The organism is Actinomadura gamaensis (assembly GCF_042652125.1).
In the GTDB taxonomy this organism is placed as follows: Bacteria; Actinomycetota; Actinomycetes; order Streptosporangiales; family Streptosporangiaceae; genus Spirillospora; species Spirillospora gamaensis.
Map to the genome: position 1 here is coordinate 54,722 of NZ_JBHSIT010000001.1, position 53,942 is coordinate 108,663.

General features: G+C 72.6%; 58 protein-coding genes (2 of these 58 running past the window's edge). 27 read left to right on the forward strand and 31 right to left on the reverse strand.

The genetic code is table 11. The features are described from left to right. The 8 genes from ACFPCY_RS00275 to ACFPCY_RS00310 form a co-directional block, all read right to left on the reverse strand. Window positions 1-368, reverse strand: the 5' end (the start) of a protein-coding gene (locus tag ACFPCY_RS00275) for a hypothetical protein (RefSeq protein WP_378251483.1). It extends 991 nt beyond the left edge of the window; the window shows 368 of its 1,359 coding nt (coding positions 1-368); it begins with the start codon at window positions 366-368; the stop codon falls past the left edge of the window. Window positions 369-373: 5 nt separating this feature from the next. Beyond that, window positions 374-1,639 (reverse strand): ATP-grasp domain-containing protein, encoded by a 1,266-nt coding sequence (locus ACFPCY_RS00280; protein WP_378251484.1) that lies wholly within the window; start codon window positions 1,637-1,639, stop codon window positions 374-376. Further along, entirely contained in the window at window positions 1,636-2,850 is a 1,215-nt protein-coding gene (locus ACFPCY_RS00285) for an MFS transporter (RefSeq protein ID WP_378251485.1), read from the reverse strand. Before ACFPCY_RS00285 ends, ACFPCY_RS00280 begins: the two co-directional genes overlap by 4 nt. Window positions 2,851-2,963: 113 nt before the next feature. Beyond that, window positions 2,964-4,196, reverse strand: coding sequence for an ATP-grasp domain-containing protein (locus ACFPCY_RS00290; protein ID WP_378251486.1), 1,233 nt, complete (start codon window positions 4,194-4,196; stop codon window positions 2,964-2,966). 35 nt (window positions 4,197-4,231) lie between these two features. Beyond that, window positions 4,232-5,656, reverse strand: a complete 1,425-nt coding sequence (locus ACFPCY_RS00295; RefSeq protein ID WP_378251487.1) for an iron-containing redox enzyme family protein — start codon at window positions 5,654-5,656, stop codon at window positions 4,232-4,234. Beyond that, entirely contained in the window at window positions 5,653-6,741 is a 1,089-nt protein-coding gene (locus tag ACFPCY_RS00300; RefSeq protein ID WP_378251488.1) for a 50S ribosomal protein L11 methyltransferase, read from the reverse strand. Before ACFPCY_RS00300 ends, ACFPCY_RS00295 begins: the two co-directional genes overlap by 4 nt. Then, window positions 6,738-7,154 (reverse strand): Rieske 2Fe-2S domain-containing protein, encoded by a 417-nt coding sequence (locus tag ACFPCY_RS00305; RefSeq protein WP_378251489.1) that lies wholly within the window; start codon window positions 7,152-7,154, stop codon window positions 6,738-6,740. Before ACFPCY_RS00305 ends, ACFPCY_RS00300 begins: the two co-directional genes overlap by 4 nt. Further along, entirely contained in the window at window positions 7,151-8,542 is a 1,392-nt protein-coding gene (locus ACFPCY_RS00310) for an iron-containing redox enzyme family protein (RefSeq protein WP_378251490.1), read from the reverse strand. Before ACFPCY_RS00310 ends, ACFPCY_RS00305 begins: the two co-directional genes overlap by 4 nt. A 741-nt stretch (window positions 8,543-9,283) precedes the next feature. Here ACFPCY_RS00310 and ACFPCY_RS00315 point away from each other — a divergent pair. Together ACFPCY_RS00315 and ACFPCY_RS00320 are read left to right on the forward strand one after the other, a co-directional pair. Then, entirely contained in the window at window positions 9,284-9,865 is a 582-nt protein-coding gene (locus ACFPCY_RS00315; protein WP_378251491.1) for a hypothetical protein, read from the forward strand. 43 nt (window positions 9,866-9,908) lie between these two features. Beyond that, a complete protein-coding gene (locus tag ACFPCY_RS00320) occupies window positions 9,909-10,505 on the forward strand; it encodes a DNA-3-methyladenine glycosylase I (protein WP_378251492.1) in 597 nt (198 codons plus the stop codon). Here ACFPCY_RS00320 and ACFPCY_RS00325 read toward each other — a convergent pair. Next, window positions 10,475-11,848 (reverse strand): cryptochrome/photolyase family protein, encoded by a 1,374-nt coding sequence (locus tag ACFPCY_RS00325; protein WP_378251493.1) that lies wholly within the window; start codon window positions 11,846-11,848, stop codon window positions 10,475-10,477. The genes ACFPCY_RS00320 and ACFPCY_RS00325 overlap by 31 nt on opposite strands. Before the next feature lie 91 nt (window positions 11,849-11,939). On the opposite strand from ACFPCY_RS00325, the gene ACFPCY_RS00330 reads away from it, so the two are divergent. The 3 genes from ACFPCY_RS00330 (at window position 11,940) to ACFPCY_RS00340 (ending at window position 14,852) form a co-directional block, all read left to right on the forward strand. Then, on the forward strand, window positions 11,940-12,944 hold the full coding sequence (locus tag ACFPCY_RS00330) for a MerR family transcriptional regulator (RefSeq protein ID WP_378251494.1): 1,005 nt from the start codon (window positions 11,940-11,942) through the stop codon (window positions 12,942-12,944). 87 nt (window positions 12,945-13,031) lie between these two features. Then, window positions 13,032-13,622, forward strand: coding sequence for an RNA polymerase sigma factor (locus ACFPCY_RS00335; protein WP_378251495.1), 591 nt, complete (start codon window positions 13,032-13,034; stop codon window positions 13,620-13,622). Window positions 13,623-13,739: 117 nt separating this feature from the next. Continuing rightward, a complete protein-coding gene (locus ACFPCY_RS00340) occupies window positions 13,740-14,852 on the forward strand; it encodes a YbgA family protein (RefSeq protein ID WP_378251496.1) in 1,113 nt (370 codons plus the stop codon). Window positions 14,853-14,911: 59 nt separating this feature from the next. Here the strand turns inward: ACFPCY_RS00340 and ACFPCY_RS00345 are convergent, their stop codons facing one another. Beyond that, window positions 14,912-15,709, reverse strand: a complete 798-nt coding sequence (locus ACFPCY_RS00345; protein ID WP_378251497.1) for an enoyl-CoA hydratase/isomerase family protein — start codon at window positions 15,707-15,709, stop codon at window positions 14,912-14,914. 436 nt (window positions 15,710-16,145) lie between these two features. On the opposite strand from ACFPCY_RS00345, the gene ACFPCY_RS00350 reads away from it, so the two are divergent. Together ACFPCY_RS00350 and ACFPCY_RS00355 are read left to right on the forward strand one after the other, a co-directional pair. Continuing rightward, the gene (locus ACFPCY_RS00350; protein WP_083952185.1) at window positions 16,146-16,313 is read left to right on the forward strand and encodes a DUF3117 domain-containing protein; all 168 of its coding nucleotides are present in this window, start codon (window positions 16,146-16,148) and stop codon (window positions 16,311-16,313) included. Between the two features lie 266 nt (window positions 16,314-16,579). Then, a complete protein-coding gene (locus ACFPCY_RS00355) occupies window positions 16,580-18,040 on the forward strand; it encodes a leucyl aminopeptidase (protein WP_378251498.1) in 1,461 nt (486 codons plus the stop codon). A gap of 288 nt (window positions 18,041-18,328) precedes the next feature. Here ACFPCY_RS00355 and ACFPCY_RS00360 read toward each other — a convergent pair whose 3' ends face one another. Further along, a complete protein-coding gene (locus ACFPCY_RS00360) occupies window positions 18,329-19,372 on the reverse strand; it encodes a hypothetical protein (protein ID WP_378251499.1) in 1,044 nt (347 codons plus the stop codon). Window positions 19,373-19,377: 5 nt separating this feature from the next. Continuing rightward, window positions 19,378-19,983, reverse strand: coding sequence for an O-methyltransferase (locus tag ACFPCY_RS00365; protein ID WP_378251500.1), 606 nt, complete (start codon window positions 19,981-19,983; stop codon window positions 19,378-19,380). A 233-nt stretch (window positions 19,984-20,216) separates the two neighbouring features. On the opposite strand from ACFPCY_RS00365, the gene sigE reads away from it, so the two are divergent. The 4 genes from sigE (at window position 20,217) to ACFPCY_RS00385 (ending at window position 25,900) form a co-directional block, all read left to right on the forward strand. Continuing rightward, complete coding sequence (gene sigE / locus ACFPCY_RS00370; protein ID WP_378251501.1) at window positions 20,217-20,885, forward strand: RNA polymerase sigma factor SigE; 669 nt, start codon at window positions 20,217-20,219, stop codon at window positions 20,883-20,885. Between the two features lie 55 nt (window positions 20,886-20,940). Beyond that, entirely contained in the window at window positions 20,941-22,293 is a 1,353-nt protein-coding gene (locus tag ACFPCY_RS00375; protein WP_378251502.1) for a zf-HC2 domain-containing protein, read from the forward strand. A gap of 107 nt (window positions 22,294-22,400) precedes the next feature. After that, window positions 22,401-23,393, forward strand: coding sequence for a MucB/RseB C-terminal domain-containing protein (locus ACFPCY_RS00380; RefSeq protein WP_378251503.1), 993 nt, complete (start codon window positions 22,401-22,403; stop codon window positions 23,391-23,393). 203 nt (window positions 23,394-23,596) lie between these two features. After that, on the forward strand, window positions 23,597-25,900 hold the full coding sequence (locus tag ACFPCY_RS00385; protein WP_378251504.1) for a S1C family serine protease: 2,304 nt from the start codon (window positions 23,597-23,599) through the stop codon (window positions 25,898-25,900). A 64-nt stretch (window positions 25,901-25,964) separates the two neighbouring features. Here the strand turns inward: ACFPCY_RS00385 and ACFPCY_RS00390 are convergent, their stop codons facing one another. Further along, the gene (locus ACFPCY_RS00390) at window positions 25,965-26,363 is read right to left on the reverse strand and encodes a hypothetical protein (protein ID WP_378251505.1); all 399 of its coding nucleotides are present in this window, start codon (window positions 26,361-26,363) and stop codon (window positions 25,965-25,967) included. Window positions 26,364-26,471: 108 nt separating this feature from the next. After that, window positions 26,472-26,825 (reverse strand): hypothetical protein, encoded by a 354-nt coding sequence (locus tag ACFPCY_RS00395; RefSeq protein ID WP_378251506.1) that lies wholly within the window; start codon window positions 26,823-26,825, stop codon window positions 26,472-26,474. Between the two features lie 279 nt (window positions 26,826-27,104). Between ACFPCY_RS00395 and ACFPCY_RS00400 the strand changes: the two genes are divergently transcribed. Further along, window positions 27,105-27,458 carry a sec-independent translocase gene (locus ACFPCY_RS00400; protein WP_378251507.1) on the forward strand — a complete coding sequence of 118 codons (354 nt, stop codon included), beginning with the start codon at window positions 27,105-27,107 and terminating at the stop codon, window positions 27,456-27,458. A gap of 201 nt (window positions 27,459-27,659) precedes the next feature. Here the strand turns inward: ACFPCY_RS00400 and ACFPCY_RS00405 are convergent, their stop codons facing one another. After that, window positions 27,660-28,799 carry an Mrp/NBP35 family ATP-binding protein gene (locus ACFPCY_RS00405; RefSeq protein WP_378251508.1) on the reverse strand — a complete coding sequence of 380 codons (1,140 nt, stop codon included), beginning with the start codon at window positions 28,797-28,799 and terminating at the stop codon, window positions 27,660-27,662. 123 nt (window positions 28,800-28,922) lie between these two features. Here ACFPCY_RS00405 and ACFPCY_RS00410 point away from each other — a divergent pair, with 123 nt between their 5' ends. Further along, the gene (locus ACFPCY_RS00410; protein ID WP_378251509.1) at window positions 28,923-29,426 is read left to right on the forward strand and encodes a MarR family winged helix-turn-helix transcriptional regulator; all 504 of its coding nucleotides are present in this window, start codon (window positions 28,923-28,925) and stop codon (window positions 29,424-29,426) included. Window positions 29,427-29,513: 87 nt separating this feature from the next. Here the strand turns inward: ACFPCY_RS00410 and ACFPCY_RS00415 are convergent, their stop codons facing one another. Beyond that, window positions 29,514-30,437 carry an aldo/keto reductase gene (locus ACFPCY_RS00415; protein WP_378251510.1) on the reverse strand — a complete coding sequence of 308 codons (924 nt, stop codon included), beginning with the start codon at window positions 30,435-30,437 and terminating at the stop codon, window positions 29,514-29,516. A gap of 101 nt (window positions 30,438-30,538) precedes the next feature. On the opposite strand from ACFPCY_RS00415, the gene ACFPCY_RS00420 reads away from it, so the two are divergent. Both ACFPCY_RS00420 and ACFPCY_RS00425 read left to right on the forward strand, forming a co-directional pair. Beyond that, complete coding sequence (locus ACFPCY_RS00420; protein ID WP_378251511.1) at window positions 30,539-31,396, forward strand: AraC family transcriptional regulator; 858 nt, start codon at window positions 30,539-30,541, stop codon at window positions 31,394-31,396. Window positions 31,397-31,527: 131 nt separating this feature from the next. Beyond that, a complete protein-coding gene (locus ACFPCY_RS00425; RefSeq protein ID WP_378251512.1) occupies window positions 31,528-32,958 on the forward strand; it encodes a purine-cytosine permease family protein in 1,431 nt (476 codons plus the stop codon). A 71-nt stretch (window positions 32,959-33,029) separates the two neighbouring features. Here the strand turns inward: ACFPCY_RS00425 and ACFPCY_RS00430 are convergent, their stop codons facing one another. Next, window positions 33,030-34,532 carry an MFS transporter gene (locus ACFPCY_RS00430; protein WP_378251513.1) on the reverse strand — a complete coding sequence of 501 codons (1,503 nt, stop codon included), beginning with the start codon at window positions 34,530-34,532 and terminating at the stop codon, window positions 33,030-33,032. Between the two features lie 244 nt (window positions 34,533-34,776). Here ACFPCY_RS00430 and ACFPCY_RS00435 point away from each other — a divergent pair, with 244 nt between their 5' ends. After that, window positions 34,777-35,682 (forward strand): LysR family transcriptional regulator, encoded by a 906-nt coding sequence (locus tag ACFPCY_RS00435; RefSeq protein ID WP_378251514.1) that lies wholly within the window; start codon window positions 34,777-34,779, stop codon window positions 35,680-35,682. A 15-nt stretch (window positions 35,683-35,697) separates the two neighbouring features. Here the strand turns inward: ACFPCY_RS00435 and ACFPCY_RS00440 are convergent, their stop codons facing one another. The 9 genes from ACFPCY_RS00440 to ACFPCY_RS00480 form a co-directional block, all read right to left on the reverse strand. Continuing rightward, window positions 35,698-35,937: an SLOG cluster 4 domain-containing protein gene (locus tag ACFPCY_RS00440; protein WP_378251515.1), complete on the reverse strand. Its 240-nt coding sequence runs from the start codon at window positions 35,935-35,937 to the stop codon at window positions 35,698-35,700. A 41-nt stretch (window positions 35,938-35,978) separates the two neighbouring features. After that, on the reverse strand, window positions 35,979-36,335 hold the full coding sequence (locus tag ACFPCY_RS00445) for a hypothetical protein (RefSeq protein WP_378251516.1): 357 nt from the start codon (window positions 36,333-36,335) through the stop codon (window positions 35,979-35,981). A 236-nt stretch (window positions 36,336-36,571) separates the two neighbouring features. Beyond that, window positions 36,572-37,348: a phosphotransferase family protein gene (locus ACFPCY_RS00450; RefSeq protein WP_378251517.1), complete on the reverse strand. Its 777-nt coding sequence runs from the start codon at window positions 37,346-37,348 to the stop codon at window positions 36,572-36,574. Window positions 37,349-37,446: 98 nt separating this feature from the next. After that, window positions 37,447-37,923 carry a glycine-rich domain-containing protein gene (locus ACFPCY_RS00455; protein ID WP_378251518.1) on the reverse strand — a complete coding sequence of 159 codons (477 nt, stop codon included), beginning with the start codon at window positions 37,921-37,923 and terminating at the stop codon, window positions 37,447-37,449. A gap of 78 nt (window positions 37,924-38,001) precedes the next feature. After that, window positions 38,002-38,850: a helix-turn-helix domain-containing protein gene (locus tag ACFPCY_RS00460; protein WP_378251519.1), complete on the reverse strand. Its 849-nt coding sequence runs from the start codon at window positions 38,848-38,850 to the stop codon at window positions 38,002-38,004. Between the two features lie 9 nt (window positions 38,851-38,859). Then, window positions 38,860-39,378 carry a DUF6879 family protein gene (locus tag ACFPCY_RS00465; RefSeq protein ID WP_378251520.1) on the reverse strand — a complete coding sequence of 173 codons (519 nt, stop codon included), beginning with the start codon at window positions 39,376-39,378 and terminating at the stop codon, window positions 38,860-38,862. Continuing rightward, complete coding sequence (locus tag ACFPCY_RS00470; RefSeq protein WP_378251521.1) at window positions 39,347-39,604, reverse strand: hypothetical protein; 258 nt, start codon at window positions 39,602-39,604, stop codon at window positions 39,347-39,349. Before ACFPCY_RS00470 ends, ACFPCY_RS00465 begins: the two co-directional genes overlap by 32 nt. A gap of 199 nt (window positions 39,605-39,803) precedes the next feature. Beyond that, window positions 39,804-40,235: a hypothetical protein gene (locus ACFPCY_RS00475; protein ID WP_378251522.1), complete on the reverse strand. Its 432-nt coding sequence runs from the start codon at window positions 40,233-40,235 to the stop codon at window positions 39,804-39,806. Continuing rightward, complete coding sequence (locus tag ACFPCY_RS00480) at window positions 40,232-40,579, reverse strand: hypothetical protein (protein ID WP_378251523.1); 348 nt, start codon at window positions 40,577-40,579, stop codon at window positions 40,232-40,234. Before ACFPCY_RS00480 ends, ACFPCY_RS00475 begins: the two co-directional genes overlap by 4 nt. Before the next feature lie 96 nt (window positions 40,580-40,675). Here ACFPCY_RS00480 and ACFPCY_RS00485 point away from each other — a divergent pair, with 96 nt between their 5' ends. The 3 genes from ACFPCY_RS00485 to ACFPCY_RS00495 are packed head-to-tail and all read left to right on the forward strand — an operon-like array spanning window position 40,676 to window position 41,836. Next, window positions 40,676-41,494: a helix-turn-helix domain-containing protein gene (locus ACFPCY_RS00485; RefSeq protein WP_378251524.1), complete on the forward strand. Its 819-nt coding sequence runs from the start codon at window positions 40,676-40,678 to the stop codon at window positions 41,492-41,494. Further along, window positions 41,491-41,700 carry a DUF397 domain-containing protein gene (locus ACFPCY_RS00490; protein ID WP_378251525.1) on the forward strand — a complete coding sequence of 70 codons (210 nt, stop codon included), beginning with the start codon at window positions 41,491-41,493 and terminating at the stop codon, window positions 41,698-41,700. The genes ACFPCY_RS00485 and ACFPCY_RS00490 overlap by 4 nt, the downstream gene beginning before the upstream one ends. Continuing rightward, the gene (locus ACFPCY_RS00495) at window positions 41,684-41,836 is read left to right on the forward strand and encodes a DUF397 domain-containing protein (protein ID WP_378251526.1); all 153 of its coding nucleotides are present in this window, start codon (window positions 41,684-41,686) and stop codon (window positions 41,834-41,836) included. Before ACFPCY_RS00490 ends, ACFPCY_RS00495 begins: the two co-directional genes overlap by 17 nt. 154 nt (window positions 41,837-41,990) lie before the next feature. Here ACFPCY_RS00495 and ACFPCY_RS00500 read toward each other — a convergent pair whose 3' ends face one another. The 3 genes from ACFPCY_RS00500 to ACFPCY_RS00510 all read right to left on the reverse strand — a co-directional run bounded on the left by ACFPCY_RS00500 (window position 41,991) and on the right by ACFPCY_RS00510 (window position 45,355). Further along, entirely contained in the window at window positions 41,991-43,091 is a 1,101-nt protein-coding gene (locus ACFPCY_RS00500; protein ID WP_378251527.1) for a methyltransferase domain-containing protein, read from the reverse strand. Window positions 43,092-43,568: 477 nt separating this feature from the next. Next, window positions 43,569-44,051, reverse strand: a complete 483-nt coding sequence (locus tag ACFPCY_RS00505) for a DUF1003 domain-containing protein (protein ID WP_378251528.1) — start codon at window positions 44,049-44,051, stop codon at window positions 43,569-43,571. Beyond that, on the reverse strand, window positions 44,048-45,355 hold the full coding sequence (locus tag ACFPCY_RS00510; RefSeq protein ID WP_378251529.1) for a magnesium transporter MgtE N-terminal domain-containing protein: 1,308 nt from the start codon (window positions 45,353-45,355) through the stop codon (window positions 44,048-44,050). Before ACFPCY_RS00510 ends, ACFPCY_RS00505 begins: the two co-directional genes overlap by 4 nt. Before the next feature lie 151 nt (window positions 45,356-45,506). On the opposite strand from ACFPCY_RS00510, the gene ACFPCY_RS00515 reads away from it, so the two are divergent. Together ACFPCY_RS00515 and sigJ are read left to right on the forward strand one after the other, a co-directional pair. After that, complete coding sequence (locus ACFPCY_RS00515; RefSeq protein ID WP_378251530.1) at window positions 45,507-46,064, forward strand: carboxymuconolactone decarboxylase family protein; 558 nt, start codon at window positions 45,507-45,509, stop codon at window positions 46,062-46,064. Continuing rightward, window positions 46,042-47,079: an RNA polymerase sigma factor SigJ gene (sigJ, locus tag ACFPCY_RS00520; RefSeq protein WP_378251531.1), complete on the forward strand. Its 1,038-nt coding sequence runs from the start codon at window positions 46,042-46,044 to the stop codon at window positions 47,077-47,079. The genes ACFPCY_RS00515 and sigJ overlap by 23 nt, the downstream gene beginning before the upstream one ends. Window positions 47,080-47,121: 42 nt before the next feature. Here sigJ and ACFPCY_RS00525 read toward each other — a convergent pair whose 3' ends face one another. Then, window positions 47,122-47,637 (reverse strand): hypothetical protein, encoded by a 516-nt coding sequence (locus ACFPCY_RS00525; protein ID WP_378251532.1) that lies wholly within the window; start codon window positions 47,635-47,637, stop codon window positions 47,122-47,124. 43 nt (window positions 47,638-47,680) lie between these two features. On the opposite strand from ACFPCY_RS00525, the gene ACFPCY_RS00530 reads away from it, so the two are divergent. Together ACFPCY_RS00530 and ACFPCY_RS00535 are read left to right on the forward strand one after the other, a co-directional pair. Further along, window positions 47,681-48,622 (forward strand): HpcH/HpaI aldolase/citrate lyase family protein, encoded by a 942-nt coding sequence (locus ACFPCY_RS00530; protein WP_378251533.1) that lies wholly within the window; start codon window positions 47,681-47,683, stop codon window positions 48,620-48,622. Window positions 48,623-49,232: 610 nt separating this feature from the next. Then, a complete protein-coding gene (locus ACFPCY_RS00535; RefSeq protein WP_378251534.1) occupies window positions 49,233-50,246 on the forward strand; it encodes a CPBP family intramembrane glutamic endopeptidase in 1,014 nt (337 codons plus the stop codon). Here the strand turns inward: ACFPCY_RS00535 and ACFPCY_RS00540 are convergent. Then, window positions 50,167-50,589 carry an NUDIX hydrolase gene (locus tag ACFPCY_RS00540; protein WP_378251535.1) on the reverse strand — a complete coding sequence of 141 codons (423 nt, stop codon included), beginning with the start codon at window positions 50,587-50,589 and terminating at the stop codon, window positions 50,167-50,169. The genes ACFPCY_RS00535 and ACFPCY_RS00540 overlap by 80 nt on opposite strands. Before the next feature lie 62 nt (window positions 50,590-50,651). Between ACFPCY_RS00540 and ACFPCY_RS00545 the strand changes: the two genes are divergently transcribed. The 4 genes from ACFPCY_RS00545 to ACFPCY_RS00560 form a co-directional block, all read left to right on the forward strand. Further along, the gene (locus ACFPCY_RS00545) at window positions 50,652-51,296 is read left to right on the forward strand and encodes a DUF6758 family protein (RefSeq protein WP_378251536.1); all 645 of its coding nucleotides are present in this window, start codon (window positions 50,652-50,654) and stop codon (window positions 51,294-51,296) included. A 116-nt stretch (window positions 51,297-51,412) separates the two neighbouring features. Further along, entirely contained in the window at window positions 51,413-52,243 is an 831-nt protein-coding gene (locus ACFPCY_RS00550) for a PHP domain-containing protein (RefSeq protein ID WP_378251537.1), read from the forward strand. A gap of 129 nt (window positions 52,244-52,372) precedes the next feature. After that, window positions 52,373-53,083 carry an MBL fold metallo-hydrolase gene (locus tag ACFPCY_RS00555; protein WP_378251538.1) on the forward strand — a complete coding sequence of 237 codons (711 nt, stop codon included), beginning with the start codon at window positions 52,373-52,375 and terminating at the stop codon, window positions 53,081-53,083. Window positions 53,084-53,122: 39 nt separating this feature from the next. Beyond that, window positions 53,123-53,942, forward strand: the 5' portion of a protein-coding gene (locus ACFPCY_RS00560) for a RecB family exonuclease (protein WP_378252539.1). It continues 56 nt past the right edge of the window; the window shows 820 of its 876 coding nt (coding positions 1-820); it begins with the start codon at window positions 53,123-53,125; the stop codon falls past the right edge of the window.

A 53,942-nucleotide genomic window follows, 5' to 3' on the forward strand; every position in this document is an offset into this window, starting at 1 on the left:
ACTTCGAGGACCCGGAGGCCGGTCGCGTCGGCGTACATGTCGAGCCGTCCGACGCGGGTGGGCGCCGGGCCCCGGCTGCGCAGGACGGCCGACACCTGCACCTCGGACATGCCGACGGCCCGCGCGAACGCCGCGAGGTCGCCGCCGTACAGCCGGTCCGGCAGGCTGAGCAGGGCGGAGCGGAAGTTCTCCAGGTCCGCCGCGAGCAGCTGCTGCTCGTCGCGGTCGAGGAACGTCGGACGCGACAGGTACCGCGCCTGGTAGAGCGCGTTGAGGAACTCCGAGGACGGCAGGCTGCCGAGCAGTTCGCCGAGCGGCTTGCCCGCGCTCTCCCGGAGGTACTCTTCGGTCAGGGACTGACGGGACACGCGGGTCACCCTTCGGGGTCGATGATGAGCTGCTGCTCCAGCTTGCGGATGACGTCCCGGTCCTCGTAGAGCTGCTCGGACCGTTCGTGGGCGAGCGTGATGTAGCCCATCGTCATGCTGGTGTGGATGTCGGTGCTGGCCTCCACCCGGTCGCCGGTGGACACCAGGCGGAACGTGGAGTGGAAGCTCGGCAGCGAGCGCACCTCGTCGAGGATCTCGGCGTTGCGCACCACGCCCGACGTGTACGCCTTGACGAAGACGGCCAGCACGTTCCGCCGCAGCGTGAACCCGTCGGGCAGCTCGCCGCCGCGGCCCGCGCAGACGTCCACCGTCCGGGTGAGCTGGCTCTCGCCGGTGGCGATCTCGGTGAGGGTCGGATGGCCGATCCCGGCGAAGCGCGCGTTGACCTCCAGCAGGCGGGGGCCGTCCTCGGTCATCATGATCTCGGTGTGCGCGCCCCACTGCCGCAGGCCGACCGCGTCGAGCGCGGCCAGCGCGTACTCCATCAGCGGCCCGAGGACGGGGTCGTCCGGCGCGTACGGCATCCACTCCACGGCGTTGTAGACGGCGATGCCGTCCCCGTACTGCGCGCGGTCGTACCGGATGATGTCGGTGACCGAGTGGCGGCCGTGGTGGCTGACGGTGTCGACCGCGTACTCGGTGCCGGTCAGGTGCTCCATGACCAGCACGTCCTCGGCGAGGACGCCGTTCTTGTCGCGGTGGCCGAGGATGGCGTCGAAGTGCTCCCGCCAGCCCTGCCCGCCCGGCGCCCGGCCCACGCTGACGATGCCCGCGCTGGACGACGGCTTGATCACCAGGTCGCGCCCGGCGAGGCCCTCCCGCTCGATCCAGGCCTCGACCTCGGCCGGGTCGGTCGCGCAGATCTGCCGGGCGACCGGCAGCCCGGCCGCGGCGAGCGCCTGGTGCATCCGGTACTTGTGCCGGCGCGCGTCGACCAGCTCCGAGACGTTGGCCTCCCCCGGGGTGAGCGCGTCGGCCAGGCGCTGGGTCAGGTGCAGGGCCATGTCCACCGACGTCATGACGGCGGTGGGCGACAGCGCCCCGAGCGTGCGGATCGTCTCCTCGGCGTCGCCGTGATGGTTGATGATCACGTCGTAGTTCTCCGGGACGTGCGCGGCCCGCAGCGGCTCCAGGGCCGGCCCGACGCAGTCCATGACCGCGACCGGGCTCATCCCGGCCTCGCGCAGCAGCGGCGCGAGCAGCGCGCCCGAGCTGTACGGCTGGACGATCGCGACGACTGGCTTGCTCATGCTGGCTCACTTTCTCGTTCTGTGGAGACGTGCAACTCGCGCGGCCGGGGCCGGGCGCGGACGCCCGCGCCCACCGCCACGCAGACCGCCGCGGCGCCCGCGCAGGCGCCGGTGAGGACCCACAGCCTCGTCCCCCACCAGTGCCAGGCGGTCACGCCGACCACCGGGCCGACGCTGTAGGCGATCTGGGTGGCGAGCGTGGCGAGGCCGATGTAGCGCCCGCGCAGCGCGGCGGGCGCCACCAGGCCCGGGTAGGCCAGCATCGACGGGGCGGCGATCACCTCGCCGAACGTCCACACGACCGTCCCGGCGAGCAGGATCCAGGTCTGGGACGGGCCGAGGTAGGTCAGGTAGCCGAGGCCGAGCAGCCCCATGCCCGCCGCCATCGGCAGCCCGATCGGTGCCTTCTGGGTCCACTTGGACAGCCAGAGTTCGAGCGCGATCACCATGAAGCCGTTGATCGCGAGCATCACCGCGTAGATCCGGCTGTCGAAGCCCGATTCGGTGACGAACAGCGGCAGCGACGAGTTCATCTGGATGTAGGCGACCGACGTCAGGAACAGGCCGAGCACCACCAGGACGAACCGGCCGTCCGATACGACCTTCCGGTATCCGGGCGCGGGCTGCTTCCCGGCCTTCTCCTCCTTGTGCTTCCCGCCGCGCGCCGAGTCGGCGGGCAGCACCAGCAGGGCGACCAGGCCGTAGCAGAGCGAGGTCGCCGCGTCGGCGAGGAACAGCGGGACGTAGGAGTCGAACCAGGTCAGCAGCAGCGCCGCCGTGAGCGGACCCAGGGTCGACCCGATGTTGAAGGTCGCCCGCCAGATCGAGAACGTCATGACCTGGCGCTCGTCCGGCGTGAGCTCGACGACCCGCGCCATCGCGGCGGGCCGGAACGCGGTGGCCGTCAGCCCCGCCCCGCCCGCCACCAGGACGCCGACCCACACGTTCGGCACGTAGACGATCGCCGCGGTCAGCACCGCCGTGGCGGCCGTCGAGCCGATGATCGTCCAGCGGTAGCCGAACCGGTCGGCCGCCGTCCCGCCGACGGCGCTGCCGAGGATGCGGCCGACCATCAGCGCGGTCAGCACGACCCCGCTCTCCCATGCCGAGAAGCCCTCGTGCAGCAGGTAGAGCACCAGGAACGCGTTCAGGAACGCCGCCAGGTTGCTGACCAGGTTGCCGACCATCAGCACCCGGACGGTGCTCGGCATCTCCCGGAGCGTCCGGAGGACCGTCACCTCCGCCGTCCCGCCCGGCTGTGTCTTCCCGCCCGGTTCCGTGCTCGCGCCCGGCTCCGCCGTGGCGTCCGGCTCCGTCGTTCCGCTCACGAAAGGGGCCGCCCGGTGATCTCGAAGAAGCGGGCGGGGTCGGCCAGCGCCGCGCGCGACTCCGCCAGGGTCGGCGCGACGGCGATGACGTAGCCGGACCGGGCCAGCCCGTGCGGCGGCAGCCGCACCGTCATGCCCGGCGCCGCGCTCATCCCCATCTCGTGGATCGGCGGGACGAGGAGCTCCTCGCGGGCCCGCGCGCTCTCGACGACCATGTCGTACGCCGGGTAGGCGAAGCGCACCGAGGCGGCCCGGCGCGGGTCGGGGAACTCCACGGTCGGACGGCGGCCGGCGGCGACGTCGGCGGCGGCGAGCGCGGCGTCCGTCCCGGACGTCAGCTGCCCGAGGTAGGGGATCATGCCGCCGCCCAGCCGGGCGTTGACCTCGATCGCGTACAGGCCCTTCGGGGTGACCTTGTACTCGGCGTGCGTGAAGCCGTTCTCGAAGCCGAGCGCGGCGTGCGTGCGGCGCACCAGGTCCATCGCGGCCGGGTCGTCCAGCAGCGGGTCGGCGCCGTCCACGTCGTGGCCGATCTCCTCGAACGCCATCGCCTCGGTGCCGCCGAGCACCTTGCGTCCGACGATCATCGGGGTGCACTCGCCCTCGAAGACCACCGAGTCGACCGAGACCTCGGGGCCGTCCAGGAACTCCTCGACGATCACGCAGTCCTCGAACCGGTGGATGCCGGGCACCACCGCGCCGCGGGTCACCTCGAAGGCCGCCGCCAGGCCGGCGGGGTCCTCGACCTTGCGCAGGCCGAGGCTGCCGCCGAGGTTGCGCGGCTTGAGGATGACCGGGTAGCCGGTCTGCTCGGCGAACTCGCGGGCCTCCTCGAAGGTGGCCACCGCGCGGGACGCCGGCTGCGGGATGCCCGCCTTCTCCAGCGCCTGCCGGGTCGCGGTCTTGTCCCGGCAGCGGGCGACCGCCTCCGGGTCGAGCGTCGTGAGCCCGAGCGCCGCGCCCGCCCACGCCGCCGTCTCGATGTACACCTCGTCGTAGCAGTAGAAGCCCGCCACCTCGTGCTCGCGGGCGACCGCGGCGGCGGCCTCGGTCAGCGCCCGCCGGTCGAGGCAGTCCACGACGGTGTGGCCCTCGATGTACGGCTGCTCCCACGTCGGGGGCGTCGGGTTGAGCAGCCACAGCCGGTACCGGGAGGACACCGTCCGGAAGATGTAGGAGCGGTACGCCGCGTAGCTGCTCGCGACGACGATCAGGAGTGGCTTGTCCATCGGTCCTTCATCGGGTCGGGGGACGTGAGGCGCCGTCATCGGGCGGTGGGGCGGACGGCGATCCCGGCGCGCGGCGCGGCGGCCCGCAGGCCGTAGAGCCGGCCCGCCGGGACGAGCAGGGTGTCGCCCTCGCCCAGGCGGTGCGGGTTCTCGGTGACCCAGGCGTGGACCTCGACCTCGCCGCCGGTCACCTCGACCAGCTGGTCGCCGTCGTGCACGCGGGTGCTGAACGGATCGCCCGGACGCAGCGTGGCGGTCGTCCCGTCCCCGGCGGCCGAGGAGGCGAGCTTGGCGCCGAGCCGGGTGTGCTCGTCGAGCGAGCCCGCCCAGGCGATCTGGGCCTGGAAGTCCGCGTCGCCGAGCCGGAGCAGCTCCTTGGTCTCCACGATCCCGCGGACCAGCTCGGGGATGACGGCCTCGCCGTGCCGGCGGGCGAGCCCGAGCAGCAGGTTCTCGAAGGTCATCCGGCCGTGGTGGATGTCGATGTGCGCGTGCTCGTCGGTGTACCGGGTGTCGGCCCGGTCGCCGAACACGGTGCGCAGCATCGTGCCCATGTCGGCGAAGCCCTGGGCGAACAGCCACTCCAGGTAGCTCACCGCCCCCATGTACCGGAACACGCCCCGGTGGTTCTTGGTGAGGTAGTTGAAGTAGTTCGCGCCCGCGAGCGAGCTGGTCAGGTAGAAGTTCCAGTAGGCGTGCACGTCCGTGCGCAGCCCGATGCTGGCGATCATCTCCCGGAACAGGGTGCTGTGCTTGGCGCGGTAAAGGCCGTAGCCGAACTCGTCGGTGAAGACCTTGAACAGCTCCGACTGCTCCGGCCCGTACGACCCGGCGAGGTTGCCCGCCATCGCGGACGCCTCGGTCAGGCCGTCCAGCGCGAGCTGGATCAGGTTGAGGCGCGCCGCGTCCTGCGGGTCGGGGCACTCGGTGATGGCCCGCATCGAGCCGGTCAGGCGGGCGGCGGCGTCCACGGCCGGGTTGTTCCCGGACGCGTCCGGCGGCGCCCCGGCGCCCTCGACCTCGCCGAGGAAGTAGGCCTCCAGCTCGTCGAGGGTGCGGACCGGGGGAGCGGGGACGTCCTCCAGGAACGCGAAGGAGTAGCGCTCCAGGGCCGGACGCATCGCGTCGTGCAGCCGCCGGACCCCGGTGCCGTAGAAGGCGTCGAAGTCGTCCTTGACCGGTCCGAGGCCGCCGTCCGGGAGGAGGACCATCTCGCTCTCGTAGGCGTTGCAGAGGACGCGGCTCGCGATGAGGTGCCGGTGGCTCAGGAAGCCGGCCTCGGTCACCGGCTCCGCGAAGTCCCCGCCGGCGGGCGGGGGCCCGAGCGGACGGCGGTAGGGGTTGGCGTCCACGTACAGCTCGGGACCGGCGCGGAAGATCGGCAGCGCGCCGTACTCTTCGAGCTCGGTCACGACGGGCTCGTCGCTTGTGGACAGGCGGTGGTCGTGGAGGTCGGTCATGGCGTCGTCTCCCCCATGCTGACGGCGGTGAAGTGGATCGAGACGCCGTCGTGCCGCGCGTCCAGCAGGAGCGGTTCCCCGGGCTGCACCTGGACGGGGTCCGGGAGGCACTGGACGGCCTGCTTCCAGTGGGACCCGGGGTTGCCGGGGGCGTTGGTGAGCCCGATCCCGGGGACGAGGTCGAGCTCGAACCAGAACACGATGGCGTGGCAGCGTCCCTCGGCCGTCGGCGACACCACGAACTCGGCCCGGTGCTCGCCCGGGCCGTCCCGGTAGAAGTCGAAGGAGAAGATCTCCATCGGGTCCGACAGCGGGCGCCACCGGTGGTTGCGCAGCCGCGAGTCGAAGTACTCCATCGAGGACAACCGGTTGAACTCCGAGAGGTCGAAGCCGTAGAGCTCGCCCACGTGGTTCTTGCGGAAGAGCGACTCGCTCTCCACGAGCTGCGCGAGCACCCGGCCGCCGGACGGCAGGATCAGCGCGTCCTCGGCCAGCAGGTGCTCGCGAGCGTGCGCGATGGTGCCGAGGATGCCCTCGCCCAGCAGCGCGCAGTCGATGGTCTCGGTGATCAGCACGTCGGCGCGGGCGGGCAGGTCCGCCGGGACCCGCATCGCGGTCGAGCGCTTCGGCACCACCGTGATCGCCTGCTGGTGGCCCGCGGCCCGGATGATCTGCTCCGCGACGGCCGCGACGGTCGGCTGCCCCTCGCAGGCGACCACCCGGCGGGCTCCGGCGCGGGCGGCCATCATGGCGAGCAGCCCGGTGCCGGTGCCGATGTCGAGGACGAGCCGGTCCGGCCGCACGACCTCGCGGATCGCCCGGTCGTACAGCTCGGCGCGCTCCCGGTCGTGCAGCATCTCCCAGTGCCAGCGGGGGACGTGCCGCCGGACCGCCCGGTTGTGCCCGAGCAGCGCCTCCCGGTTGCGGCCGTCCAGCGCCAGCGCGAGCTCGAACTCCTCGATGGCCTGGTCGTACCGGCCGGACTCGTGCAGCGCGTGGCCGCGCCGGATGAACTCGGCCACCTCCCGGTCGACGGCGCCGGCCGTGTCCGCCGGGAGGACGGCCTCGTGCAGGTCCTCGCTCATCGTGCCTCCTCGCAGGGCTCGGCCGCCGGTTCCCCGCAGGGCAGGGCCGGTACGTCGTCGTGGGGTTCGTCCGCCTCGGGCGGGAGGTTGGCGAGGATGCGCTTGTGGACCAGCGTCACGGGCACGTCCTCCGGCGTGTCCGGGAGCAGGACGATCGCCTCGTCGCCGCTGCGCACCATGGGCACGCCGGTGCGCCGGACGGCGGCGACGCCGACCTTCGTGCCGTGCCACGGGCAGCTCAGCCGGCGGCCGTCGGGGGTCAGCCGGGCGAGGCTGAGCGGTCCGCCGCGGTGCGGGCACCAGTCGCGGACGAGGTGCGACCGGCGGTCCGCGCCGACGAGCAGGAAGTAGCGTTCGTGACCGGCGAGGACGGTGTTGTGCACCCGCAGGTCCATCACGACGATGCGGCTCACGCGTCCTCCCGGACGGGGTGGACGAGGTAGGACGAGGCGTCCGACACGGATCGGACGCCGTAGACCCGGCCCGCCGGGACCAGCACCGCGTCACCCTGCGTGAGCGGTTCGGGAGCACCGGTCGCGGACGTCACGAGTTCGGCTTCGCCGTGTGCCATTTCCAGCACGACGGCCCGGTCGTGGTTACGGGTGTGGAACATCCCTCCCCGGGACCGTTCGATCCGTTCCGGGGGACCCGCCACCGTGACGTCGGCGGCCATTTCCCGGTGCGCCGGGATGGTGTCGGCCCATTCGATCTGCGCGGCGGTGTCCTCCTCGAACCAGTCGCCGAGCATCCGCGCTTCGGCGATGCCGCGCATCAGTTCGGGAACGACATGGTCGCCGTGCCGTTCGGCGAGCGCGAGCAGAATCTCCTCGCGGGTGATTCGCCCGTGGTGCTCGTCGATGTGCGCGTGCTCGTCGCAGTAATGCAGATCGACGTCGTCGCCGAAGATGTCCCGGAACGTTCCGATCATCTTGACGAAGGCCGGTGCGAAAACGGCCTCCGCATAGGCGACCGCTCCCGCGTACCGGAAGAACTTCGCATGGTCCCGGGACAGCAGGTAGTAATGGTTGTTGATCGCGATCGGGCCGGGCAGGTAGAAGTTCCAGTACGCGTGCACGTGGGTGGCCATGCCCCGGCTGCGCAGCATCTTGGTGAAGATGGTGGTGTGCTTCGCGTCGTGGACGCCGTAGCCGAACTCGTCGATGAAGACCTTGAACAGCGCCGACTGCTCCGGGCCGTAGGCGCCGCCGAGGTTGCGCGACATCGCCGACGCCTCGGTCAGGCCGTCCAGGGCGAGCTGGACGAGGTAGGTGTCGGCGGCCACCGGCCGGTTCGCCGCGTTGCCGACGGCCTTGAGCGAGGCGGACTCGCCGCGCGCCGCCTCGTCCACCAGGTGCCGCAGGTAGACGTCGAGCACCTCGGCCGTGCAGTCGCCGCTGACCTCGACCTCGTCGTCGAGGAAGCCGAAGGCGAAGCGCTCCAGATCCGACAGGGAGGACTCCCTGAGCCGCCGCAGATCCTCGCCGTAGAACGTCTCGAAGTCCGTCCGCAGGCCGGCCAGCCCCTGTTCGGGGAGCAGGACGGTCTCGGACTCGTAGTAGGTGCCGAGGATCCGGTGGACCGTCAGCGCCCTGGAGGAGGCGAACTCCCGCGCGCCGAGCGGCCGGTCGAAGTCGAGTTCCGCCAGCGGTTCCGGCACCAGCGTGCGGCGGTAGGGGTTGGGACCGTGCAGCGGGTCCGGCTGGCCGCCGAACAGCCCGTTCGCCGCGAAGGACGCCACCCGGCCGCGCAGGGCCTCCCCGCCCGAGGTGAAAACGGGCAGGCGTTGTTCCTGGATTGTCATGTAAGGCAAACCATCCCGTGGGGTGTTAGCGATGGTCGTGAATCCATCCCGGCCGTTTTGCGGCATGGCGGGGCGTGCCGTCCGCCGGGTGGCGAAACGGCCTGAAGGTGTTATCGGAAAGAGGTGGGGTCCGGCTCAGCGCGTGCCCGGTGGGACGGTGATTCCTCGTGAACGAGTGCGGCGTGCAGCCAACATCTACGCGTCCCCCCCAGGGCAGCTGAATCGACTTTGATCCATTGCGCATTAGAGCCGAGAGTCTCGCCCGGGGGACGGAAAAGCGGCCGATTGGGCCCGTCCCGCCAGACGAACGTCCGTAGGATAAGCGGATCCCGAGAGAGAGGTCCAGATTGTTTTCCCGACATCGCCGTCACGCTCGGTGATGAGCCCAGGAAGGCCCGGCGGGGGCGCTGTGACAATTTACGCAGCGTGATGACAATTGATACGCCCTGCGATGGGCGGGATTGTGCGGAACGAGACCGAACTGTTGCCGCGCTGTCCGAAAGCGGACATGCATTTCGCCGAACATAGCCATTCGCCGGCCGCCCGGGGCGGTCCCTGCGGCGCGCCGGAGAAGAGGCGGCCGGGTCGCCGGCTCCCCGATCCCCTCCGGGCCCCGGACCGCCGGACCGCGGCGCCACCTGCGGCGTTGATCGTCCGCGGCGGGCGGGCGGCCGTTCGGCGCGGCTTCGACGCGGCCCCGCGCGAGCACGGGGCCGGTCATGGCACGATCGACGTGCGGACGTGTCGACAGATCGGAGCAAGACCGTGGTGATGGTGGTCCTCGTGCTGGCGGGCGTCGCCGTGCTGGCCGCCGTCGTCGTGCTCGCGATGGGGCGCGGCGGCGAGCTGGCCCGCACGCACCCCGACGTCCCGCCGCTGCCTCTGATCGACGGGGTCCCGGTGACCGGTCCCGAGGTCGCGATGCTGCGCCTGCCGCGCGCTCTCTGGGGCTACCAGATGGGCGTGACCGACGAGGCCCTGCACCGGCTCGCCTACGCGCTGACCGAGCGGGACGCCCGGATGGCCGCCCTGGAGCAGCACGTCGCCGACCTCCGGCGGCAGCTGGACGAGACGGAGCGTCCGGAGGCCGGTCCGTCCCACGACCCTTTCGAGAGCGGCCCTGAGCGCTTCGAGACCGAGCGGCGCGACGCCTTCGAGGGCGAGGGGCCCGACGCCTTCGACCACGAGGGCCGTGACGCTTTCGGCGCCGAAGGCCGGGACGCCTTCGCCGGCGAGGGGCCCGAGGTTTTCGAGGGCGAGGGGCCCGGCGTCTTCGAGGGCGGGCGGGAGCTGCTGGAGAACGAGGAGCCCCGCAAGCGCTGACGGTTCTGTCGGTTCTGTCGGTGGCGTGCGGTAGAACGGATCGGTGAACACCGCGGTCATCGGCGAAGACGGGCTCGCCCGCTGCCCCTGGGGCCTGTCGGCGCCCGAGTACGTCGCCTACCACGACGAGGAGTGGGGCCGTCCCGTCCGGGACGACCAGGGCCTCTACGAGCGGCTCTGCCTGGAGGCGTTCCAGTCCGGGCTGAGCTGGATCACGATCCTGCGCAAACGCGAGGGCTTCCGCGCCGCGTTCGCGGGCTTCGACATGGAGAAGGTCGCCGCGTTCGGCCCGGACGACGTGGCGCGGCTGATGGCGGACGCCTCGATCGTCCGCAACCGCGCCAAGATCGACGCCGCGATCGCCAACGCGCGGGCGGCCCTCGACCTCGGCGGCGGGCTGACCGATCTCATCTGGAAGTACGCCGACCCCGACGCGCCCGTCCCCGAGACGCACGCCGACGTCCCGGCGACCACGCCCGGCTCCAAGGCGCTGTCGAAGGAGCTGAAGCGCAACGGCTTCCGGTTCGTCGGCCCGACCACCGCGTACGCGCTCATGCAGGCGTGCGGCCTGGTCGACGATCACCTCGCCGCCTGCCACCGGCGGGGCGCCTACGCCAACTCCACGATCGGCGGCGGGTAGCCGGGGACGGGCCCGGTCTCCCACGGCGTGTGGATGTCCCGGGTGTCCAGGTCGGCCAGTTCCGGGACGTAGCGCCGGACGTACTCGCCGCGCGCGTCGAAGCGCTCGGCCTGGCGCAGCGGGTTCATGACCTGGTTGGGACGGGTGTCGTTGCCGGTGCCCGCGACCCGCTGCCAGTTCGCGGCGTTGTTCGGCAGGTCGCCGTCCACCAGCAGCCCGGCGAAGTGGGCGAGCCCGTGCCGCCAGTGCACGCGCAGGTTCCGGGTCAGGAACGACGCGGTGATCAGGCGCGCCCGGTTGTGCATCCAGCCCTCGGCGCGCAGCTGCCGCATGCCCGCGTCCACGATCGGGACGCCGGTCCGGCCCTCCCGCCAGGCGTCGAGCGCGTCCCGGTCCTCGACCCAGGACGTGTTCCGCGGACGGTAGTCCTTCCAGCCGAGCTCCGGGAACGCGGCGGCGAGCTGGTAGTGGAAGTCGCGCCAGGCGAGCTGGCGGATGTACGCCTCCGCGCCCTCCGCGCTTCTGCCGTGGGTCTCGCGGGTGACGGCGGTGGCGAGCTCCGAGGGCGACACGCAGCCGAAGCGCAGGTAGGCGCTGAGGCGGGACGTGCTGTCGCCGGCGAGGTCGTCGCGTCCGTCCGCGTAGCCGGAGAGGCCGCCCGCGAGCCAGTCGCGCATCCGCGCGCGGCCCTCGGTCTCGCCGCCTTTCGGCAGGTCCGGCGACGCGCCGCGGGTGAACCGTCCGATGACCCGCTCGGCGTTGACCGAGTGCGGCCCGGACTTCCCGGACGACGACGGCGGCTGCTTCGCGGCCCGCGAGTCCGAGGCCCGCTGATTCGGGGGCCGCAGTTTCGGGGGCGGCAGCGGGTCGCGCCGGGCCTGGCCGAGCCACGCCCGTCCGTAGGGCGAGAAGATCCGGTAGTGGTCGCCGCTCGCGGGCCGGAGGGCACCGGGCGGTACGACGGTCAGGCCCTCGTGGCCGGACAGTTCGATCCGTTCCTTCCGGCACGCCTCTTGCAGCCGGGCTCGGCGGCGGGACGCGTAGGACGAGACGTCCTCACTGAAGAAGACCCCCGTCGCGCCGGTCTCCCGAGCCAGCTTGACGGCCTCGGCGGCAGGGTCGCCGTGCCGCAGCACCAGGCCGCCGCCGAGGGATTCCAGGCGTCCGCGCAGGTCGGTCAGGGCGCCCAGGAGGAACCGGGCGCGGTTGGGCGACAGGGCGAGCAGCGTGTCGTCGAGCACGAACGCGCAGACCACCCGGTCGGCGGCCGACGCGGCGGCGGCCAGCGCGGGATTGTCGTGCGTTCGCAGGTCGCGCGTGAAGAGCATCAGTGCGGTGTCCATCGAGGGTTCTTCGAGGCCGCGGCGCGTGCCGGTTGCATCCGCGCGATGATCGGTTCCCGAAACTAGGGTGGACCGCCGGAAGGGAGGCGCGGTGGAGGACGTGGGGCTCGGCGTCGGCGCGGTCGCGCGGCGCCTCGGCGTCTCCCCGTCCACGCTGCGCACCTGGAACCGCCGCTACGGCATCGGCCCGAGCCGCCACAGCGAGGGCGGCCACCGCCGCTACGCGTCCGCGGACATCGCGCGCCTCGAACTGATGAACCGGCTGATCCTCGACGGCGTCCCGCCGGCCGAGGCCGCCCACGCCGCCCTGACCGCCGTCGAACCCGAGCAACCCGGCCCCTCGGACGGCGGGAAGGCGGGGGCCGGCCGGGGGACGGGCGGACGGCGGTTGTCGGTGCCGGGCGCGACGCCCGCGACACGCGCCCTGGCGCGGGCCGCGATGGCGCTCGACGCGGGCACCGTGACGAGCATCGTCGGCGAGGCGCTGGCCCGCGACCGGGTGGAGCGGTCCTGGAACGAGCTGATCGCGCCGGTGCTGATCGCGGTCGGGGAGCGGCACGCGGCGACCGGCGCGCTCGTGCAGGTGGAGCACCTGCTCGCGGGCTGCGTGCAGGGCGCGCTGGGGCACGTGCTCGCGTCCGCCGGGCCGCCGGTGACGACGCGTCCGGTGCTGCTGGCCTCGGCCCCCGAGGAGCAGCACTGCCTGCCGGTGTACGCGCTCGGCGCGGCCCTCGCCGAGGAGGGCGTCGCGGTGCGGGTGCTCGGCGCGCGCGTACCGGCCGACGCGCTCGCCGACGCCGTCTGGCAGGTCCGGCCCGCCGCGGTGTTCGTGTGGTCGTCCCTGCGCGAGACCGGCGATTCCGCCGCGCTGGACGGCCTGCCCCAGGGCCGTCCGGGCCACCGCCTCGTCCTCGGCGGCCCCGGCTGGACGCTCGCCGCGCCTGACCCCGGAGCCGCGCGACACGCCGACCGTCCGGAAGGCGCGCAGGCGGAGCGGGCTGGGGGAGGCTTGCGGCGCGGGGGTGGCGGCCCGCGCCACGTGGACAGCATGGCCGCCGCGCTGCGGGAGATCCGCGGGGCATACGGACGCGTCTAGACCCGGTCTTTGCCACGAGCGGGTTGCGGGCGCCCGCGCCGCCGCCTATGAATAAGTTTTGAATCGGTTTCTGCGCTGGGGGGCGCCATGACCGCGGAACCGGGCGCGGGTCCGGGAGCACCGGGCCGGAGGGGGCCCGATGATCTCGCCGCGCTGGGCGTCCGGCTGCGGGCGGGCGACGAGTCCGCGCTGGCCGGCTGCCAGGCCGCGCTCGGTCCCGCCCTGCGGCGCTTCCTGCGCCGGCTGCTGCCGGACGAGGCGGTCGACGACGCGTTGCAGGCCGTCCTGATGGAGCTGTGGCGGTGCCGGGAGCGGGTGGACCCGGACCGGCTCGACGCGTGGACGCGGACGGTGGCCCGCCGCCGGGCCGTCGACCTGCTGCGCGCCCGTCCGCCCGCCTGCCTGCCGCTCGCGGAATGGACGGGCGGACGCGCGGCGAGCCGGGACGACGTCGCCGACCGGATCGCCGGCGAGCAGGACGTCCGGCTCGCTCTGGCCGCCCTGCCGCTCGTCCAGCGGGAGGCGATCGCGCTCGCCTACTACGGCGGGTTCTCGCAGCGCGAGATCGCGGCGCGGCTCGGCGCGCCGGTCGGGACGGTCAAGGCGCGGACGGCCCGCGGCCTGCGCCGCCTCGGCCTGCTGCTCGACGCGCCGCCCGCCCGCCGCCCGCGGAGCTGACCAGGGGGACCAGCCGAGGAGGCGACCAGCCGACCAGGTGAGGACCAGCTGACCAGGGGGACCGGCCGACGAGGCGACCAGCGGACCAGGTGAGGACCAGCTGACCAGGAGGGGATCATGCGCCACCCGCGCCCGCGGATCGCGGTGTCGAGCTGCCTGCTCGGCGAGCCGGTCCGGTACAACGGCGGCCACTGCCGGAGCCGCTTCCTCACCGAACGGCTGGCCGGACACGTCGATCTCGTCCCGGTGTGTCCGGAGATGGAGATCGGGCTCGGCGCGCCCCGGCCGTCGCTGCGCCTGGTCCTGGACGACGGGACGGTCCGCCTCGCGACCCGCGACGGCTCGGCCGACCACACCGGCGCGATGCGCGAGCTGGCCGCCCGCCACGCGGACGGCGCGGCCGGGCTCGACGGCTGGGTGCTGCGCTCCCGCTCGCCGAGCTGCGGCGTCCGGGGCGTCTCGCGCTACCGGCGTGATATGCCCGCCGACCGGCGCGGACGCGGCGTCTTCGCGGCCGGGCTGATCGAGGCCCGTCCCGACCTGCCGGTCGAGGAGGACGGGCGGCTCAACGACCCGGTGCTACGCGCCCACTTCATCGAGCGGATCTTCGCGCACGCCCGGCTCCGCGCGCTGCTGGACGGCCCGTGCCGTCCGCGCGACCTGGTCGCCTTCCACACCGTCCACAAGCTCCAGCTCCTCGCGCACGACCCCGCCCGCTACCGCCACCTGGGCAAGCTCGTCGCGTCCGCCGGAGTCGCGCCTCCCGGAAGCGCGCCTGCCGGAGGCGCGCCTGCCGGAAGCGCGTCGGCCAGAGGCGCGTCGGCCAGAGGCGCGTCGGCCGGAGGCGCGTCGGCCGGAAGCGCGTCGGCCAGAGGCGCGCCTGTTGGAAGCGCGTCGGGTGGAAGCGCCGCGGGCGGAGGAGCGTCGGATGGAAGTGCGACGCGGGCGCTGGTGGCGGGCGCGTACGGCTCGTGCTTCCTGGAGGCCTTTTCGGTGCGTCCGAAAAGGGGGCGGCACGTCAACGCGTTGCAGCACGTGTTCGGCCCGATGAGCGAGCGCCTGGACGACGCGCGCAGGCGGGACATCACCGGCAGCATCGACGCGTACGGGCGCGGCGAGGTGCCGCTGGACATCCCCATGACGCTCCTGCGGCACCACGCACTCGGCGAGAACATGGAGTACCTGAAGCAGCAGACCTACTTTGAGCCCTACCCCACTGACCTGCGCTGACGCCCCGCGCGAACGCCTGCGCTGACGCCTCGCGCGAACGCCTGCGCTGAGGTCCTGCGTTAACGACCTTCGAAGGTGGGTTGCTGCTTCTTCAGGAACGCCTCGGTGGCGTTCCGGTGGTCGGCGGTCTCGGCCAGCTCGTCCTGGAGGACGGCCTCGCGTTCGAGCGCGGACGCCAGGTCATGGGTGGCGGCGTGCGCGAGCGCGGACTTGATCGCCGCGTAGGCCACCGTGGGGCCGGACGCGAGCGTGCGGGCGATCTCGGTCGCGGTGCCCAGCACGTCCTCGGCGGGGACGACCCGGTTCACCAGGCCGAGCGCGAGCGCGTCCGGCGCGCGCAGCGGCTCGGCGAGCATGAGCAGCTCGGCGGCCTTCGCCCGGCCGACCAGGCGCTGGAGCGTCCAGGACAGGCCGCTGTCCGGGCCGAGCCCGATCTTGCTGAACGCGGTCGCGAAGGACGCCTTCTCCGACGCCACCACCAGGTCGCAGGCCAGCGCGAGGGACATCCCGGCGCCGACGGCCGTGCCGTTCACGGCCGCGACGACCGGCTTGGCCATGCCGGTGATCGCCTCGACGGTCGGGTTGTAGTGCCGCCGCAGGGTGCCGTCGAGGCCGCGTCCGGCGGCGAGGTTGGCGGCGTGTTCGCGCAGGTCCTGCCCGGCGCTGAAGGCGCGTCCCGAGCCGGTGAGCACCACCGCGCGGACGGCGGGGTCCGCGGCGGCGCGCTCGACGGCCGCCCGCAGGGCCTCCTTGGTCGCCTCCGTCAGCGCGTTCATGGCGTCCGGACGGTCGAGTGTGATCGTCGCCACACCGCCGTCCGCCTCGTACCGCACCGGTTCCGTCGTCGCCTCGGACATCGTCGTCCTCACAATCTGCTCACGGTCTCGCTCCCGCCACCCTCGACGACCTTCCCCCCGGAGGGCAAGACCCCGGCCGGTTCCGCGCGGCGGGCGTCCGGCGCGGCGGGCGGCCCCGGACGTGGCGAGCGGCCCCCCGGACGTGCCGGAGCGGGCTCCCGGACGTGCCGGAGCGGGCTCCCGGACGTGCCGGAGCGGGCTCCACCTGCCTTACCGCCGAGAGTGGGATTCCCGGACGAAACGGTTGGCACTCACCCCTCCAAAAGGGGATTTTTTGGGGCGAGTCCCGCGATCTGGAGGCTGATCGTTACCACTTCGCGCTCGGAAGGCGAGATAATGGACCACTACTACTGATGACGCGGATGCACAGGCGGCCACGCGGCCAACGGTGCCCGAAAAGGCCCCACGCGGTCCTGGGCAGGAAGGGGATGCACGCATGGCGGCGATGAAGCCGCGGACGGGAGACGGTCCGCTCGAAGTGACCAAGGAGGGACGCGGCATCGTCATGCGGGTCCCGCTCGAAGGCGGCGGCCGCCTCGTGGTCGAGCTCTCCGCCGACGAGGCGAAGGAGCTCGGCGAAGCCCTGAAGCAGGTCGTGGGCTGACCTCCCACTCGCTTCGGCGTTGACGGCGGGTCCCGGCGGTGACGCCGGGGCCTTCGCCGTCCCCGGCCTCCCGGCCTCCGGACCCGACTCTCCCGGCCTCCCGAGAGAGGTTCTCCCGGCCTCCCGAGGGAGGTTCTCCCGGCCTCCCGAGGGAGGTTCTCCCGGGCTCCGGCTCCGCCGGCTCCGGGGGCCTCGCAGGGCTTTCCGGTCCGTCCGTCCGTTCGTCCAGCAGCACAGCGTCCAGCAGCACAGGGGGAGCGTTCAGCATGCCCATCCAGACCCGGGTCGCGCCCGCAGGCGGGACCGTCACGCAGGCGGTGACCGACCTCGGCGCCGAGCTGGCCGCGATCCCCGTCCGGCAGGGGCCGGTCGCGCCCGCCGCCGAGATCGCCGCCGCGCTGCCCTTCGCGCTCGACGAGCTGCTGGCCCTGCACGGCGCCAAGGGCGAGCCGGGCGAGATCGTCGCCACGCCCGTCCAGGTCGGCGGCAAGGTCCGCGAGCTGCTGCTCTACGGCGTCGGCGACGCCACCCCGGCCGACCTGCGCAAGGCGGGCGCGGCCCTCGCCCGCCGCGCTCGGGGACGGGACGACCTCGTCGTCGGCGTCCCCGAGGGCGACCTGTCCGCGTTCGTCGTGGGCGCCCTGCTCGCGTCCTACGACTTCCGCATCGGCGAGCCCGCCAAGAAGGGCCCGCTGGGCACGCTGACCGTGCTCACCGAGTCGGGGCCCGAGGCGGCCGCGCCGCAGATCGAGCGGGGCGTCACGCTGGCCCGCGCCACCGCGCTGTCCCGCGACCTGGCCAACACGCCGTCCTCGGAGAAGACCCCGGCGTGGCTGGCCGAGCGGGCCCGCGAGCTCGCCGCCGAGAACGGGCTCACCGTCCGCGTCCGGGACGAGAAGGACCTCGCGGACGGCGGCTTCGGTGGCCTCCTCGCGGTCGGCTCCGGCTCGCCGCTGCACCCGCCGCGCCTCATCGAGCTCACCTACGAGCCGGACGGCGCGGACCGGCACGTCGTCCTCGTCGGCAAGGGCATCACGTTCGACTCCGGCGGCCTGTCGCTGAAGCCGAACGACAACATGAAGACGATGAAGACCGACATGCAGGGCGGCGGCATCGTGATGGCCGTCCTGTCCGCGCTGCGCGACCTCGGCGTCCGCGCCAAGGTGACCGGGCTGGTCGCGGCGGCCGAGAACATGCCGTCCGGGTCGTCCATGCGGCCGAGCGACGTGATCACCCACTTCGGCGGCCGGACGTCGGAGGTGCTGAACACCGACGCCGAGGGCCGCCTCGTCCTCGCCGACGCCCTCGCCTACGCCGACGCCGAGCTGGACCCGGACCTCGTCGTGGACGTCGCGACGCTCACCGGCGCGGCCAAGGTCGCGCTCGGCCTGCGCCACGCCGCGCTCTTCGCCAACGACGACGCGCTCGCCGCCGCGCTCACCGAGGCCGGCGCCGCCGCGGGCGAGCCGCTCTGGCGGCTCCCGCTCGTCGAGGACTACCGCAAGGGCATCGAGTCGGACGTCGCGGACGTCGCCAACATCGAGCGCGGCGGATTCGGCGGCGGCTCCATCATGGCCGCGCTGTTCCTGCGCGAGTTCGTCGGCGACCGCCCCTGGGCGCACCTCGACATCGCCGGCCCGGCCCGCTCCACCGGCGACGACCTGGAGATCACCAAGGGCGCCACCGGCTACTCGACCCGCCTCCTGCTGGAGTGGCTGACCGCCTGATCCCCGCACACGACGCTCGCCCCGCGTACGCCGCGCACGGTCAGCGGCTGCGGCGCTCGATCAACGGCCGCCGCGGTCGCTCGGCAGATGCCACGGCCGATCAGCGTGCGCCGCGCTGCGCTCGCTCGGCCTGCGCCGCGGCGGTCGCTTGGCCTGCGCGGCGGTTGCTCGGCCTGCGCGGCGGTGGCTCGACGTGCGCGGCGCTCGGTCGGCGTGCGCCGCGCTCGGTCAGCGTGCGCGGCGCTCAGTCGGCGGGTGTGGGGGTCGGTTGGCGGGGGTGGTGGGCGGTCAGCGGGTGCGGCGGTCTACCACCGGGACCTTGTGGCGGCGGCGGATCTGCTTGACCAGGGCGGGGAGCGTGGTGTCCCAGCCCTGGTCCACGGCGAAGCACCAGCGGGTGGCCTCGGGCATGCCGGGCGTCGTCGCGGGGACGTCCGCGAGCGTGAAGGCGACCAGGGCCGGGCGCTCGGCGGTGCAGGCCAGGTCGAGGACGGCGTCCGTGCCGAGGAAGACGAGGTAGTCCATCTCGCCGCGCTTGGTGCCCGCGACGCCGCGGCGCAGGGCGAGCAGAGCCGTCACGTCCGTCCAGGGGAGGACGCGGTCGCGGGAGCGGGGGAGCGGCCAGCGCGCGGGACGGTGCACGCCCTCGTCCGTGAGTTCCAGGACGGGACGCTTCGCCAGCGGCCCCCCGATCGCGGCCACGAAGCCGCCCCCGAAGGCCACGAGGCCGACCGCGCCGAGCACGATAAACGCGAGGCTTCCGACGCCGAAGCCGCCGCGCATGAGGCCGCCCGCGACGAATCCGGCCGAGGCCAGCAGGAGAATGCCGAACGCCAGGCCGCGCCAGGCCGTCCGCCAGGTCATGCGGGCGCGGACCGCGAACGGCTCGCCCACCCGCGCTCGGCGCGCCGCGTCAAAGGTGCCGCCCGGCGCGTTGTCCGCGTCGTCCGCGTCGTCCGGGATGCTGTCGGACGCAGCGTCCGCGGCGTCGGCCACGTCCGCGGCGTCGGCCACGTCCGCGGCGTCGGCCACGTCCGCAGCGTCCGCGGCGTTCGGAGCGTCCGCGGCGCTGGCCGCGTCGGCGGCGACCGGGGCGTCCGCGATGCCCGCGGGGTTTGCGATGCCCGCGGGGTTCGCGGTGCCCGCGGGGTTCGCGGTGTTCGCGGGGTCTGCGATGACCGTGGAGGCCACGGCGTCCGCGGGGTCCTCGTCGGGGACGAGGGGTTCGGGCTCGGGCGTGTCGGCGGGCGGTTCGACGTCGTGCGCCGTGTCCACCCACCTGCGCCTGGTGCCGTTCGGGCCGGACCGGCCGGCGTCCTGGGAGGCGGGCATGGGGGTCAGTCGCGCTTGACGGCGCAGAGGAGCCCGTCGCCCACCGGGAGCAGCAGCGGGACGAGCCGCTCGTCCTCGCGGATCATGTGGTGCACCTCGCGGATCGCCTCGGTGGTGGGGTCGCCGCGATGCGCGGGATCGGCGATGCGCTGGTGCCACAGGGCGTTGTCGAACGCGACGACCCCGCCTGGACGCAGCAGGCGTAGCGCGGCGGTGAAGTACTCGGGGTACTCGGTCTTGACCGCGTCGCAGAAGACCATGTCGTAGGCGCCGTCGGTGAGGCGCGGCAGCACCTCCAGGGCGCGTCCCACGATCATCCGGGTGCGGAACGAGCCGAGGCCCGCCTCGCGGTAGGCCAGCTTCGCCAGGCGCTGGTTCTCGTGGTCGACGTCCACGCTGGTGAGGACGCCGTCCTTCGGCATCCCCCGCATCAGGTACATCCCGGACACGCCGCAGCCCGTGCCGACCTCGACGACCGTGCGCGCGCCGATCAGCGTGGCGAGGAAGCGCAGCGCCGCCCCACCGGCCGGGCCGATCGGCGTGGCGCCGACCTCCCGGCCCCGGTGACGGGCGTTGACGATCGCCTCGTCCTCGGGGAGGAAGTCCTCCACGTAGGTCAGGGTGGCCTCAATGGCGTCGATGGCTGCCTCCTCGCGGGACCCCCGCCTGGCTCATGCTGGAAAGACAATATCGCTGACGGGGAACCAACTGGCGTTGCAGCACGTTCTAACTCACGATGGCGCCCGCCCCGGTCGGGGTGGGTGTGGATCGCACGTACGGCAACCGCCCCAGCCCAGGCAGGACCGTGTCGTTCCACCGTGTGGAGAGAGGAACAGCCCGGCACATGGGAGTGGCAGCACTGACCTTCAAGAGCGCCGTAGGGGTCGGCTCCAGCAGGGGCCGGGCCGAGGCGGCGCGTACGCGCGAGAACGCACCCGAGGCCGAATGGGCGCCGCCGTCGTGGGACGAGGTCGTCCGGGAGCACTCGGGCCGGGTCTACCGGCTCGCCTACCGGCTGACCGGCAACCAGCACGACGCGGAGGACCTCACGCAGGAGGTCTTCGTCCGGGTGTTCCGTTCGCTGTCGAACTACACGCCCGGCACGTTCGAGGGCTGGCTGCACCGCATCACCACGAACCTGTTCCTCGACCAGGCGCGGCGCAAGCAGCGCATCCGGTTCGAGGGCCTGGCGGACGACGCCGCCGAGCGCCTCCAGGGCCGCGAGCCCACCCCGGCGCAGGCGTACGACGACCGCAACTTCGACTCCGACGTCCAGGCCGCGCTCGACGCCCTGGCCCCCGAGTACCGGGCGGCCGTGGTGCTGTGCGACATCGAGGGTCTCTCCTACGAGGAGATCTCGGCGACGCTGGATGTCAAACTGGGAACCGTGCGCAGCCGCATCCACCGGGGAAGGGCGCAGCTGCGCGCCGCGTTGGAGCACCGGGCGCCCCGCCGCAGGGGAACCGAGGTCGTCGCCGAGCCGGCGGCGGCCGCGGTCGCGGAGGGCCGCTGACGGCGGTCCCGCGCTTCGGGGCGCCACAGCTTGGAATGATCGACGAGGGAGCCGCGTGAGTTGTCTGGGGGAGCGTCTGACCGCTCTGGTCGACGGCGAGCTGGGGCATGAGGAGCGCGAGCGCGCTCTGCGCCATCTCGCGGGCTGCGCGGCCTGCCGCGCGGAGGCCGACGCGCTGCGACGCCTGAAGGCCCGCCTCCGCGGCCTCTCCTCACCCGACGCGTCCGCGCCGGACACCCCCGCCCCCGACCGCTCCCCGACCACCCCGCACCCCGACCACGCCTCCCGCAGGCCGAACACCCCCCGCAGCCCCGGAGACCTCCGCGGCCCGAGCGACCTCGGCGGTCTGGACGACTTCCGCAGCCCCGGCGACTTCCGCGGGCCGAGCGACCTGCGTGGCCTGGGCGACTTCCGTGGGCCGGACGACGTCCGGTCGAACGACCTGCGTGGTCTGGACGACTTCGGCAGCCCCGGCGACCTCCGCGGGCCGAGTGACCTGCGTGATCTGGACGGCTTCCGCCGGCCCGACGACCTGCGTGGTTTGGACGGTCTCCGCGGGGCCGACGACGCCCGTGGGCCGGACGACCTCCCCGATCCGGGCGACCTTCGCAGGCCGGACGACTTCCGCGGGCTCGGCGACCTTCGTGAGTCGGGGGACTTCCGTGGGTCGGACGACTTCCGCAGGCTGGGCGACCTCTGGGGAGCCGACGACCTCCGCGGACGCGACGGTCTCCGCGGACGCGACGGTCTCCGCGGCCCGGACGACCTTCGCAGGTCGGACGATCCTTGCGACTCGGGGCGCTTCGGGAGCGCCGAAAGGCGGCGTGGCGCGGGAGAAGCGCCCCTGCCGGACGACATGCCCACTCCTGACTTCCTCGCGCGGTTGCGCGGGTTGGGGGAGACGCTCGCCGCCGCTGACGGAGCAGCGTCCGGCGGGGACGCGGCGAACGCGACGCGGCCGGACGAGCAGACCGGTCCCGGTGCCCCGTGGGAATCGCCCAAGGGCCGGACGCCGTGGGTCTCACCCTCCGGCGGGACGGCCCGGAAGCCGCGGCCCCGTGACAACCGTCCGCCCGTCTCGGTGGGTCGGGCCCATGCGCGGCGCGCAGGAGCGTCCGCGCTGGTGGGCGCGTCGGCGCTGCGTTCCGGCCCGGCCGGAACCGGGCCCGCGCGGTCCAGGCGGGCGCCGCGGCGCCGCTACCTGGCGGTGGGCGCGGCCTCGCTGTTCCTCGGGCTCGGTGTCGCGTCCTACGTGGCGGGCGGCAACCAGGACGCGCCGACCGTGACGCCCGCGTTCGACCGGTTCGCGGTCGAGCACGCGCTGACCTCGGGCGACACGCCCATCACCGATCCGCTGACCGATCCGGACACGCTCCGGACCGCCGTCCCGTCCGCGCCGGAGCCGTGATCGGAACCGTCCGCCCGCGACCGCGCCGTCCGCTCAGCGGCGGAGGGCACCGGGGGCGCCGTGTCCTGACGGCCGTCGGTCTCGCCGGTGCGGTGTGCGCCGGTGCGGTGCTCGCCGGTGACGCGCACGCCGACCGGCCCGCGCCGAGCGACCCGGACGCGCTGCGGCTGCTGCGCGCCGCCGCCGACGCCGCGGGCGCGGTGCCCTACGAGGGCGAGCGGGTGCTGACCACCTGGGGACGGCACGGCTCGCACACCTCGGCGGCGCAGGTCGAGCACGTGCCGGGCGCGGACGTCCCGGTCGGCGTGACGCGGGCCACGATCGCGCTGCTCGCCCGCAACTACTCGCTGGTCCGGCGGCCCGACGGGACGATGTGCGGCCGTCGCGCCGCCGTCGTCGAGGCGCGCCGCTCGGACGGCTCCACCGCCGGGCGCTTCTGGATCGACGCCGAGACCGGCCTCATGCTGCACCGCGAGCTGCTCGACACCGAGGGCCGCGCGGTCGTGGTGGTCGGTTTCAACCGGTTCCGCGTGGTGAGGCAGGGCGCGCTGGAGCGGGCGCCCGCTCCCGTGCGCGGTTCGTCCGTCCGCGCCGACGAGCCGGGCGACGCGGCGACCGGGCCGTACCAGACCACCTCCGGGAAGGTGACGCGGCTGCCGAGCGAGGAGGTGCTGACGTCCACGCAGGTCAAGGAACTGCGGAAGGACGGCTGGCCGATGCCGCGCACGCTGCCCGGCAGGCTCGCGCTGTACGACGTGCGCCGCTCGGACGCGATGTCCGGCGGGGCGGTGCTGCACCTCAGCTACTCCGACGGCCTGGCCGTGGTGTCGGTGTTCGTGCAGCACGGCGGACTCGACCGGAACCGCCTGACCGGCTGGACGCGGGAGCGGCTGGACGGCCACACCGTCTACCGCCGCGACACCGTCCGCAACTGGGTGGTCGAGCAGCGCGGCGACTACGTCTACACCGTGCTCACGGACGCGCCGGAGAGCACCGCGTCCGCCGCCGCCGAGGCGTTCCCGGAGGGCCGCACCGCTTTCTGGACGCGCATGCGCCGGGGTTTCGGGCGTCTGGTGTCCTGGGCCGACCCCTTCGACTGACGAGTCGGGGCAATCTGGTCAGATGGGTACGGAGGGCGGGTCCGGGTCGTCCGTGCTCGGGGGCTTCGCGCATCCTCCACAATGGGTCGGTGCGGCGGCCGGACACCCCGGGGAAGGTTGCCCAGAGCTTTACGCTCATCACATGCCGGCTCGGCGACGATGAGCCCGGATCAACGAGATTCATGCCCGGTAGGAGAGTGGGGATGACGGAACACAGCCGCGGAGCGGTCGAGGGGACGGAGCGGGACGACCTCGCCCCCGGCCAGGACGACGGGCGGCCGGACGCCTCCGGAACCGGGAGCGCCGCGGGCACCGCGGGCAACACGGGCGCCGCAGGCGCCGCCGGAACCTCGGACCCCGCAGGAACGCCGGGCCCCGCAGGAAGCGCGGGCACAGCGGGTGCGGCGGGAAGCGCGGGTGCGGCGGGAACCGTAGGAACGCCGGGCGCGGCGGGAAGCGCGGGAGCGCCAGGAAGCGCGGGCGTCGCCGGAAGCGCGGGAGCGCCGGGTGCGGCGGGAAGCGCGGGAGCGCCGGGTGCGCCGGGTGCGGCGGGAAGCGCGGGTGCGGCGGGAAGCGCGGGAGCCGCGGGTGAGCGGGCGAACGGGCGAGGAGCCGCCGCGGGCGACTCGCCGACGTCCGGTGACCGGCCGGTCGCCGGTGCGGCCACGCGCGACACCCTGACCGACCACGACCCCGAGCAGGGCGACGACACCGCATCGGACGCGGCACCGGACGCCGACCCCGCCCGTGCCGACAGCTCTTCCGGACCGCTCCCGACGCTGACCGACGGCGAGCCGAGCGGCTTCGCCCCGCCGGACTCTCCCGACGAGCCGTCCTACGGGACGTCCGCGCCGAGCGGGCGGGAGCAGTACGGGACGCCCGGCCACGACGCCTACGGCTCGGTCGGCAACGAGGCGTACGCGGCGTCCGGCCAGGAGCCTTACGCGGTGTCCGGCCAGGAGCCTTACGCGGCGTCGGGCCAGGAGAGTTACGCGGCGTCCGGGCAGGAGCCCTACGCGGCGGGCGGTGTGGCGCACGACGCGTCCGGCGGCCCGGTCGCGCAGGAGATGCCGCAGGTGGACGACGGGCGGGGACGTCCGGCGTTCGCGCCGCACGACCAGGACCCGCGGGCCGCCGCCGCGGCGCAGTTCGGCTGGGCCGCGCAGGCGTCGCCCCAGCCGGCTCCGCCGGGCGCGCGCCCGCCGATGGGCGCTCCGGGCGGTCCGCCGCCTCCGGGCGCTCCCCAGCCGCTCTCGGGCGGACCGACCGGCCCCGGCGGACCGACCGGACCGGGCGCGCCGGGCGCGCCGGGTGGTCCCGGCACGGCTCCGGGCGCTCCCGGAGGGTTCGGTCAGCCGCCGGGCGGTCCCAACTGGGCGCCGGTGCCCGCTCCGCCGTCCGCGGGGCGCGGCGGGCCGGGCCTCGGCGCCCTGGCCGTCATCGGACTGCTGATCGCGCTGGTCGCGGGCGGTCTCGGCGCGGGCATCGTGGCGCTCGGCACCGGCGGCCGGGACGACAACGGCGGCAGCTCGGTGAGCCTGGGCAGCGGCAACGACAACGCCCCGGTGCAGAACCGTCCGCCGGACTCGGTCGCGGGCGTCGCGCAGCGGGTGCTGCCGAGCGTGGTCATGATCCGCGTGACCGGGCAGAGCGGCGAGGCCGCGGGCACCGGGTTCATCGTCAACGACGGCTACATCATCACCAACAACCACGTGGTGGCCGGGCTCGGCGCCGGCGCGAGCATCCGGGTGGTGTTCAACGACAAGACGTCGCTGCCCGCCACGGTCAAGGGCACCGACCCGTCCTCGGACGTGGCGGTGATCAAGCCGGAGGGCAACCACCCGCTGCCGCCGCTGACCCTCGGCGACTCCGACAAGCTCGCGGTCGGCGACCCGGTGATCGCGATCGGCTCGCCGCTCGGCCTGCAGGGCTCGGTGACCACCGGCATCGTGTCCTCGCTGAACCGCGCCGTCCCCACCAAGGGCGAGGGCGGCAGCGGCGACAACACCGTGATGAACGCCATCCAGACGGACGCGGCGATCAACCCCGGCAACTCCGGCGGCCCCCTGGTGGACGCCAAGGGCCGCGTGATCGGGATGAACACCGCGATCCTCACCGGCGGCGCCGAGCAGCAGGGCTCCATCGGCCTCGGCTTCGCCATCCCGGTGAACCAGGCCAAGCGGGTCGCCGAGGAGATCATCAACACCGGCAGGGTGCGCCGGGCGCAGCTCGGCATCGCCATCGACCCGCAGTTCGAGGGGCCGGGCGTGCGGATCTCCCCGCAGCCGAACGGCAACGTGCCCGCGGTCGTCAAGGGCGGCCCGGCCGACCGCGCGGGCCTCAAGCCCGGCGACGTCATCGTCAAGATCGGCAACCAGCCGATCGAGACCTCCGCCGACCTGCTGGCCCAGGTCCGCAGCCACGCCCCCGGCGACCAGATCAAGGTCACCTACCAGCGCGGCGGCAAGGAGACCACCGTGGACGTCACCCTGGGAACGGCCAACTGACCCACCATTGAGGGGAGGTCGCGCCCAGCGCGGCCTCCCCTCAGCTTTGCGTGACCGTGCCCGGTCAGCGCAGCCGCCGCCGAGGAGGCGAACCCTCCGCGGCGGCCTGCTCCACCAGCTCGGCGTAGTCCTCCCGAAGCTCCGGCTCGTCCTCGGAGTGCCGCATGTGAAGCGAGTACTCGGCGACGCCGACCGTGGCCAGCGTCCGCCGGACGAGCTCCTCGACCCCGGCGAGGTCGTCCGGGCCGCAGAGAACCCCAAGTCGCTCCTCGAAGCCGCCCGCGACCGGGGCGTCCTCAAGCAAGGATGATGACCACGGGATCGGGCAGGGCGGTGGATGATCAGGGTTCGGGCAGAGCGCCAGGGCCACGGCGTCGTGGAACGCCTCCGCCGCGCGCCGACCGGTGCTCATGGTCACCACGACCTCGTGGACGCCCGGCCCGGCCTCCCCGCCCGCAGTCACCCGGCCCTCGCCTCACGGACGCCCGGCCCGGCCTCCCCGCCCGCGGTCACCCGGCCCTCGCCTCACGTCGTCCCCGGCTCACACCGTGCTCCGCTCACCGGTGGTGGCTCATATGGTGCCCTTGATGACCCACAGTACGCGGCAGTGGCGCTTGTAGGCTCCGTGCGGCACCTTCACGTTCCGCTTCGCGGCGTTGACCGCGGCGGTCCTGTTCTTCCCGAAACCGCCGCCTTCGCGGTATCCGATGGCCGCCCCGTGCCGGACGATCTGGCACTTGACCCGGGCCGTCCAGACGGCGCTCGCGGAGACGTCCCCGGCGGACGGCGGACGAGGGGTGCCGGTCGCGCTCGCCGTCGGGGCGATCCCGGCGAGGCCGCCGGCGCACAGGGCGAGGGAGGCCGCGCCGAGGGAGAGGCGGCGCAGAAGACCGCGGCGAGGGTGGACGGAGCTGCTGTCGGACATCCGGTACCTCCGATGGTGCCGCTTCCGGCCGTGCGCCGAGCGGCGTCGCGGATTGATCGACTTCAGCAGTAGCCAAAGTGCCGTCCGAGATCGCTGTCAACGAGGTGGACACAAGTGGCCACGGATGGTCGCGCGAACCCGCCGGGAAGCCGGGGCGCCGGGTGTCGCCGGACGGCCGGGCGGGCGGAGACGGAAAGCCTGCGTTCACCTGAGGGGAGATAGGCTGAGGTGACCGGGCGCGGCACGGGGTCCGGTCCCCCTGGCACGTTGGAGGACGGGTTGTTCGACGTAGGACTCGGCGAGATGGTCGTGCTCGTCGTGCTCGCCCTGCTGATCTTCGGGGACAAGCTGCCGACCGTCGCCGGCCAGGCGGGCCGGGCGCTGCGGCAGCTCCGCGAGATGGCCAACAGCGCCAAGGCCGACCTCCAGGACGGGCTCGGGCCGGAGTTCAAGGACTTCGACATCGCCGACCTGAACCCCAAGACGTTCGTCCGCAAGCACCTGCTCGACGACCTCGACTCCGAGCCGGAGCACCGCAACGGCACGTCCATGAGCGACACCTCGTACGCGACGGCCGCCGCGAGCCAGCTCGAGTACGGCGAGCGCCCCCCGTACGACACCGAGGCCACCTGACGGATCCGACCCGGCCGTCCCGGTCGGGCGGTGGTGGAGAACCGCGGTCAATTCGGCGAATCCTTGCGGCACGCCAGGTGAATTGCCGGGCTGTTCGGTTAATGCGTGACGACGCGGGACCCGCCGGTAAAGGCGTGCGGGAATGGCGAAGTGAAGAAAGGCCCGGCCTGGGCGGCCGGGCCTTTCGAGTCGCTGCGGGCGTCAGCGGCGCTTGGGGGAGATGCCCAGGGACATTCCGGCCAGGCCGCGCGAGCGGGAGCCGAGCTTGTCGGCGATGGCGCGCAGCTCCTTGGCGGCCTCGGCGTCCGGGTCGGACAGGACGAGCGGGGTGCCCTCGTCGCCGCCCTCGCGGAGCCGGACGTCGATCGGGACCTGGCCGAGCACCGGCACCTGGGTGCCGAGCGTGCGGGTCAGCGCGTCCGCGACGGTCGCGCCGCCGCCGGAACCGAAGATCTCCTGGCGCTCGCCGCAGTGCGCGCAGGTCAGGTAGGACATGTTCTCGATCACGCCCGCGACCTGCTGGTGGGTCTGCGCGGCGATCGCGCCCGCGCGCTCGGCCACCTCGGCGGCGGCCTGCTGCGGCGTGGTCACCACGAGGATCTCGGCGGACGGCAGCAGCTGCGCCACCGAGATCGCGATGTCGCCGGTGCCGGGCGGCAGGTCCATGAGGAGGATGTCGAGGTCGCCCCAGTAGACGTCGGCGAGGAACTGCTGGAGCGCGCGGTGCAGCATCGGCCCGCGCCACACGACCGGCTGGTTCCCGGCGGTGAACATGCCGACCGAGATCACCTTCACGTCGTGCGCGGTCGGGGGCATGATCATGTCCTCGACCTTGGTGGGCGGGTGCTCGACGCCGAGCATCCGCGGCACCGAGTGGCCGTAGATGTCGGCGTCCACGACGCCGACCTTGCGGCCCTGGGCGGCCAGCGCCGCCGCCAGGTTGACCGTGACCGAGGACTTGCCGACCCCGCCCTTGCCGGACGCGACCGCGTAGACCTTGGTCAGCGAGTTGGGCTTGGCGAACGGGATCTCCTTGGCCGCCTCGTCCGGCCGGAGCTTGGCGCGCAGCGCCTTGCGCTGCTCGTCGCTCATCACGTCCAGCTCGACCTGGACGGACGCGACCCCGTCGAGTTTCGCGACGGCCTCGGTGACGTTCCTGGTCAGGGTGTCCTTCATGGGACACCCGGCTACGGTCAGGAAGATGCCGACGCGCACGGAGCCGTCCGCGGCGATGTCGACGCTCTTGACCATGTCGAGCTCGGTGATGGGCTTGCGGATCTCAGGGTCGTTCACCGTGGCGAGCGCCGCGGTCACCTGCTCGATCGTCAATGGGGAGGCCATACCGTACATGCTACGAACTCCGGGCCGCCCCTTGCGAATCCGGGGTCGAAAGCGTGTCCTCGCAGGTCACGGGGTTGGCGGTCGGGTGGGTGGCGGCCTCGGCGCGGGCGTAGGATCGGTGGGGTGACAGTGCCGTCCGCCGCCCCGCCGGTCCCGCAGCCGCCCGTCCCGCCGTCCGCCGAGCCCGTGGGCGGCCCGGTCACGGCCGCCGAGCTGACGGTCTGGCGGACGCTGCTGCGCGCCCAGGTCAAGATCTCCAGCCGGCTCCAGGCCGACCTGCTCGCCGACCACGACCTCGCCCTGGGCTCCTACGACGTCCTCACCCACCTCGGCGAGGCCCCGGACGGCCGGCTCCGCATGAACGACCTGGCCGACCGGGTCCTGCTGTCCCGCAGCGGCCTGACCCGCCTGGTCGACCGGCTCCAGCGCGACGGCCTGGTGTGCCGCGAGTCGTGCAGCAGCGACGCCCGGGGCCTGTACGCCGTCCTCACGCCGGCCGGGTGGGAGCGCCTGGCCGAGGCGACCCCGACCTACCAGCGCGGCGTCCGCGAGTACGTGCTGAGCCGCCTGGACGAGAACGACCTGCGCGTGTTCGGCGCCATCCTCGACCGCCTGGCCGCCGACTGATCTCCCCGAGCGTGTGACGTTCCTTACGGTGCCTTACGCGATGGGCGCCGCGTACGGGATGCGCACCGCGTACGGGATGGGCGCTGCTCAGGAGGTGGGGACGGCTGCGCCGTCCAGGGCGCTGAGCTCGGCGGGGGTGAGCCGGATGGCTCCGGCGGCGACGTTCTGCGCCAGGTGGCCGAGATCGCCGGTGCCGGGGATCGCGAGCACGTGCGGGCCCTGGTGCAGCGTCCAGGCGAGGCGGATCTGGGCCGGGGTCGCCTCGTGCGCCCGCGCGATCGCCTGGATCTGGTCGTTCTCGTCCGCGCCGGACGTCTCGTCCGCTCCGGCCTCGCGCCGCGTCCCGGCGAGCGAGTAGAACGGCACGAAGGCGATGCCGAGCTCGCCGCAGAGCCGCAGCATCTTCCGCTGCTCGGGGAAGGCGCCGAACGCGAACGGGTTCTGGACGCAGACGACCGGCGCGATCGCGCGCGCCCGCTCGACGTGCTCCGGCCGGACGTTGGAAAGCCCGAGATGCCGGATGAGCCCGGCGGCCCGCATCTCGGCGAGCGCGCCGAACCGCTCCTCGAAATGATCGTCCCGGACGATGCGGAGGTTGACGACGTCCAGGTGGTCGCGGCCGAGCTGCCGGAGGTTCTCCTCGACCTGCGCCCGCAGCGCCTCGGGGGTCATGGCGTGGGGCGCCCACTCCCCGGCCGCGTCCCGCGCGGGGCCGACCTTGGTCGCGATGACCAGGTCGTCCGGGTAGGGGGCGAGGGCGGTGTTGAGCAGCTCGTTCGCCGAGCGCAGCGGCGAGAAGTAGAAGGCGGCCGTGTCGATGTGGTTCACGCCGAGCTCGACGGCCCGCCGCAGCACCGCGATCGCCTGCGCGCGGTCGCGCGGGACGGCGTCCGGAATGAGCGCCTTGCCGGTCTGCGGCAGGCGCATCGTCCCGAATCCCAGCCTGTGGACGGGCAGGTCCCCGAGCTTCCACTCGCCGGACTCCGCCGCACTGATCACCTCGGTAGTCATGGCCCGAATGATGCCGTCCGGGGCGTCCGGAACCACAACGCTTCGCGCCTGTGCGAAACCTCGCGAACGGAGGTTCGGGAACGGCGGCCTAGCATGGGGTGATGCGGGCCCCAGCGCACGTCGAGCCGGTGTGGGACGTCGCGCGCCCGGCCGGGCCGAGCCGGACGACCGGCGTGCGCATGGCCGGATTCCGCGATCGCGGCACGGCCGGAGCCGGGGCCGGGGCCGGGGCCGGGCAGCGGGCGATCCCGCATCCGGGCCTGACGCTCGTGCTGGAGTTCGGCGCCGGGCCGCTCATCGTCGAGAACGGCGCCGACCGGCATGGGGGCAGCCTCGTCGCGGGGCTGGGGCTGGCGGCGGGGGACATCCGCGTGCGGGGCGACGGCTTCGAGGCCGTGCAGGTGCGGCTGTCGCCGCTGGTCGCGCACGCCGTCCTGGGCGTCCCGCCGTCCGCGCTGGACGGCGCGATGGTGCCGCTCGACGACCTGTGGGGCCGCGAGGCCGCGCGCGTCCGCGACCGGCTGGCCGGCCTGCGCCGCTGGGACGACCGCTTCGCGCTCGCGGACGTGCTCCTCGCCCGCCGCGCCGCCGAGCCGGACCGGCCGCGTCCGGATCCGGAGGTCGCCTGGGCCTGGCGGCGGATCATCGGCAGCCGCGGCCTGGCCAGGGTGGACGGCCTGGCGGACGAGGTCGGCTGGAGCCGCAAGCGCCTGTGGTCCCGCTTCCGGACGCAGGTCGGCCTGCCGCCGAAGCGCGCCGCGACGCTGGTCCGGTTCGACCACGCCGTCCATCGCCTGGTCGCGGGCGTGAGCCCGGCGCGCGCCGCCGCCGAGAGCGGCTACGCCGACCAGTCGCATCTGCACCGGGACGTCGTGTCCTTCGCCGGCCTCACCCCGGCGGCCGTGATCGCCGAACCCTTCCTGGCGGTGGACGAGTTCGCGTGGCCCACCCGCCTCTGAGCCGCCCCGCGCTGCCCCGAGATCCACGGTCCTGCCGGGACGCGCCGAGCACGGCGTTGCCGCGCGCGGCGTTTCGGTTCGTCCGGGAAGTACCTTGGGCGTGCCCACATCCCCCGAAGGGACCGGACCCCATGGCCCCATCCAGCCTCGTGGAACGCCGCACCATCGACGTCGTCCCCGAGTCCGAACGGCACGGCACGCCCCTCAACCAGTTCACCCTCTGGTTCGGCGCGAACATGCAGATCACCGCCGTCGTCAACGGCGCGCTCGCGGTGGTCTTCGGCGCGGACCCGCTGTGGGCGGTCGTCGGCCTCCTCGCCGGCAACCTGCTCGGCGGCGCGGTCATGGCGCTGCACTCGGCGCAGGGACCCCGGCTCGGCCTGCCGCAGATGATCTCCAGCCGGGCGCAGTTCGGCGTGTTCGGCGCCGTCGTGCCGCTGCTGCTGGTGATCCTGATGTACCTCGGCTTCGCCGCGACCGGCACCGTCCTGGCCGGTCAGGCCGTCAACGAGATCGCGCACACCGACTCCCGCCCGGTCGGGATCATCGTGTTCGGCGCGCTGACCGCCGTCGTCGCCGTCCTCGGCTACCGGTACATCCACGCGCTCGGACGGGCCGCGACCGTGCTCGGCGTCGTCGGGTTCACCTACCTGATGATCCGCCTGGTGGCCACGCACGACATCGGCGGCATGTTCGGCGCGAAGCCGTTCAACACCGCGACGTTCCTGCTGGCGATCTCGCTCGGCGCGGGCTGGCAGCTCACCTTCGGCCCCTACGTCGCCGACTACTCGCGCTACCTGCCCCGGACGACCTCACCTCGCACCACCTTCCACTGCACGCTGTGGGGCAGCGTGATCGGCTCGCAGTGGGCGATGGTCTTCGGCGTCATGCTCGCGGCGCTGCCGGCGAGATCCGGCGGCTTCCTGGACAACCAGGTCGGCTTCATGGGCGACCTCGGCGGCAGCGGCGCGGTCGCGATGCTGGTCTACCTCGTCATCATCGTCGGCAAGCTGACCATCAACACGCTCAACGCGTACGGCGGCTTCATGTCGATCCTGACCACGGTGTCCGCCTTCACGAGCGGGCGCCGGGTGTCCCGGGCGGCGCGCACGCTCTACATCGTCGGCTTCCTGGTCCTGTCGATGCTCGTCGCGCTGCTCGCCAGCGCCGACTTCCTCGACAACTTCAAGAACTTCGTCCTCACCCTGCTGATGGTCTTCACGCCGTGGAGCGCCATCAACCTGGTCGACTACTACCTGATCTCCAGGGAACGCATCGACATCCCGGCCCTGTACGACCCGAGCGGACGCTACGGACGCTGGAACGCCGTCGCGCTGGGCTGCTACGTGGTCGGCATCGTCGCCCAGATCCCGTTCCTCAGCCAGACCCTCTACACCGGCCCGGTCACGAAGGCGCTCGACGGCGCCGACCTGTCGTGGATCGTCGGGCTCGTCCTCACCGCCGCGATCTACTACCCCCTGGCCCGGCCGCGCTCCAAGGCCCCCGCCGAGATGATCTACCCGGACGGCTTCGAGGCGGCGACGCCCCAGCCCGCGGCCTGAGACCCCTTCCGTTTCCCGTCCCGGACGGCGGCGCAGGCGAGCGGTTGTCGCCTGCGCCGTGCGGGGCGTCCTCACTCCGGGGCGCGGTTCGCGGACGGCCGTCCGAGTCCGGCGGCGACCAGCAGGGACAGCACGAGGACGACGGCGGCGACCACCGCGAAGCCCGCCGTCGCCGCGTGCGTGAACGCGGTCACGGCCGTCCGGTGGGCGGTGGCGCCGTGCGCGGCGGCGAGCACCTGGCCGGGGGCGTGCGCCCGCCGCGCCTCCGCGGGCGGGAGCCCGGCCGCGAAACGGCTGGTCAGGACGGTCCCGAGGACGGCGACGCCGAGCGCGCTGCCGATCTCGCGGGCCGCGCCGTTCAGGCCCGAGCCGAGCCCCGCGCGGGACGGCGGCAGCGCCCCCATGATCGCGATGGACAGCGACGGCACGCACAACCCCATCCCGACCGACAGCACCACCAGGCACGCCGCGTACAGCGGGTAGGGCGTGGCGGCGTCCGTGAGGGAGAGCAGGCCGAGGCCGGCGGCGAGGCCGAGCAGCCCGGCGACGACGACCCGGCGCGTCCCGAAGCGGGCGCCGAGCGCGACGCTCCGCCGCGACACCACGAACATCCCGGCGACCAGCGGCAGGATCGCCAGCCCGGTCACGACCGGCGAGAAACCCTTGGCGTACTGCAGGTACTGGGCGTTCACGAAGAACAGCGCGAACAGCCCGAAGAAGGCCACCGCGACCCCGGCCACCCCGGCGGCCAGCCTCCGGTCGGCGAACAGGCGCGGGTCGAGCAGCGGATGCCGGGCGCGCAAGCCGTGCGCGACGAACACCGCGAGCAGGACGGCCGCACCGCCGAAGCCCGCGAGCACCACCGCGTCGGACCATCCGCGCTCCGGCCCCTCGATGATCCCGAACAGCAGCGCGAACAGCGACCCGGTGAGCAGCGCCGCGCCGGGCAGGTCGAGCGCGGCGGGATGCCGCTCGCCGCGCGGCGCGACCGCCGCGACGAGCGCGGCCAGCGCCAGCGCCACCGGGACGGCGCTCAGGAACAGCGCCTGCCAGGGCAGCCACTGGAGCACCGCGCCGCCCGCGACGTTGCCGACCGCGCCCGCGATGCCGGTCGCGGCCGTCCAGGTGGCGATCGCGTGCGGACGGCGCGCGGGCTCGGTGACCTGGAGCAGCAGCGACAGCGTGGCGGGCATGATCAGCGCGGCGGCGAGGCCGGTCAGCAGCCGTCCGGCCAGCAGCACCGGGACGTTCGGGGCGGCGGCCGAGGCCAGGCAGCCCGCCGCGAACAGCCCGAGCCCGGCGAGCAGCGCGCCCTTGCGCCCGTACCGGTCGCCGAGCGCGCCGGCGGGGATGAGCAGGCAGCCGAAGACGAGCACGTAGGCGTCCACGATCCAGAGCAGGCCCGTCGAGGACGGATGCAGCGAGCTCAGCGTCAGCTTCGGGACGGCCAGGTTGATCGCGGCGACCATCGCCACCACGAGGACGGCGCAGGCGGACATCAGCGGGGTCATCGCGCGGCGTCGCCGGTGGTCCGGAACCGGCGGCGCGGCGCCGCGCACGGCGTCGAGAGTCATGGAAATCCTCAGTTGAGAGTCGGTGCGGGGACGTCGATGCGGAACGTCGCTGCGGGGACGTCGTGCCGGAAGGTCGGTGCAGGGACGTCGTGCAGGAACGTCGGTGCAGGAACGTCGGTGCAGGGGTGTCGGTGCAACGGACGGAGGCGGGATCCGGACCGCGCGTCGCCTCCGCGCGCCACCACCGTAGGCTCGTCCCTGACTTGCTTTCAAATGCAACTTCCGCAGCCGAGGAATGCGCCACATGCAATCCAGACTGGACCTCAACCTGCTCGTCGCCCTGGACGTCCTGCTGGACGAGGGGAGCGTCACCGGCGCCGCCGAGCGCCTGCACCTCTCCGGACCCGCGATGAGCCGGACGCTCGGACGCATCCGCCGCGCCCTGGGCGACCCGATCCTCGTCCGCTCGGGCCGGGGCATGACCCCGACGCCCCGGGCTCTCGCCATGCACGCCGAGGTGCGCGAACTCGTCCGGCGGGCGAACGCGCTGTTCACGGCGGACGCCGAGTTCGACCCGCGCGAGGCGACCGGCGTCTTCACCCTCCAGTCCGAGGAGAGCACGGTCGCCGTCATCGGCGGCCCGCTCCTCTCCCACCTGGCTCGCGACGCCCCCGGCCTGCGCCTCCGCTTCGTCGGCGAGGGCCCGCAGGACACCTCCGCCCTCCGCCGCGACACGGTGGACCTGGAGATCGGCGTCATCCACGACCGGACCGCCGAGACCCGCGCCGAACTCCTCCTCGAAGACCGCTTCGTCTCGGTCGTCCGCCCCGGTCACCCCCTGGCCGGACGCAATCCCACCGCCGCCGAATGGGCGTCCTTCCCGCAACTGGTCAACTCCCGGCGCGGACGCCTGAACGGCCCCATCGACGCCCTGCTGGCCGACCACGACCTCACCCGCACGGTGATCGGCTCCGTCCCGACGATCACGTCCGCCCTCCAGATCGCCGCCGACACCGACCTGGTCGCCTTCGCCGCCGAACGCCTCCACCGCCGCCTCGTGGAACGCATGGCGCTGATCCCCGTCCCGATCCCGCTGCCCCTGCCGCCCCTGGCGTTCTCGCTGGCCTGGCACGTCCGCCACGACGCCGACCCGGCCCACGCCTGGCTCCGGACCCGCGTCCGCGACACCTTCCTCACCGCCGCCGCCTGAACCGCCCTGTCACGCTCACAACCCGGTCAGCTCGACCGCCTCTTCAGCCGTCCCCGCCCGCCTCACTCCACCCACCGGCTCCCCGTCCGGCCCGGTCACCGTCCACCCCCGGAGCTGGATGACCGGAACCCGCCCCTTGCGCATGGCGAACGCCAGCTCCGACAGCGTCCCCCAGGAGCCCCCGACCACGATCACCGCGTCCCCCGAGTTGACCAGGACGCTGTTACGGGCCCCGCCGAGCCCCGCGGTCCGCAAACCGCCACTTGAATCCCCATTCCGACAACCTCCCCAAAGACTCATGACGCAGCTTGCCGCCGGTAAGACCAAGCGCTCGCGCCCAAAGCCCCGCCCACTCCACAGAAAGCCAGCACCCCCGCGACGACGATCCAAGGCGTGAGGCTGGGCCCGTCATTCGCGTCGTCCCCGATCAGCGCAATCACCCCGGTGAGCACCCCGTATGGGACAAAGAACCCGGCCCCCACCGAAGCCGGAACCAGCAAACACCACCGAGGCAGCCGCCCGCCCCACCCATGGGCGAGCGCGATGACGAGAACGGCGCCGACGGCCGCCAGCACCGCCGTGAAATCCACCCCGTGCTCCTCCAGCCAAATGACCGGCTCCGGAGCCCCGTTCTTCCGGAACACGGCGACCATGTCCCACCCCTCGGGCAATCCCGCCCGACCACCACAAGCCCAATAGGTCTTCATAGCCGCATAAGGCGCCAACGCCAGCGCCCCCGCCCATCCGACCCACCGAACCGCCCGCTCCCCAACCGAAAAGCCCATGCCCGAACGATCCTCACCCACCCGCACCCCCCGCTTCCCCCACAAAGTCGAACCGCCTCCCCCACCAGAGGGAAACCACCAGCTCGCGTGCTTCCCTCAGCAGGTCATGCAGCCCGGTATTCGATCCAAGCGCGTCCCGCGTCGGCGGCCCGTCTGCGGGCGGAACGCAGTTCCTCAGGGCCGTGCATGGCCTTGTACTCGCGGAACAACGTCCACAGGACGGCGAGGCCGGTGACGCCGTCCGCCGGCGCGCCACGCCATGCGGGCAGGGCCGTCATGAGCGCCTCGGCCTGCGCCGGGGTGTGCCCGGCCTCGATGAACCGCGGCAGGAGCAGAGCAGGGTCCAGCCAGTCCGCCCCGGCGCAGGCGAACGACCAGTCGAGCACCTTGAGCCCGCCGCCCGATATCCGAAGATTGCCGGGTGACAGGTCGTAGTGGACGAGCCGGTCACCAGCCACGCTGTCCTGATCGAACCGTTCCAGGACAGTCCGGCAGAGCTTGCGGTGCTCGCCGCCCGTGCGCCCGGCGAGCAGTGCGCCGGCCTTGTCTCTCAGCGCGCCCATGTTCCGGGCGACCGGCGGCGCGTCCGGCCAGACCGTCAGGGAGGCGAGCCGGCGGAGCAATGCCGTGACCTCCGGAAGGTCGGATGAGCCGGGGGAGAGGTCAGCTTCTCGTCCCTCGACGTACTCGAAGACCATCACCACCCACCCGTGGCTGACCGACCACCACAGCATCAGGGGCGCGATCGCGTCACCGCCGAGCGCGGAGTTGGCTTCCGCCTCCCGCAGGTACAGATCTCTCGCGGGACTGTCGAGGGGCACCGCCTTGAGGAAGAACCGGCCGTTTCCTACGGTTTCGAGCCGCGCCGCCAGCCCCGGCATGATTCCTCGGCTGATCGTCTGGACTCTCGCGACGGTTCCGCATCGGGCTGCGACAGCGGCGCGCGTGGGCTCGGGGAGGTCCTCCCAGCGCGGCGCCTTCACGCCGTCTCCCCCGTCCGAGGGTCGTCGGCGCACCCGGCGTAGCACTGGCTGCACCGGGAAGCCGGAAGCCACAGCTCCGGATCGACGCCGATCCCCGCCGCGCGCATGGCCGCGACGGTGGCGCCGATGGCCTCGCTCTTGCGCGAAGCCGCCTCGTCGAAGTCGTCGGACGGCCGATGATGGATGAAGCGCCCCGCCAGCCGCTGACAGTAAGCCGCGTACTCGCGGGTGTGGAGGATGAAGGCGTGCCAGCCGACGTCCACCGCCTCTGAGGGAGACAGGCCCGCGGCAGGGTTCAGGGCGCATGCCTGAAGGAACCCGAGCGTTTGGGACATGACCCTCTCGGCGTAGTCGATGCTGACCTCCTCGTCGCGGCTGATGCGAGCGACGAGGCGTGCGAAAAGGTCAGCGGGCAGTAGTCCGTCAGGACCGTCGAAGGCGGGATCGGACACCGGTTCCGTGATGGTCGTCATCAGTTCCTCCTCATGCCTCCGACGTTAGGAAGCCGAGTTCAGCGGCCGCCACGAACTTGCGGCGACTTGCACGCGGTTTCAGAGGGCGCTGATCGCTGCCGTGATCAGCTTCCGCGCAGCCGCACCGGTCACCGCCATCGCCGACAGCTCCGAGAAGATGCGGCGGTACAGGGCCAGTTCTCCCGCCTGCTCGATCGTTATCTTCGCTGAGACGGTCTCGATGACGACCTGTTTCTCGTCCAGAATCCAAAAGCCCTCGACGGGCCACAAGGGCCGCTCGGTCGTGAAGGGAATGATGCTGAGCGAGACCGAGGGCAGGGCCATGACGTCGAGCAGATGTCCCAGTTGACCGGCCATCACTTCCGGACCGCCGAGACGTGTACGCAACACGGCCTCTTCGATCACCACGGCGAAACGGCGCGAACCTGAATAGAGCAGCCGTTGACGCTCCACGCGAGCCGTCGCCGCCTCGTCTCCGCCGTCAGGTAACGAGAAGAAGTCGGCGATCCGGCCGAGCAGAGCGGAGGCGTAGCCTGGGGTCTGAAAGAAACCCGGAACGACCCCCGGTTCGTAGATGCGAAAGACCTCGGTGCTCTCCCATAGAGGGAGGACGGCCTCTTGAAGTCGCTTCAGGCCCCCGCGCTGCACGCGTTGCCATTCCACGTACGCGGTGTCGAGCTGCCGGTTGATCGCGACCAATTCCGACGCCGTGCGGTCGTCGGCGCCGCAGGCCGCGCACCATGCCGCGATATCGGCGTCCGTAAGGGCTTGCTTTCCGCTTTGGATGCGGCTGCATTTGGACTCGTGCCAGCCGCACGCGGCCGCCAGCGCGCGGGCCGACAAGCCCGCGTCCAGGCGGATGTCGCGAAGCCGGGCCGCGAGGCTCTCGCGGGCCTGCTGGATGGAGGACGATGGGTGTGGGGGCATGGTCGCAGGCTAGGCGGGCCGGTACTCCTCGTGGTCGGTCGCCCGTCGCCATACCGCCTCGAAGGCGTTGGAGCACAGGTCGATCAGCGCCGCGTCCCGCGTCGTCTCGTTCCCCGCCCACTCGCCGTCGCCGGTGAAATGATTCCATACGAGAACCGATGAATCGAAGACCCAGAAATCCGCAGGAGGAATGAGGAGTCCGGCCGTCCGGTGGCGAGGAAGCCAACGAACATGCTCTCCGGCCGCCAGGTTGACCGGAGGAGTGCATTCCCAAAGCCAGCGGCTGTATTGGGAAAGAGGTTCGGAAACGATCCGGGCTCTGCGGACTTCGACGCCGCGGGACGTCGCCTCGCCGACGGTAGAAATCCACCATTCGTCATTCGGGTCCTTGGCGACAGTCCCGGTTTCCTTCCACTTCGCGAAGGAAGCATCCGCCATATAGCCGTCCCGCGACTCCAGATGGACGGCGGAACAGGTCGTCGCGGCGAGAAGGTCCTCAAACCTCTCGTTGGTCAGGGGCGTCCCCATCCAGAGCCTCCAGAGCTTTCAGGATCGCCGGCTTCATGCGGGCAGGAAGGCGCACCGACGATTCGTCGGAGGCGGTTCGGCTGTGCGAAGAGATCTCCGCCAGCACCGCCGCATCGGTCTCGGACCACCCCTGAAAGATGAGCTCGTTAGTAGCGCGGTCGACGAATACCGCAGGGGACCCCTGATTCTTGCTGGTGTCGTCCTTGCCGTAGAACTCGAGAGCCATGAGGACCTCCAGAAGGCCGTGCGCCGACTTGCGTGCACGTCGCAGCCCGAGTCTCCGCGTCGCGCTCTGTAACGTCAAGGATGCCGAGAACACCCTGCCCCTCTGGCTACTGAGGGCCCCCGAGGCTGTCCGATCAGGGTGTGACGCCCAGCACGGCGTTCACTGCACCGAGGTCATGGGCGGTCTTTCGTATGGGTGATCAGGGGCTGTTCGGCGCGATGACGTGGACGATGCGGGCGGCGGCGATGGACGGGCTGCCGGTCGGTGCCAGAGTGTCGCCCCACGACCAGAAGTAGTGGCGTGCCTCGCCGACAGTGATGTCTTCGCAGAAGCGCCCGCCGATGTCGGGGTTGTTCACATGCAGGACGGGGCCTCCGTCCGGACCGTGCCGCAGGCTGGTTTTGAGATGCGGCCCGGCGTCTCCCAGCGCCTCGCGGAGCGCTTCCAGTTCCGAGTGGTCGGCGTCCGGTTCGGGGATCTCGTCCAGCATGGCGAGGTTCGCCTGGGCGTAGGTCGAGATCAGGGAGATGGTGCCGGCGAGCATGCCATGCCTGCGCATGGCCTCCTCGTACGCGGCCTGGACGATCTCCGCCGCGAAACGCAGCGTCTTGCGGTCGAGGCGTGCGGTCATCCCCGCCCCTTGGACTCGGAGCGGGCGCCCAGCGCCGTCGCGATGCTCGCGGCGATGGCGCGGACATCCTGGACGGGACCGAGCGTCCCACCGTCGGCCGTCCAGACGAAGCACCACCCGGCCGCCCGGTCGAAATCGCACCCGACCTCAGCGGACCGCACGGGATTGTCCGTGTCGAAAACAAACAAAACCTGACATCCCGACCGCAATACCAGCGTGGACGTCACGCCCGCCTGCGTCTCTTTGATCACCTGATGCAGCACCTCCAGAAAGGCCCGCCGCTGATTGGACGGCAACGGCCGATCTGCAGCGATCACCGTGTGCCGGCCATGGTCGAATCCCATGTGCCCTCCTCGTCGCCTGTTTCGAGGACAAGAATGCGCTCGCCGGGTTAGGTTGTCGCGTATCACTGAAACTCTCGATACCTCGGAGAGTGGCGCATGGCCCCGCTGGAGTCGCTGAACCCGGACACCTCGTTCAAGGATTGGGTTGCCTCTGACCTGCGCTTCTACCGCGAGCGGGAGGGGCTCTCCCTGGCTCAGATGGGGGCGATCATGGGCGCTGCGAAAGCGACCGTATCGAACCTCGAGCACGCCCGTGACGGCTGGAATCTGAACGAAGATCAGGCGGACAAGCTCGATTCCTTCCTGAGGCTCAATCATCATTTCCGGCGCCTGGTCCGCTATGCCCGAACTGCTCACGATCCGGACTGGTTCGCGGAGTATGCCAAGCACGAGGCCCTGGCGCTCGTCATCCGGTCCTTCCGCCTGTCCCTCTTCCCCGGCATCTTCCAGACGCCCGACTACGCACGGTCTCTTTTGCGTGAAGCTGGGTGGGTGAAGGATGTGGAGTCGGCGGTTCAGATCCGCATGGAGCGTCAGGCGGTGCTGACTCAGGAAAACCCGCCGTTCGTATGGGTCGTCATAGACGAAAGCGTTCTTCATCGCCAGGTCGGTGACCGGGACGTCTTTCGAGGGCAGTTGGCCAGGCTCTGCGAAGTGGCCACACTGCCCAACGTCACGGTTCGCATCGTGCCGACGAGTTCGCGGTTCTACCCCGGCCTGGATGGATCGTTCAACGCGTTGTCCCTTCCGACGAGCGAGCTGGTGTTTGTGGAGGCGCCCGGAGGAGGAAGGCTGGTCCAGGAGAGTGCAGAGGTCCGCGAGTTCGGAGTACGTTGGGACCTGATCGGAGCGTGCGCCCTTCCCTGGGAGGCGTCGCTCGCCCTCTTGACGCAGGTGATGGAGCGGTACTCATGATCAACTGGCGTAAGTCCAGCCGCAGCGGCGGTGGTGGTTCAGGTGGACAGGAGTGCGTGGAAGTCGCACGGATTTCTCGGAAGGTCGGCGTGCGCGACTCGAAGCTCCCGACGCTCGGTCATCTGTCCCTCGGGGTTTCTGAGTTCGCGGCGCTGATAAGCCGGGTGAAGCAGGAAGAACTCCCTGGCCGTGACCATTTGGCGTAAGTCCAGCCACAGTGGAAGCGATCACGGGCAGTGCGTCGAACTAGCCGACCTCGGAGGCAGGGTCTGGATCAGGGACAGCAAAGCTCCTGACCACGGCCACCTGTGCGTGGGGGCTCAGACTTCGCGGCCTTGGTAGCTCACGTGAAGCTGCGTGGGGTGGCGGGCTGATCGGGATGCTCCCTGCGCTGGGTGACGAGGGTGCTGTCGGCGTAGGCCGAGTCAAGCCACCGCGGGTCATCGGCGTCCACCCGTTCAGGCGGCCCGCCCCCGCCGCCCGTCGGGCTCACCGGTCATGCGACGGTGTGAGGACTGTCCAGCCAGAGGGTTTCGCCCTCGGGGGTCACTGTCAGGCCGAAGCGGTCGCGGCCTGGGCTTCGGCGGATGATCCAGTCGAAGTAGGCGGACGTCGCGATATCCCATAGCGCCCGCTCTCCGGCTTGTTCGACTTGGTAGGTGTCGCGACCGGGTTCGTAACGTGCTGTGGCCCATGCGTCGGTCGCCGAGAGACGCAAGATGTAGCCGTCGCCCTCGTGTTCGCCTCTGGCCCAGACCCCGGGGAGGGCAGCTCCCATCGCAAGGTCCGCGCCTGCTGGGGCGTAACCGATCGTCCGAGGGTCGATGTCCGTCGTCGTGCGATTCCCGGGGCCGGAGGGCGACGCCCAGTCGGAGTGACGTTGTGCCCGCATCATCATGTACGAGGCGTAGCCCGTGAACCGGCCCACCGCCGTTCCATCCGGCATCACCACGAGCCGCAGCTCATGGCTGGAGCCGAAACCCGGGGCGTACGGCGTCACGATCACGCCGCCGGGCCGGGTCTGCTCCACCCAGGCGTAAGGGACGCGGGCGACCGCGCAGGTGGCGTGGACACGGTCGTACGGCGCTCCTTGCGTCCACCCTTGAGCGCCGTCTCCGACGACGATCCGAGGAGAACACCCGGCCCGCTTGAGGTTGGCGCTGGCACCAGCGGAAACCACGCGGTCGATCTCTATCGTCGTGACGTTGTGGGCGCCGACTAGGCGGGACAGGAGCGCGGCCGTCCAGCCGGTTCCAGTGCCCACGTCCAGGACGCGATGGCCGGGTTCGGCGTCCAGCAGTTCGAGGAGCGAGACGACCGTGCTGGGCGCGGACAGCGAAGAGGTGTAGCGGCCTTCGCCGACGCAGAGATCGGTCGCGCCGTCGTCCAGTTGGGTGATGATCGCGTCGTCGCCGTAGACGAGATCGAGCCAGGCCTCCGGATCCGACGACTCGCTCACTCGGGTGTCGCCACCGGGCCAGGCCACCGGAGGCGCGAACAGGTGGCGGGGGACGTCATGCAGCGCGGCTCTGACCGAGTCCTGCGTCAGCCATCCGGCGGCGGCCAGCCGCTGGACCAGCGCCTCGACGCGCTGCATGGCACCCTTCATCAGTCGATCACTTTCCGCGCTTACCGTCGCCCTTGTCTTCCTTGTTGGGTGGGGGAATCGGTTTGTCTGGCTTGTGGCCGTTCTTCTCCGCGGGGTCTTCGTGCTTGCCCATCGTGCTGCACCTCCTCGCCCGCGCGGCGGCTTGCCGCGCTCGCGGAGCCCGGTTCCGCATCGTGGCGACCCGGATACAGAACGTTAGAACAGTGCAGGGTCCTCTAAAGGGTCCCCGGAGGTTGCAGATGTGTCACCGCTTCGGCGATCGGCTGGGGTCCGGGCCGAAGAGGGCCTCGGAAGGCTTAAGTACCTCTCGCTGAGTGCGTTCTTGCGTGGTTGGCGGCTTGATGCCTGCCAATGACTCTTGTGGTTTTCGGGGGTCTGGGGGCGGAGCCCCCAGCTTGGGTCTGGGGCGGGAGCCCCGGGGGGGGCGGGGCCCGAGCGGAGCGAGGACCTTTTGACGAGAGGGCGTTAGGCGGGGTCTTTTTGGCCGTCTCGGGCGTCCAGTTCTTTCAGCATGCGTTCCAGTTCGGAGCGGAGGAAGTCGCGGGTGGCGACTTCGGAGACGGCCATGCGGAGGCTGGCGATCTCCCGGGTGAGGTACTCGGTGTCGGCGATGTTGCGTTCGTTGCGGGAGCGGTCCTGCTCGTACTGGACGCGGTCGCGGTCGTCCTGGCGGTTCTGGGCGAGCAGGATCAGGGGGGCCGCGTAGGACGCCTGGAGGGACAGCATCAGCGTCAGGAAGATGAACGGGTAGGGGTCGAAGCGCCAGTCGGACGGGGCGAGGGCGTTCCAGGCGATCCAGGCGACGATCGCGACCGTCATGTAGACGAGGAATCGGGCCGTGCCCATGAAGCGGGCGATGCGTTCGGAGAGGCGGCCGAACGATTCGGGGTCGTAGTGGGGGAGGACGTTGCGGCGGAGGTCTCGGGGCTGGTCGAGGCGTGAGCTCATCCGATACCTCCCGTGCGCAGGGCTTCCTCTTCGGGGTCGGCGGGGTCGTCGGAGGACGCGGCGTCCATGACGGTCTCGCGCCAGTCCTCGGGCAGCAGGTGGTCGAGGACGTCGTCGATCGTGACCGAGCCGAGCAGGTGGCCGTTCTCGTCCACGACGGCGCCCGCGACGAGGTTGTAGGTGGCCAGGAAGGTCGCGACCGACTCCAGCGACATCGTCGGGCGCAGCGGGTCGAGCTCCGCGTCCACGATGCCGCTGACCAGGGTCGGGGGCGGTTCGCGGAGCAGGCGCTGGAAGTGGACGGCGCCGAGGTAGCGGCCCGTCGGGGTGGCCGTGGGCGGGCGGCAGACGTAGACCTGCGCGGCGAGGGCCGGGTTCAGGTCGGGGTTGCGGATCATGGCGAGGGCCTCGGCGACGGTGGCGTCCGGCGGGACGACGACCGGGTCGGTGGTCATCAGGCCGCCGGCGGTGTTGTCGGCGTAGGTGAGCAGGCGGCGGACGGGCGCCGCCTCGTGCGGCTCCATCCGGGTCAGGAGGCGTTCGCGCTGCTCGGTCGGGAGCTCGCCGAGCAGGTCGGCGGCGTCGTCGGGGTCCATCGACTCCAGCACGTCGGCGGCGCGCTCGACCTCCAGCTTGCCGAGGATCTCGACCTGGTCGTCCTCGGGGAGCTCCTCCAGGACGTCCGCCAGGCGCTCGTCGTCGAGGGCGACGGCGACCTCGGTGCGGCGCTTCTCCGGCAGGTCGTGGACGAAGTTGGCGAGGTCGGCGGGTTTCATGTTCTCGAACGCGGCGATCAGCCCGGCCGCGCCCTGCCCGTGCTCGGTCGTCGCGAAGCCCTCGACGGCGCCCCACTCGACGACCGACATCTCGCCGCGGCGGCGCAGGCCGCGGCTGGTCGCGCGGCGGACGGCGACCTTGGCGACCAGCCAGTCCCGGGTGCGGGTCGGCTCCATCGCGACGTCCACGACCGAGACGGGGTCGCCGGACTCGCGCAACCGGACGGTCCGGTCGAGCATCTCGGCGAGGACGAGCGTCTCGGCCGCGCGCTGCTGGAACCGGCGCACGTTCAGCCGCCCGTCGAAGATGATCGCGTCGGCCTCGATCGTGGTGACGCGGGTGATCGGCAGGAAGACGGTGCGGCGCGGGGCGACCTCGACGGTGAGGCCGAGGACGCGCGGCGGACGGTCGTCCGGGCGGAGCGCGACGACCACGTCCCGTACCCGGCCTACCTGGTCACCGGCCGGGTCGAACACGGCGATGCCCGCCAGCCGCGCGATGAAGACCCTGCTCGGCGCTGCGCTCATGCCCGGAGCCTACCCATGATCTTGGACCTCATCCGATCCCCCTAACCAACGTTAACCACGCGTTTTCCCCCCGATGTCACGTTCGCGTCCGGCCGGATGTCACATCTCGGGCGGCCGGGCCGTCCCCCCGGTAAAGGCTAGGAGGCCCGACATGGCACGCATCTCGCTCGACCCGCCGAGGACGCTGCGTTACCGCGCGGCCGGATGGATCACCCGCCGGATCTACGGCAGCGAACTCGACCCGGCCCGCGCGATGGGGCACCACATGGGCGTCGCCACCGCCTACGCGATCTTCGAGGCGCAGGTGCAGCGGTGGAGGTCCCTGCCGCACGAGTACAAGGATCTCGCCGAGATGGCCGCCTCGGTGCGCATCGGCTGCTCCTGGTGCGTCGACTTCGGGACGTGGGCGGCGACGACGCACGGCATCCCGCTGGAGAAGCTGGAGGCCGTCCCGGACTGGCGTTCTTCGGATCTCTTCACCGCGCGGGAACGGCTCGTCCTGGAGTACGCCGAGGCCATGTGCGCCGACCCGCCCGAGGTGACGGACGAGCTGACCGAGCAGCTCAGGGGCTTCTTGAGCGAGAAGCAGATCGTGGAACTGACGATGATGGTGGCCGTGGAGAACATGCGGTCCCGCTTCAACGCCGCCGCCGGGCTCACCGGCCAGGGATTCAAGGATCGGTGCGATGTCCCCGCGAACCGCGCCTGAGCCCCGGAACCGCCCGGGCGCCGAGCCGAGCGCGGAGGCGGACGCCGAGCCGGCCGCGGAGCCAAGCCCGAGCGGCCCGAGCAGCCCGAGCGGCCCGAGCAGCCCGAGCAGCCCGAGCGGGCCGAGCTTGGCGGAGCGGTTCGAGGCTCATCGGGATCGGCTCTTCGGGGTCGCCTACCGGATGCTCGGGACGGTCACCGACGCCGAGGACGTCGTCCAGGACGCGTGGTTGCGCTGGTCGGCGCACGACCGCGACGCGGTCCTCGACGACGAGGGGTACCTCGTGCGCGTCGCGACGAACCTCGCGCTCGACCGGCTGCGGTCCGTCCGCGTCCAGCGGGAGGCGTACGTCGGGCCGTGGCTGCCGGAACCGGTGATCACCGGGCCGGACGTGGCGGAGCACGCCGAGGTGGCCGAGTCGGTGTCCACGGCGCTGCTGGTGGTGCTGGAGACGCTGACGCCGCTGGAGCGCGCGGTGTTCGTGCTGCGCGAGGCGTTCGGGTTCCCGTACGCGGAGATCGCGACGGCGCTCGGCCGGACCGAGGCGGCCGTCCGGCAGGTGGGGACGCGGGCGCGCAAGCACGTGGACGCGCGGCGCCCGCGGTTCGACGCCGCCGCGGACGAGCGCCGCGCCGCCGTCGAGCGGTTCCTGGACGCGGCGGTCGGCGGCGACCTCAACGAGCTGATGGCCGTCCTAGCGCCGGACGTCGCGCTCTGGACGGACGGCGGCGGCAAGGTCCGCGCGGCGCTGCGCGTCATCCACGGCGCGGAGAAGGTCGTGCGGTTCTTCCTCGGCATCCTCGGACGGCCCTACCAGGGCGTCCCGCCGGAGGAGTGGCGGCTGTCGTGGGCCGGCCTCAACGGCGCGCCCGGCCTGATCCTGGAGGGGCGCGACCGCCTCCTGGGCACGATCAGCGTCGTCCTGGACGACCGGGGCCGCATCGCGACCGCCTACATGGTCAGCAATCCGGACAAGCTCCAAGCCGTCCGCGACGGGCGCACCCTCAACGACTGAAGACCGCGCGTCCGATCAGCGGTCAAGGGCAGCGGTCAGCGGTCAGCGGTCGGCTCGGCGGCGGCGGGCGCCGATCATGCGGGGCGGCGTGCCCGCCGTCGTCGCCGGCGTCCTGATGGGACGGACGACGGCGTAGGAGTCGTCGTAGTCGCCCGGCTCCTCCTCGACCTCCTCGGTCGGCGTGAGCCGGACGATCCAGGACTCGGTGGCCCAGCGTTCGACCTGCCCCTCGTGCGAACGCGCGTTCAGCCGCTCCTTCGCCATGACCGGCGTGATCTCGTCCCACAGCTCGGTGCCCGGTTCGACGATCTCGACGGCGGCGGTGAAGGTGACGAGGCGCCCGCCCTTGTCCTTGCTGCGGACCATCACGGTGGCGCTGGTCGCGTCCGGCAGGCCGGGAAGGGGCTGCTCGCCCTCGCCGCCGGTGAGCACGTACGCCGAGCCGTCATGCCAGACGTGCCAGGCCGCGCGCGGCTGCGGAAGCCCGGACAGGACCAGCCACAGCATGCCCGACTTCTTGAGGGCCTCCTCGATCAGGGCCGATCGCGTATCACCCATGCCGTCAGAATCTCACACACCGCGAGTGGGTAGCATCCGCGCCATGCGATCGCGACGCACCACCCTGGCCGTCCCCGGCAGCAACCCGCGGTTCATCGAGAAGGCGCAGGGGCTCCCGGCGGACGAGATCTTCCTCGACCTGGAGGACGCGGTCGCGCCGTCGGCCAAGGCGGACGCGCGGAAGAACGTCGTCGCGGCGCTGACCGAGGGGGACTGGACGGGGAAGGTCCGGGTCGTCCGGATCAACGATCTCGACACCCCGTTCGCCTACCGGGACGTGATCGAGGTGGTCGAGGGCGCGGGCGGGGACCTCGACTGCCTGATGCTGCCCAAGGTCCGGGACGCCTCGCACGTCCAGTGGCTCGACCGGCTGCTCACCCAGATCGAGCGCGCCGTCGGGCTCCCGGCCGGACGCATCGCGATCGAGGCGCAGATCGAGGACGCGCGCGGGATGACGAACATCGACGCGATCGCGGCGTCCTCGCCCCGGCTGGAGACGCTCGTGTTCGGACCGGGCGACTTCATGGCCTCGATCAACATGAAGACGCTGGTCGTGGGCGAGCAGCCGCCCGGATACACCGAGGGCGACGCCTACCACTACATCCTCATGCGGATCCTGCTGGCCGCCCGCGCGCACGATCTCCAGGCCATCGACGGGCCGTACTTCAACGTGCGGGATGTGGAGGCCTTCCGGCGGGTCGCGCGGCGTTCGGCGGCGCTCGGCTTCGACGGCAAGTGGGTACTGCACCCGTCACAGGTGGACGCGGGGAACGAGGTGTTCTCGCCGTCCCAGGACGACTACGACCACGCCGAACTCATCCTGGACGCCTACGAGCACGCGACGTCCGTGCAGGGACGCGGGGCCGCGATGCTCGGCGACGAGATGATCGACGAGGCGTCCCGGAAGATGGCGCTCGTGATCGCCGCCAAGGGACGCGCGGCCGGACTCGTCCGGACGAGATCCTTCGAACCGCCCGAAGGCTGAGCCGCACCTGCGAACCTGCTGAAAGCTCGCCGCTTCGGCGGCGGAACCCCGCCGGGCCGACCGTACTATCGACGCGGGACCTTTCTTGCGCCGACCGGGGGAGACGCAGGTGTCGCAGCATTCAGGGCCGCCGTCGGAGCCTGGCCCGCAACCGAACCCGCACGGCTGGGCCTCCCCGGACGCCTCACGTCCCGAGGAGCCCCGCCCGAATCCGCTTTCTCAGCCTCAGCCGCAGGCCCAACAGCCACCGCAGGCTCAGCCGCAGCCGCACGGGTGGCAGCCTCTGCCCCAAGAGCCGCAGGCGCAGGGTTGGCAGCCGCAAGAGCCGGAAGCGCAGGCTCAGTGGCCGCAGCCGCAGGCTCAATGGCCGCAGGGGCAAGGGCAGCCGCAGGGGCGGTGGCCGCAGGGGCCGGCTTCTCAGGGGGCGTATCCGCAGGGGTGGCAGCAGCAGCCGTATCCGTATCCGTACGGGGCGCAGCAGGCCTACCCGTACGGGTACCAGCCGCCCAGGCAGCCGTGGGCGGACCAGCCGCCCGCCGGTAGGCGGTTCCACCAGCTCGCCCGGACGCCCCGGAACCGGTGGTGGCGGCCGATCGTCGGGACGCTGTTCGTGGGGGCCGGGGCGCTGCTCGCGATGGCCGTCCTGATCGTCCCGATGATGATCGTCTGGACGGCGACCGGGCACCGGCTGGACGAGACCGGCAAGCAGGACTCGATCTTCGGCAACACCAACGCCGACATGGGGTTCAACCTCGCCGGGCTGGCGCTGCTCATCCCGATCGCGCTGTTCGCGGCGTGGTGGATCCAGCGCCGCCGTCCGGGGACGCTCCTGTCGGTGACGGGCCGGATCCGGTGGCGCTGGCTGCTGGCCTGCTGCGGGCTGTCCCTGGCGTTCCTGGTCGTGTCGTACGGGCTGTCGGTCGCCGTCGGGTCGCTCGGCGGCGACACCGGCGACGGCGACGGGAGCGAGGGGCACTGGGTGGGCTGGGGCGACTTCCTGGTCCCGGCCGTGATCGCGCTGGTGCTGGTGCCGTTCCAGGCGACCGCCGAGGAGGTCGTGTTCCGCGGCTGGCTCGTCCAGGCCGTCGGCGCCTACACGCTGGAGGGGCGCCGCGCGGCGGTCGCGCGGGCGCTGAGCCGCGTGCTGCGGACGCCGTGGCCGGGCATCGTGATCGCGGGCCTGGCGTTCACCGCCGGCCACGACTACACCGGCTGGGGTCCGGTCGACATCTTCATGTTCGGCGCGATCCTCGGCTGGCTGGCCGTCCGGACGGGCGGCCTGGAGTCCGGCATGGCCGTGCACACGTTCAACAACCTGATGTCGTTCATCTTCCCGGCCGCGCTCGGGACGCTCGACCTCGAACAGGGCAGCGTCGGCTGGCAGCCGGTCGCGGTGGACGTGTCGGCGCTCGTCCTCTACGCGCTGGCCGTCCTGTGGCTGGCCCGCCGGATGGGCATCGTGAACCGCACCCCGTCCGAGCCGGAGCCCGCCTCCCTGGACTCCCAGCCGCAAGAGCAGCAGGAGCGCCCGTGGGACGGCGAGGTCAGGGAGCCTCGGCCGACCGTGACGGCACGCGAGGAAGCATCCCCCACTCACGCAGAGCCTCCAGCAGCCCCGGCGTGACGGGCAGGGCGTCCAGCTCGGCGAGCGGCACCCAGCGGGCCTCGGCGGCGTCGTCGCCCGCCCGGAGCGTTCCAGCGACGGCCGTGGCGGCGTAGTCGCGGATCAGGAAGGTCACGCCGTCCGGGCCGGGACGCTCGACGGTCCCGGCGAGGCCGCCGACCGAGACGGTGAGGCCGGTCTCCTCCAGGAGCTCGCGCGCGACGGCCTGGGCGTCGGACTCGCCGGGTTCGACGCGTCCGCCGGGGATCGACCAGAGGCCCTCGCCGGGCGGCCTCCCACGCCGGATCATCAGCAGCCGGCCCCGCTCGTCCCGGACGATCGCGCCCACGCAAAGAACCCGCATAGACATATTTGACCAGCTCCGCCTTGACGTCCGCGAGGGCCACCGACCTAACGTTGGGTGCTATGAGGGCCGAGACCGCGTGCCCGCGCTGCGCCGGACGGCTGCGTGCGCCGAACGCCTGGTCGAGCGACTGGTGGTGTCAGGCGCACGGCGCCGTCCTGCCGCGGCAGCCCGCGCGCCGTCCGAGCGCGGAGGGCCTGACGGCGGTCGTCCAGGACGCGCGCGTCCCGGTGTGGCTGCCGTGGCCGCTGCCGAAGGGCTGGCTGGTGACCGGGTTCGCCACCGTGGGGGACGACCGGACGGGCGCCCGGGCCGTCGCCGTCGCGCTGGCGGGGCCGGGCATACTGAGCGGACCCGCCGAGGTGCTGCTGATCGCGGAGGAGCCGGGCATCGGGCTCGGCGCGTACTTCGGGGGCCTGCCGGGGCCCGATCCGGGCCTGGGCTTCGACGCGGGTCCGCCGCACGTGAAGCTGGAGCTCTGCCGGGCGTCGGCGTCCCATGGCGTGGCGATGTGGGCCGTCTCGTCGGGACGGGACGACCGGGCCGTCTACGTGGGCGAGGCGAAGGGCCTGTGGCTGTGGGCGGTGCTGTGCCCCGCCGAGGCCGGCGCGCTGATGCTGGAACGTCCGCCGCTGCTCGACCTGCGGGACCCGGGCCTGGAGCTCAGCGTCCCGTTCGGCGCGCCCTCCCCGCTCCTCGACGTCTGACCGCCGCCCGCTGACCACCGCCCGCCGTTCGCACGGATGCGCGGCGGGACGCGGATAAGCGGGGCGGAGATGAGCGGTGGGGCGCGGTTTTCGGGGGCGGGCCGTAGCCTCGGGGCATGCGGATCGATCTGCACACCCACAGCAGCGTGTCCGACGGGACGCGTCCGCCCGCCGAGGTGATGCGCCGGGCCGCCGCCGCAGGGGTGGACGTCGTGGCGCTGACCGACCACGACACCACGCGCGGGTGGGACGAGGCGCGCGCCGCGCTGCCGGACGGCCTGACGCTCGTCCCCGGCATGGAACTGTCCTGCGAGCTGGACGGCCGCAGCCTGCACCTGCTGGGTTACTGGTTCGACCCGGACGATCCGGCGCTGAACGCGGAGCTGGCGCGCGTCCAGGCGTCCCGGGACAGTCGCGGGCGCGCGATGGTGGAGCGGCTGCGCGAGCTCGGGTCGTCCGTCACGTGGGAGCAGGTCGAGCGGATCGCGGACGGCGCGCGCGTCGGGCGCCCGCACATCGCCCGCGCCCTCATCGAGGCCGGGACGGTCGCGTCCATGGACGAGGCGTTCACCAAGGACTGGATCGGCACCGACGGCCGCGCCCACGTCACCCGCTACGCGCTCGACCCGGCGACGGCCATCGGGCTCGTCCGGGACGCGGGCGGCGTGTCCGTCCTCGCGCACCCGCGCGCCCGGCGGGGCAAGTACGTCTTCGACGACGACGCGATCCGCGGGCTGGCCGCGGCGGGCCTCACCGGCGTGGAGATCGACCATCCCGGGCACGAGCCCGCCGACCGGGCCGCCCTCCGCGCCCTCGCGGACGAGCTGGGCCTGGTCGGCACCGGCTCCAGCGACGACCACGGCGAGCTCACCGGCGACCGGATCGGCTGCGAGACGACCGCCGCGGACGCCTACGAGCGCCTCCTCGCCGCCGTCCCCGCCCGCTGACCCGCCGCGTCGCCGGACGGATCGCCGCGGGCCGCTGGACGGGCCGTCTGCGGGGGCGCGGGAGGGGGCGGTGAGGCGGGTTCTCGGGGCTGTAGGTCGGGGTGGGCGGGGCGCGGTAGGGTGCGGGGCGTGGACGCGCGCATCGAACAGGTGGTGACGTCGGGTCGGGTGACCCTGGACGACACCGAGTACGAGGTCGAGACCAACACCTACATCGTCGGCGACGACGACGAGGTCATCGTCATCGACCCGGCGAACGACGCCGAGGCCATCCTCAAGGAGGTCGGTGACCGCGAGGTCATGGCCGTCCTGCTGACCGACGGCAACGAGCACCGCCTCGGCGTGGTGCTGGAGGTCGCCGCCGCCGGCGAGGAGGACGAGGAGAACTGGGCCCCGATCGCCCTGCACCGCGCCGACCGGCTGCTCTGGCGCGACTACTTCGGCCGCCTCGCCCGCGAGGAGGAGGACGAGGACGACGCCAAGGCGCTGCGCTCGCTGGAGCCCGACATCTGGCTGGAGGACGGCGGCGTCTTCGAGATCGCCGAGGCCCAGCTGGAGATCGTGCACACCCCCGGGCACACCCCGGGCAGCGTCAGCGTGATCAGCGAGCAGCTCGGCGTGCTGTTCTCCGGCGACACCCTGCACCGCGGCCGGCCGGGCTCGATCGGCGGCGTCTACGACGACCTGCGCAAGCAGCTCAACTCGATCGGCGCCCTGCTCACCCCGCTGCCGAAGGACCTGCGGGTCCTGCCCGGCCAGGGCGAGGAGACCACGGTCGGCGACGAGGACGCCCGCTGGGAGAGCTGGGGCGCGCTCGCCACCGAGACCGACGACGAGTAGCCGCCCGACTTGGAGCAGCAGCAGCTCGGTTTCGAGGACATGCCGCGGCGGCTCTACACGTGCACGCCGTCGCGGCTGAACGCCTGGCTGGACTGCCCCCGCCGGTACCGGATGACCTACCTGGACCGTCCGGCCCCGCCGAAGGGCCCGCCGTGGGCGCACAACAGCGTGGGCGCGAGCGTCCACAACGCGCTGGCGAACTGGTGGAAGCTGCCCCTTGAGGAGCGCACGCCCCAGGCCGCCGGGACGCTGCTGCTGCGCGGCTGGCTGACCGACGGCTTCAAGGACGGCGAGCAGTCCGCGCGCTGGCGGGCGCGGGCGCGCGAGATGGTCGAGCGGTACGTCGCGGGCATCGACCCGGCGGACGAGCCGGTCGGCGTCGAGCGGACGGTCGCGACCCGCACGTCCCGCATCGCCGTGTCCGGGCGCATCGACCGCCTGGACGAGCGCGACGGCGAGCTGGTCGTGGTCGACTACAAGACCGGCCGCCACGTCCTGACCCCGGACGACGCGCGCGGCTCCCTGGCGCTGGCGATCTACGCGGTCGCGTCGTCCAAGGTGCTGCGCAAGCCCTGCCACCGGGTCGAGCTGCACCACCTGCCGTCCGGCGAGGTCGCGTCGTGGGAGCACACCGAGGAGTCCCTCGGACGGCACGTCGCGCGCGCCGAGCAGATCGCGGACGAGGCGTCCGCCGCGGACGAGGCGTACAAGGCGTCCCGCGTGCCCCGTCCGCGCGCGGGGGAGACCCCGGTCGTCGATCATTCGCCGTGGGACGAGCTGTTCCCGCCGCGTCCGAGCAACCTGTGCTCGTGGTGCGACTTCGCCCGTCACTGCCCGGAGGGTCAGCAGGCCGCGCCCC

Excerpts from the sequence above, each read along its gene's own strand:
- ACFPCY_RS00545 (WP_378251536.1), top strand. The coding sequence starts at position 50,652 with ATGAGGGCCGAGACCGCGTGCCCGCGCTGCGCCGGACGGCTGCGTGCG.
- ACFPCY_RS00285 (WP_378251485.1), bottom strand. The coding sequence starts at position 2,850 with ATGCCGAGCACCGTCCGGGTGCTGATGGTCGGCAACCTGGTCAGCAAC.
- ACFPCY_RS00415 (WP_378251510.1), bottom strand. The coding sequence starts at position 30,437 with ATGACTACCGAGGTGATCAGTGCGGCGGAGTCCGGCGAGTGGAAGCTC.
- sigE (WP_378251501.1), top strand. The coding sequence starts at position 20,217 with ATGGGAGTGGCAGCACTGACCTTCAAGAGCGCCGTAGGGGTCGGCTCC.
- ACFPCY_RS00525 (WP_378251532.1), bottom strand. The coding sequence starts at position 47,637 with ATGGGTGATACGCGATCGGCCCTGATCGAGGAGGCCCTCAAGAAGTCG.
- ACFPCY_RS00430 (WP_378251513.1), bottom strand. The coding sequence starts at position 34,532 with ATGACTCTCGACGCCGTGCGCGGCGCCGCGCCGCCGGTTCCGGACCAC.
- ACFPCY_RS00505 (WP_378251528.1), bottom strand. The coding sequence starts at position 44,051 with ATGAGCTCACGCCTCGACCAGCCCCGAGACCTCCGCCGCAACGTCCTC.
- ACFPCY_RS00465 (WP_378251520.1), bottom strand. The coding sequence starts at position 39,378 with ATGGGGACGCCCCTGACCAACGAGAGGTTTGAGGACCTTCTCGCCGCG.
- ACFPCY_RS00345 (WP_378251497.1), bottom strand. The coding sequence starts at position 15,709 with ATGTCCGAGGCGACGACGGAACCGGTGCGGTACGAGGCGGACGGCGGT.
- ACFPCY_RS00290 (WP_378251486.1), bottom strand. The coding sequence starts at position 4,196 with ATGGACAAGCCACTCCTGATCGTCGTCGCGAGCAGCTACGCGGCGTAC.
- ACFPCY_RS00445 (WP_378251516.1), bottom strand. The coding sequence starts at position 36,335 with ATGGTCGCCGTGTTCCGGAAGAACGGGGCTCCGGAGCCGGTCATTTGG.
- ACFPCY_RS00500 (WP_378251527.1), bottom strand. The coding sequence starts at position 43,091 with ATGCAGCGCGTCGAGGCGCTGGTCCAGCGGCTGGCCGCCGCCGGATGG.
- ACFPCY_RS00470 (WP_378251521.1), bottom strand. The coding sequence starts at position 39,604 with ATGGCTCTCGAGTTCTACGGCAAGGACGACACCAGCAAGAATCAGGGG.
- ACFPCY_RS00530 (WP_378251533.1), top strand. The coding sequence starts at position 47,681 with ATGCGATCGCGACGCACCACCCTGGCCGTCCCCGGCAGCAACCCGCGG.
- ACFPCY_RS00335 (WP_378251495.1), top strand. The coding sequence starts at position 13,032 with ATGACCGCGGAACCGGGCGCGGGTCCGGGAGCACCGGGCCGGAGGGGG.
- ACFPCY_RS00475 (WP_378251522.1), bottom strand. The coding sequence starts at position 40,235 with ATGACCGCACGCCTCGACCGCAAGACGCTGCGTTTCGCGGCGGAGATC.
- ACFPCY_RS00435 (WP_378251514.1), top strand. The coding sequence starts at position 34,777 with ATGCAATCCAGACTGGACCTCAACCTGCTCGTCGCCCTGGACGTCCTG.
- ACFPCY_RS00340 (WP_378251496.1), top strand. The coding sequence starts at position 13,740 with ATGCGCCACCCGCGCCCGCGGATCGCGGTGTCGAGCTGCCTGCTCGGC.
- ACFPCY_RS00510 (WP_378251529.1), bottom strand. The coding sequence starts at position 45,355 with ATGAGCGCAGCGCCGAGCAGGGTCTTCATCGCGCGGCTGGCGGGCATC.
- ACFPCY_RS00515 (WP_378251530.1), top strand. The coding sequence starts at position 45,507 with ATGGCACGCATCTCGCTCGACCCGCCGAGGACGCTGCGTTACCGCGCG.
- ACFPCY_RS00355 (WP_378251498.1), top strand. The coding sequence starts at position 16,580 with ATGCCCATCCAGACCCGGGTCGCGCCCGCAGGCGGGACCGTCACGCAG.
- ACFPCY_RS00360 (WP_378251499.1), bottom strand. The coding sequence starts at position 19,372 with ATGCCCGCCTCCCAGGACGCCGGCCGGTCCGGCCCGAACGGCACCAGG.
- ACFPCY_RS00485 (WP_378251524.1), top strand. The coding sequence starts at position 40,676 with ATGGCCCCGCTGGAGTCGCTGAACCCGGACACCTCGTTCAAGGATTGG.
- ACFPCY_RS00325 (WP_378251493.1), bottom strand. The coding sequence starts at position 11,848 with ATGGACACCGCACTGATGCTCTTCACGCGCGACCTGCGAACGCACGAC.
- ACFPCY_RS00550 (WP_378251537.1), top strand. The coding sequence starts at position 51,413 with ATGCGGATCGATCTGCACACCCACAGCAGCGTGTCCGACGGGACGCGT.
- ACFPCY_RS00540 (WP_378251535.1), bottom strand. The coding sequence starts at position 50,589 with ATGCGGGTTCTTTGCGTGGGCGCGATCGTCCGGGACGAGCGGGGCCGG.
- ACFPCY_RS00460 (WP_378251519.1), bottom strand. The coding sequence starts at position 38,850 with ATGCCCCCACACCCATCGTCCTCCATCCAGCAGGCCCGCGAGAGCCTC.
- ACFPCY_RS00405 (WP_378251508.1), bottom strand. The coding sequence starts at position 28,799 with ATGGCCTCCCCATTGACGATCGAGCAGGTGACCGCGGCGCTCGCCACG.
- ACFPCY_RS00455 (WP_378251518.1), bottom strand. The coding sequence starts at position 37,923 with ATGACGACCATCACGGAACCGGTGTCCGATCCCGCCTTCGACGGTCCT.
- sigJ (WP_378251531.1), top strand. The coding sequence starts at position 46,042 with ATGTCCCCGCGAACCGCGCCTGAGCCCCGGAACCGCCCGGGCGCCGAG.
- ACFPCY_RS00480 (WP_378251523.1), bottom strand. The coding sequence starts at position 40,579 with ATGGGATTCGACCATGGCCGGCACACGGTGATCGCTGCAGATCGGCCG.
- ACFPCY_RS00425 (WP_378251512.1), top strand. The coding sequence starts at position 31,528 with ATGGCCCCATCCAGCCTCGTGGAACGCCGCACCATCGACGTCGTCCCC.
- ACFPCY_RS00295 (WP_378251487.1), bottom strand. The coding sequence starts at position 5,656 with ATGACCGACCTCCACGACCACCGCCTGTCCACAAGCGACGAGCCCGTC.
- ACFPCY_RS00300 (WP_378251488.1), bottom strand. The coding sequence starts at position 6,741 with ATGAGCGAGGACCTGCACGAGGCCGTCCTCCCGGCGGACACGGCCGGC.
- ACFPCY_RS00310 (WP_378251490.1), bottom strand. The coding sequence starts at position 8,542 with ATGACAATCCAGGAACAACGCCTGCCCGTTTTCACCTCGGGCGGGGAG.
- ACFPCY_RS00450 (WP_378251517.1), bottom strand. The coding sequence starts at position 37,348 with ATGCCGGGGCTGGCGGCGCGGCTCGAAACCGTAGGAAACGGCCGGTTC.
- ACFPCY_RS00395 (WP_378251506.1), bottom strand. The coding sequence starts at position 26,825 with ATGTCCGACAGCAGCTCCGTCCACCCTCGCCGCGGTCTTCTGCGCCGC.
- ACFPCY_RS00385 (WP_378251504.1), top strand. The coding sequence starts at position 23,597 with ATGACGGAACACAGCCGCGGAGCGGTCGAGGGGACGGAGCGGGACGAC.
- ACFPCY_RS00420 (WP_378251511.1), top strand. The coding sequence starts at position 30,539 with ATGCGGGCCCCAGCGCACGTCGAGCCGGTGTGGGACGTCGCGCGCCCG.
- ACFPCY_RS00280 (WP_378251484.1), bottom strand. The coding sequence starts at position 1,639 with ATGAGCAAGCCAGTCGTCGCGATCGTCCAGCCGTACAGCTCGGGCGCG.
- ACFPCY_RS00490 (WP_378251525.1), top strand. The coding sequence starts at position 41,491 with ATGATCAACTGGCGTAAGTCCAGCCGCAGCGGCGGTGGTGGTTCAGGT.
- ACFPCY_RS00350 (WP_083952185.1), top strand. The coding sequence starts at position 16,146 with ATGGCGGCGATGAAGCCGCGGACGGGAGACGGTCCGCTCGAAGTGACC.